This window comes from Streptomyces sp. NPDC055749 (assembly GCF_053617235.1).
Window position 1 is genome coordinate 1 of sequence record NZ_JBSHFH010000035.1, and the last position, 56191, is coordinate 56191.

The 56191-nt window shown below is 69.9% G+C and carries 56 protein-coding genes and 2 riboswitches (1 of these 58 cut by a window edge); of the genes, 36 read left to right on the forward strand and 20 right to left on the reverse strand.

Features of this window, described 5'->3' with window-relative positions; translation table 11 throughout:
- Window positions 1–42 precede the first annotated feature (42 nt).
- A complete protein-coding gene (nadA, locus tag ACWGO0_RS24325) occupies window positions 43–1230 on the reverse strand; it encodes a quinolinate synthase NadA (RefSeq protein WP_453538769.1) in 1188 nt (395 codons plus the stop codon).
- Window positions 1231–1472: 242 nt separating this feature from the next.
- On the opposite strand from nadA, the gene ACWGO0_RS24330 reads away from it, so the two are divergent.
- Window positions 1473–1829 carry a HesB/IscA family protein gene (locus ACWGO0_RS24330; protein WP_007451212.1) on the forward strand — a complete coding sequence of 119 codons (357 nt, stop codon included), beginning with the start codon at window positions 1473–1475 and terminating at the stop codon, window positions 1827–1829.
- A gap of 93 nt (window positions 1830–1922) precedes the next feature.
- Here ACWGO0_RS24330 and ACWGO0_RS24335 read toward each other — a convergent pair whose 3' ends face one another.
- Window positions 1923–3356: a hypothetical protein gene (locus ACWGO0_RS24335; protein WP_453538773.1), complete on the reverse strand. Its 1434-nt coding sequence runs from the start codon at window positions 3354–3356 to the stop codon at window positions 1923–1925.
- 134 nt (window positions 3357–3490) lie between these two features.
- Window positions 3491–3688, reverse strand: a complete 198-nt coding sequence (locus ACWGO0_RS24340) for a hypothetical protein (RefSeq protein WP_453538776.1) — start codon at window positions 3686–3688, stop codon at window positions 3491–3493.
- Between the two features lie 160 nt (window positions 3689–3848).
- Here ACWGO0_RS24340 and ACWGO0_RS24345 point away from each other — a divergent pair, with 160 nt between their 5' ends.
- The gene (locus tag ACWGO0_RS24345) at window positions 3849–4823 is read left to right on the forward strand and encodes a carbohydrate kinase family protein (RefSeq protein ID WP_453538779.1); all 975 of its coding nucleotides are present in this window, start codon (window positions 3849–3851) and stop codon (window positions 4821–4823) included.
- 21 nt (window positions 4824–4844) lie between these two features.
- Here the strand turns inward: ACWGO0_RS24345 and ACWGO0_RS24350 are convergent, their stop codons facing one another.
- Window positions 4845–6227, reverse strand: a complete 1383-nt coding sequence (locus tag ACWGO0_RS24350; protein ID WP_453538782.1) for an aminotransferase class V-fold PLP-dependent enzyme — start codon at window positions 6225–6227, stop codon at window positions 4845–4847.
- A gap of 271 nt (window positions 6228–6498) precedes the next feature.
- Here ACWGO0_RS24350 and ctaC point away from each other — a divergent pair, with 271 nt between their 5' ends.
- From ctaC to ACWGO0_RS24370, 4 genes are all read left to right on the forward strand, one after another.
- Window positions 6499–7467 (forward strand): aa3-type cytochrome oxidase subunit II, encoded by a 969-nt coding sequence (ctaC, locus tag ACWGO0_RS24355; protein ID WP_453538785.1) that lies wholly within the window; start codon window positions 6499–6501, stop codon window positions 7465–7467.
- A complete protein-coding gene (ctaD, locus tag ACWGO0_RS24360; RefSeq protein ID WP_453538787.1) occupies window positions 7464–9200 on the forward strand; it encodes an aa3-type cytochrome oxidase subunit I in 1737 nt (578 codons plus the stop codon). Before ctaC ends, ctaD begins: the two co-directional genes overlap by 4 nt.
- Complete coding sequence (locus tag ACWGO0_RS24365; protein WP_453538790.1) at window positions 9197–9595, forward strand: cytochrome c oxidase subunit 4; 399 nt, start codon at window positions 9197–9199, stop codon at window positions 9593–9595. Before ctaD ends, ACWGO0_RS24365 begins: the two co-directional genes overlap by 4 nt.
- A gap of 130 nt (window positions 9596–9725) precedes the next feature.
- The gene (locus ACWGO0_RS24370) at window positions 9726–10985 is read left to right on the forward strand and encodes an Ig-like domain-containing protein (RefSeq protein ID WP_453538793.1); all 1260 of its coding nucleotides are present in this window, start codon (window positions 9726–9728) and stop codon (window positions 10983–10985) included.
- 57 nt (window positions 10986–11042) lie between these two features.
- Here the strand turns inward: ACWGO0_RS24370 and ACWGO0_RS24375 are convergent, their stop codons facing one another.
- On the reverse strand, window positions 11043–11444 hold the full coding sequence (locus tag ACWGO0_RS24375) for a hypothetical protein (RefSeq protein ID WP_453538796.1): 402 nt from the start codon (window positions 11442–11444) through the stop codon (window positions 11043–11045).
- Between the two features lie 187 nt (window positions 11445–11631).
- Between ACWGO0_RS24375 and ctaE the strand changes: the two genes are divergently transcribed.
- The 6 genes from ctaE to ACWGO0_RS24405 all read left to right on the forward strand — a co-directional run bounded on the left by ctaE (window position 11632) and on the right by ACWGO0_RS24405 (window position 18730).
- Window positions 11632–12252, forward strand: coding sequence for an aa3-type cytochrome oxidase subunit III (gene ctaE, locus ACWGO0_RS24380; protein ID WP_266807862.1), 621 nt, complete (start codon window positions 11632–11634; stop codon window positions 12250–12252).
- A 55-nt stretch (window positions 12253–12307) separates the two neighbouring features.
- A complete protein-coding gene (gene qcrC / locus ACWGO0_RS24385) occupies window positions 12308–13117 on the forward strand; it encodes a cytochrome bc1 complex diheme cytochrome c subunit (RefSeq protein ID WP_453538799.1) in 810 nt (269 codons plus the stop codon).
- The gene (gene qcrA / locus ACWGO0_RS24390) at window positions 13114–14166 is read left to right on the forward strand and encodes a cytochrome bc1 complex Rieske iron-sulfur subunit (RefSeq protein WP_453538802.1); all 1053 of its coding nucleotides are present in this window, start codon (window positions 13114–13116) and stop codon (window positions 14164–14166) included. The genes qcrC and qcrA overlap by 4 nt, the downstream gene beginning before the upstream one ends.
- On the forward strand, window positions 14163–15788 hold the full coding sequence (qcrB, locus tag ACWGO0_RS24395) for a cytochrome bc1 complex cytochrome b subunit (RefSeq protein ID WP_453538805.1): 1626 nt from the start codon (window positions 14163–14165) through the stop codon (window positions 15786–15788). Before qcrA ends, qcrB begins: the two co-directional genes overlap by 4 nt.
- Before the next feature lie 123 nt (window positions 15789–15911).
- Window positions 15912–16976, forward strand: a complete 1065-nt coding sequence (gene trpD, locus ACWGO0_RS24400) for an anthranilate phosphoribosyltransferase (protein ID WP_453538808.1) — start codon at window positions 15912–15914, stop codon at window positions 16974–16976.
- An 82-nt stretch (window positions 16977–17058) separates the two neighbouring features.
- Window positions 17059–17175, forward strand: a riboswitch (SAM riboswitch).
- Between the two features lie 178 nt (window positions 17176–17353).
- On the forward strand, window positions 17354–18730 hold the full coding sequence (locus ACWGO0_RS24405; protein WP_453538811.1) for an aminotransferase class V-fold PLP-dependent enzyme: 1377 nt from the start codon (window positions 17354–17356) through the stop codon (window positions 18728–18730).
- A gap of 15 nt (window positions 18731–18745) precedes the next feature.
- Here the strand turns inward: ACWGO0_RS24405 and ACWGO0_RS24410 are convergent, their stop codons facing one another.
- Both ACWGO0_RS24410 and ACWGO0_RS24415 read right to left on the reverse strand, forming a co-directional pair.
- Window positions 18746–19027, reverse strand: a complete 282-nt coding sequence (locus ACWGO0_RS24410; protein WP_003969641.1) for an Lrp/AsnC family transcriptional regulator — start codon at window positions 19025–19027, stop codon at window positions 18746–18748.
- Window positions 19024–19776: a rhomboid family intramembrane serine protease gene (locus ACWGO0_RS24415; RefSeq protein ID WP_453538818.1), complete on the reverse strand. Its 753-nt coding sequence runs from the start codon at window positions 19774–19776 to the stop codon at window positions 19024–19026. Before ACWGO0_RS24415 ends, ACWGO0_RS24410 begins: the two co-directional genes overlap by 4 nt.
- Before the next feature lie 169 nt (window positions 19777–19945).
- Between ACWGO0_RS24415 and ACWGO0_RS24420 the strand changes: the two genes are divergently transcribed.
- From ACWGO0_RS24420 to ACWGO0_RS24440, 5 genes are all read left to right on the forward strand, one after another.
- Window positions 19946–20188, forward strand: coding sequence for a hypothetical protein (locus ACWGO0_RS24420; protein WP_328909734.1), 243 nt, complete (start codon window positions 19946–19948; stop codon window positions 20186–20188).
- Window positions 20189–20220: 32 nt separating this feature from the next.
- A complete protein-coding gene (locus tag ACWGO0_RS24425) occupies window positions 20221–21585 on the forward strand; it encodes an NYN domain-containing protein (protein WP_453538822.1) in 1365 nt (454 codons plus the stop codon).
- A gap of 293 nt (window positions 21586–21878) precedes the next feature.
- Window positions 21879–22904, forward strand: coding sequence for an NlpC/P60 family protein (locus ACWGO0_RS24430; RefSeq protein WP_453538825.1), 1026 nt, complete (start codon window positions 21879–21881; stop codon window positions 22902–22904).
- A gap of 253 nt (window positions 22905–23157) precedes the next feature.
- The gene (locus ACWGO0_RS24435) at window positions 23158–24189 is read left to right on the forward strand and encodes an NlpC/P60 family protein (protein ID WP_453538828.1); all 1032 of its coding nucleotides are present in this window, start codon (window positions 23158–23160) and stop codon (window positions 24187–24189) included.
- 16 nt (window positions 24190–24205) lie between these two features.
- A complete protein-coding gene (locus ACWGO0_RS24440) occupies window positions 24206–25465 on the forward strand; it encodes a hypothetical protein (RefSeq protein WP_453538831.1) in 1260 nt (419 codons plus the stop codon).
- On the opposite strand, the gene ACWGO0_RS24445 is transcribed toward ACWGO0_RS24440, so the two are convergent.
- Window positions 25441–26697, reverse strand: a complete 1257-nt coding sequence (locus tag ACWGO0_RS24445; protein ID WP_453538834.1) for a glycosyltransferase 87 family protein — start codon at window positions 26695–26697, stop codon at window positions 25441–25443. The genes ACWGO0_RS24440 and ACWGO0_RS24445 overlap by 25 nt on opposite strands.
- 100 nt (window positions 26698–26797) lie before the next feature.
- Here ACWGO0_RS24445 and ACWGO0_RS24450 point away from each other — a divergent pair, with 100 nt between their 5' ends.
- Window positions 26798–27940 (forward strand): glycosyltransferase family 4 protein, encoded by a 1143-nt coding sequence (locus ACWGO0_RS24450; protein ID WP_453538836.1) that lies wholly within the window; start codon window positions 26798–26800, stop codon window positions 27938–27940.
- A 63-nt stretch (window positions 27941–28003) separates the two neighbouring features.
- On the opposite strand, the gene ACWGO0_RS24455 is transcribed toward ACWGO0_RS24450, so the two are convergent.
- Complete coding sequence (locus tag ACWGO0_RS24455) at window positions 28004–29800, reverse strand: AMP-dependent synthetase/ligase (RefSeq protein ID WP_453538839.1); 1797 nt, start codon at window positions 29798–29800, stop codon at window positions 28004–28006.
- A gap of 280 nt (window positions 29801–30080) precedes the next feature.
- Here ACWGO0_RS24455 and ACWGO0_RS24460 point away from each other — a divergent pair, with 280 nt between their 5' ends.
- The 6 genes from ACWGO0_RS24460 to ACWGO0_RS24485 all read left to right on the forward strand — a co-directional run bounded on the left by ACWGO0_RS24460 (window position 30081) and on the right by ACWGO0_RS24485 (window position 35044).
- Complete coding sequence (locus ACWGO0_RS24460) at window positions 30081–30890, forward strand: metallophosphoesterase family protein (RefSeq protein WP_453538842.1); 810 nt, start codon at window positions 30081–30083, stop codon at window positions 30888–30890.
- Between the two features lie 98 nt (window positions 30891–30988).
- Window positions 30989–31432 carry an SRPBCC family protein gene (locus ACWGO0_RS24465; RefSeq protein WP_453538845.1) on the forward strand — a complete coding sequence of 148 codons (444 nt, stop codon included), beginning with the start codon at window positions 30989–30991 and terminating at the stop codon, window positions 31430–31432.
- A gap of 4 nt (window positions 31433–31436) precedes the next feature.
- Window positions 31437–32642, forward strand: coding sequence for an ArsA family ATPase (locus ACWGO0_RS24470; protein WP_453538848.1), 1206 nt, complete (start codon window positions 31437–31439; stop codon window positions 32640–32642).
- A gap of 60 nt (window positions 32643–32702) precedes the next feature.
- A complete protein-coding gene (locus ACWGO0_RS24475; RefSeq protein WP_453538851.1) occupies window positions 32703–33170 on the forward strand; it encodes a DUF5304 domain-containing protein in 468 nt (155 codons plus the stop codon).
- A gap of 86 nt (window positions 33171–33256) precedes the next feature.
- On the forward strand, window positions 33257–34198 hold the full coding sequence (locus ACWGO0_RS24480) for an ROK family glucokinase (RefSeq protein WP_453538854.1): 942 nt from the start codon (window positions 33257–33259) through the stop codon (window positions 34196–34198).
- 72 nt (window positions 34199–34270) lie between these two features.
- Window positions 34271–35044 (forward strand): endonuclease/exonuclease/phosphatase family protein, encoded by a 774-nt coding sequence (locus ACWGO0_RS24485; protein WP_453538857.1) that lies wholly within the window; start codon window positions 34271–34273, stop codon window positions 35042–35044.
- Between the two features lie 49 nt (window positions 35045–35093).
- Here ACWGO0_RS24485 and ACWGO0_RS24490 read toward each other — a convergent pair whose 3' ends face one another.
- Together ACWGO0_RS24490 and ACWGO0_RS24495 are read right to left on the reverse strand one after the other, a co-directional pair.
- Window positions 35094–35774 carry a hypothetical protein gene (locus ACWGO0_RS24490; protein ID WP_453538860.1) on the reverse strand — a complete coding sequence of 227 codons (681 nt, stop codon included), beginning with the start codon at window positions 35772–35774 and terminating at the stop codon, window positions 35094–35096.
- Window positions 35767–36546, reverse strand: a complete 780-nt coding sequence (locus ACWGO0_RS24495) for an alpha/beta hydrolase (protein ID WP_453538863.1) — start codon at window positions 36544–36546, stop codon at window positions 35767–35769. Before ACWGO0_RS24495 ends, ACWGO0_RS24490 begins: the two co-directional genes overlap by 8 nt.
- Window positions 36547–36814: 268 nt before the next feature.
- On the opposite strand from ACWGO0_RS24495, the gene ACWGO0_RS24500 reads away from it, so the two are divergent.
- The 4 genes from ACWGO0_RS24500 to ACWGO0_RS24515 all read left to right on the forward strand — a co-directional run bounded on the left by ACWGO0_RS24500 (window position 36815) and on the right by ACWGO0_RS24515 (window position 40606).
- On the forward strand, window positions 36815–37558 hold the full coding sequence (locus ACWGO0_RS24500; RefSeq protein ID WP_453538998.1) for a lysophospholipid acyltransferase family protein: 744 nt from the start codon (window positions 36815–36817) through the stop codon (window positions 37556–37558).
- 32 nt (window positions 37559–37590) lie between these two features.
- Window positions 37591–38814 (forward strand): MacS family sensor histidine kinase, encoded by a 1224-nt coding sequence (macS, locus tag ACWGO0_RS24505; protein ID WP_453538866.1) that lies wholly within the window; start codon window positions 37591–37593, stop codon window positions 38812–38814.
- Window positions 38811–39506 carry a response regulator gene (locus tag ACWGO0_RS24510; protein WP_453538869.1) on the forward strand — a complete coding sequence of 232 codons (696 nt, stop codon included), beginning with the start codon at window positions 38811–38813 and terminating at the stop codon, window positions 39504–39506. The genes macS and ACWGO0_RS24510 overlap by 4 nt, the downstream gene beginning before the upstream one ends.
- A gap of 95 nt (window positions 39507–39601) precedes the next feature.
- Window positions 39602–40606, forward strand: coding sequence for a 2-hydroxyacid dehydrogenase (locus ACWGO0_RS24515; protein ID WP_453538872.1), 1005 nt, complete (start codon window positions 39602–39604; stop codon window positions 40604–40606).
- A gap of 42 nt (window positions 40607–40648) precedes the next feature.
- On the opposite strand, the gene ACWGO0_RS24520 is transcribed toward ACWGO0_RS24515, so the two are convergent.
- Window positions 40649–42535, reverse strand: a complete 1887-nt coding sequence (locus tag ACWGO0_RS24520) for an anthranilate synthase family protein (protein ID WP_453538875.1) — start codon at window positions 42533–42535, stop codon at window positions 40649–40651.
- Between the two features lie 93 nt (window positions 42536–42628).
- Entirely contained in the window at window positions 42629–42685 is a 57-nt protein-coding gene (locus ACWGO0_RS24525; RefSeq protein WP_443051579.1) for a trp operon leader peptide, read from the reverse strand.
- A 144-nt stretch (window positions 42686–42829) separates the two neighbouring features.
- On the opposite strand from ACWGO0_RS24525, the gene ACWGO0_RS24530 reads away from it, so the two are divergent.
- Window positions 42830–44185 (forward strand): class II 3-deoxy-7-phosphoheptulonate synthase, encoded by a 1356-nt coding sequence (locus ACWGO0_RS24530; RefSeq protein ID WP_453538878.1) that lies wholly within the window; start codon window positions 42830–42832, stop codon window positions 44183–44185.
- 161 nt (window positions 44186–44346) lie between these two features.
- Window positions 44347–44616, forward strand: coding sequence for a (2Fe-2S)-binding protein (locus tag ACWGO0_RS24535; RefSeq protein ID WP_453538881.1), 270 nt, complete (start codon window positions 44347–44349; stop codon window positions 44614–44616).
- An 8-nt stretch (window positions 44617–44624) separates the two neighbouring features.
- Here ACWGO0_RS24535 and bfr read toward each other — a convergent pair whose 3' ends face one another.
- The gene (gene bfr, locus ACWGO0_RS24540) at window positions 44625–45104 is read right to left on the reverse strand and encodes a bacterioferritin (RefSeq protein ID WP_453538885.1); all 480 of its coding nucleotides are present in this window, start codon (window positions 45102–45104) and stop codon (window positions 44625–44627) included.
- 154 nt (window positions 45105–45258) lie between these two features.
- Here bfr and ACWGO0_RS24545 point away from each other — a divergent pair, with 154 nt between their 5' ends.
- Window positions 45259–45891 carry a sulfite oxidase-like oxidoreductase gene (locus ACWGO0_RS24545; RefSeq protein WP_453538888.1) on the forward strand — a complete coding sequence of 211 codons (633 nt, stop codon included), beginning with the start codon at window positions 45259–45261 and terminating at the stop codon, window positions 45889–45891.
- A gap of 33 nt (window positions 45892–45924) precedes the next feature.
- On the opposite strand, the gene ACWGO0_RS24550 is transcribed toward ACWGO0_RS24545, so the two are convergent.
- The 6 genes from ACWGO0_RS24550 to thiO all read right to left on the reverse strand — a co-directional run bounded on the left by ACWGO0_RS24550 (window position 45925) and on the right by thiO (window position 51628).
- Window positions 45925–46443: a DUF4396 domain-containing protein gene (locus ACWGO0_RS24550; RefSeq protein WP_453538891.1), complete on the reverse strand. Its 519-nt coding sequence runs from the start codon at window positions 46441–46443 to the stop codon at window positions 45925–45927.
- Window positions 46444–46512: 69 nt separating this feature from the next.
- Window positions 46513–47376, reverse strand: coding sequence for a deoxyribonuclease IV (locus ACWGO0_RS24555; protein ID WP_453538893.1), 864 nt, complete (start codon window positions 47374–47376; stop codon window positions 46513–46515).
- A 6-nt stretch (window positions 47377–47382) separates the two neighbouring features.
- Window positions 47383–49305 (reverse strand): Stk1 family PASTA domain-containing Ser/Thr kinase, encoded by a 1923-nt coding sequence (pknB, locus tag ACWGO0_RS24560; RefSeq protein ID WP_453538896.1) that lies wholly within the window; start codon window positions 49303–49305, stop codon window positions 47383–47385.
- 112 nt (window positions 49306–49417) lie between these two features.
- Window positions 49418–50212 (reverse strand): thiazole synthase, encoded by a 795-nt coding sequence (locus ACWGO0_RS24565; protein WP_453538899.1) that lies wholly within the window; start codon window positions 50210–50212, stop codon window positions 49418–49420.
- 4 nt (window positions 50213–50216) lie between these two features.
- The gene (thiS, locus tag ACWGO0_RS24570) at window positions 50217–50441 is read right to left on the reverse strand and encodes a sulfur carrier protein ThiS (protein ID WP_453538902.1); all 225 of its coding nucleotides are present in this window, start codon (window positions 50439–50441) and stop codon (window positions 50217–50219) included.
- Complete coding sequence (gene thiO, locus ACWGO0_RS24575; protein ID WP_453538905.1) at window positions 50438–51628, reverse strand: glycine oxidase ThiO; 1191 nt, start codon at window positions 51626–51628, stop codon at window positions 50438–50440. The genes thiS and thiO overlap by 4 nt, the downstream gene beginning before the upstream one ends.
- Window positions 51626–51738, reverse strand: a riboswitch (TPP riboswitch). (Overlaps the previous gene by 3 nt.)
- 92 nt (window positions 51739–51830) lie before the next feature.
- Between thiO and ACWGO0_RS24580 the strand changes: the two genes are divergently transcribed.
- The 5 genes from ACWGO0_RS24580 to ACWGO0_RS24600 all read left to right on the forward strand — a co-directional run.
- Window positions 51831–53096 (forward strand): NAD(P)/FAD-dependent oxidoreductase, encoded by a 1266-nt coding sequence (locus ACWGO0_RS24580; RefSeq protein ID WP_453538908.1) that lies wholly within the window; start codon window positions 51831–51833, stop codon window positions 53094–53096.
- A 57-nt stretch (window positions 53097–53153) separates the two neighbouring features.
- The gene (locus ACWGO0_RS24585) at window positions 53154–53519 is read left to right on the forward strand and encodes an Rv2175c family DNA-binding protein (RefSeq protein ID WP_453538911.1); all 366 of its coding nucleotides are present in this window, start codon (window positions 53154–53156) and stop codon (window positions 53517–53519) included.
- Window positions 53520–53593: 74 nt separating this feature from the next.
- Window positions 53594–54244, forward strand: coding sequence for a thiamine phosphate synthase (gene thiE, locus ACWGO0_RS24590; protein ID WP_453538914.1), 651 nt, complete (start codon window positions 53594–53596; stop codon window positions 54242–54244).
- Between the two features lie 135 nt (window positions 54245–54379).
- Window positions 54380–55297: a methylenetetrahydrofolate reductase [NAD(P)H] gene (gene metF / locus ACWGO0_RS24595; RefSeq protein WP_453538917.1), complete on the forward strand. Its 918-nt coding sequence runs from the start codon at window positions 54380–54382 to the stop codon at window positions 55295–55297.
- Between the two features lie 50 nt (window positions 55298–55347).
- Window positions 55348–56191: the 5' portion of a hypothetical protein gene (locus ACWGO0_RS24600; protein WP_453538920.1), read on the forward strand. The gene runs 68 nt beyond the window's last position; the window shows 844 of its 912 coding nt (coding positions 1–844); it begins with the start codon at window positions 55348–55350; its stop codon lies beyond the right edge, outside the window.

The following is a 56191-nucleotide window of genomic DNA, read 5'->3' on the forward strand; positions in this document are numbered from 1 at the left end:
GTCTCGACGGTGCCGGGGCCCTCGTGTCAGTGCGGGGCCGCCCTACGGCAGCGCCAGCATCCGCTCCAGCGCCAGCTTCGCGTACTTCTCCGTCTCCGGATCGACCACGATCCGGTTGACCAGGTTGCCCTCGGCCAGCGACTCCAGCGTCCACACCAGGTGCGGCAGGTCGATCCGGTTCATCGTCGAGCAGAAGCAGACCGTCTTGTCGAGGAAGACGACCTCCTTGTCCTCGGCCGCGAACCGGTTGGCGAGGCGCCGCACCAGGTTCAGCTCGGTGCCGATCGCCCACTTCGAGCCGGCCGGGGCCGCCTCCAGCGCCTTGATGATGTACTCCGTCGAGCCGACGTAGTCCGCGGCCTCCACGACCTCGTGCTTGCACTCCGGGTGCACCAGCACGTTGACGCCCGGTATGCGCTCACGCACATCGTTGACGGACTCCACCGAGAAGCGCCCGTGCACCGAGCAGTGCCCGCGCCACAGGATCATCTTCGCGTTGCGGAGCTCCTCGGCGGTCAAACCGCCGTTCGGCTTGTGCGGGTTGTAGAGGACGCAGTCCTCCAGGGTCATGCCCATGTCCCGTACGGCCGTGTTACGGCCCAGGTGCTGGTCCGGCAGGAAGAGAATCTTCTCGCCCTGCTCGAAGGCCCACTCCAGGGCCCGCTTCGCGTTCGACGAGGTACAGATCGTGCCGCCGTGCCTGCCGGTGAAGGCCTTGATGTCGGCCGAGGAGTTCATGTACGAGACGGGCACGACCTGCTCGGCGACGCCGGCCTCGGTCAGCACGTCCCAGCACTCGGCGACCTGCTCGGCGGTGGCCATGTCGGCCATCGAGCAGCCGGCCGCCAGGTCGGGGAGCACGACCTTCTGGTCGTCGCCGGTCAGGATGTCCGCGGACTCGGCCATGAAGTGCACGCCGCAGAAGACGATGTACTCGGCCTCCGGGCGCGCGGCCGCGTCCCGGGCGAGCTTGAAGGAGTCGCCGGTGACATCCGCGAACTGGATGACCTCGTCGCGCTGGTAGTGGTGGCCGAGGACGAAGACCTTGTCCCCGAGCTTCTCCTTGGCGACGCGGGCGCGCTCCACCAGGTCCGGGTCGGACGCGGAGGGGAGATCGCCGGGGCATTCGACGCCGCGCTCGCTCTTCGGGTCGGCCTCGCGGCCGAGCAGCAGCAGAGCGAGGGGCGACGGCTGTACATCCAGGGGCTGGGCGGTGGTCACGTCACGCACCCTTTCTTTTTCTGCGACTTCTGAGACAAGTTCTGCGACGAGCCTTTTCGTCTATTTGACGCTATCTATCATAGCTGCTTCGTGTCAGTTTGACGATGCCGATAGCGTCGATGTGACGCATCCCGCCGCCGGTGCGGTGTGCGAGCATGAAAAGGAACAGGCAAGCGCGTGCCCGGAATGAATCCGAGGCTCTGACGGTTGCAACGTCGGCAAGCAGTCCGTACAACCCGGGAGAGAAGCAGATGTCCGTATCGGACGAGACCACCACCGTGAGCGACGGCATCCTCCTGTCCGACGCCGCCGCAGCCAAGGTCAAGGGCCTGCTGGAGCAGGAGGGCCGCGAGGACCTGGCGCTGCGCGTCGCCGTTCAGCCCGGCGGCTGCTCGGGCCTGCGTTACCAGCTCTTCTTCGACGAGCGTTCGCTCGACGGCGACGTCGTGAAGGACTTCGACGGCGTCAAGGTCGTGACCGACCGGATGAGCGCCCCGTACCTGGGCGGCGCCTCCATCGACTTCGTCGACACGATCGAGAAGCAGGGCTTCACGATCGACAACCCGAACGCCTCGGGTTCCTGCGCCTGCGGCGACTCCTTCAGCTAAGCCCGAGGATCGCGGCACGACAGCGACACGACAGCGGCGGCGGTTCCCGGCATCAGGGACCGCCGCCGCTGTCGTATGCGCTCAGACAGGCGCTCAGGCGCGCGGTACGGCGCCGCCCGAGGCCGCGTCCACGATCTTCCGGTCGCCGATCGGCTCGTCCAGCGTCACCGTCCGCTTCAGCTCCTTGGCGATCATGATGCAGACCTTCTTGCTCTCCGGCTGGGACTCCGTGACGGACACCCGCACCTGGCCAGGGCTCTCCTCGGCGCTCGCCTTGTAGGTGCTGCACACGCCGCCCCAGAACGTCACCGTCAGGGTCCGCCCGTCGGCGCTGTACGAGGTGATCCGCCGGTCCCCGGCCTGCGGCGAGGGCTCCGGCTCCGCGAGGTGTGCGGGATCCACGGCGACCTGCGAGACCGTGCTGACCGGTCCGTCCGCGACGGGTCGCACCGTGAACAGCCAGGACGGCACGAGCGTCTGCTTCCCGTCCATGTACTGCGTGGCGAGCCCGAACACCGCCTTGTTCACCGTCATCTCGAACGGCTCCGCCGTGTCGCCCTGCACCGCACAGTCCGCCGGAGGTGCCGTCTGCTCGCCCTCCAGGGGTACGGGGGTGGCGCAGCCGCCGACATCGGGAGTGCCGCCGCCCTTGGACGTGGCGTTCAGCTGCTTCAGCGCCTCTGCCGCGCCGATCACCGGATAGGTGTCGCCCTTCTCCAGGCCCTTCAACTGTCCGCTGCCGCCCACCACTTCGCCGTCGGCGCCCACCTGGATGCCGGTCGACCAGCCGTACGTCGGCAGGCCGCCGATCACCGGGTCGGCGTTCACCACCCGTACGGCGCCCATCAGTTGGCTCGCGTCGAGGGCGGCCTTCTCCTGGCCCAGCGCCTTGAGCACGGGCGCCGCGGCCGCCTTCGCGGCCTTCTCGCTCACCGGGACGGTGCGGATCGCCCGCGTGTCTCCGTCGGCCCGGCTCGCGCAGACGGTCTCGGACGCGCACTGGTCGGGGCCGCCCGGGGCGTACCGGGCGAAGGTCCAGGTGCCCGGGGCCTGCTTGTTGACCCGGAGGACCGGGCCGGAGCCGTCGTTGTCCGTGCCCACCTTCCAGGCGGTGCCCTCCGCCCTGGGGGCACCCTCCAGGCCGAGTGCCTGTGCCAGCCTCGCCACGTCCGCCGCGCTCACCGTGCCCGTCGAGTGGTGGACGGCCGCCTTCTCCGGCCCTTCGGGCAGCTCGCCGGAGGCCCGGTAGACGATCCCGTCCCCGCCGGGCGGCGGTTCGCCGGGGGCGATGCCCCGCGACGGCTCGGACGGGCTGTCGGCTGGCTGGTCCAGGGAGAGCAGGGGAGGGGTGCGGTCCCCGCGGGCCGCCGCGCTGTCCTCCGCGGAACCGCCGCCGCCCGCCGAGGCGGCCCAGTACGCGCCGCCGCCTCCGGCGATCAGTACCGCTGCCGCCACCGATGCGACGGCGAGGGGTGAACGCCGCCGCCGTGGGCCGGACACGTCGTTGTCAGGTCGCTCGGTGCTCACCGGATCGCTCCTTCGACTGCATAGCCGGTCTTACCGCCTGTCCCCCGAGTGGGGACAACGGTGGGACGGAGCAGGGGAGCGTGCGGTTCCACGGCGGGGGCGGGGGAGCCGCCTCCGCCGTACCCGAGCCGCGCTCAGTCGCCGTACTCGGCCATCGCGTCGATGAGCCGGGCGGACGCGGGCGGCACCGTGACCCCGTGAATCAAGGACGGAGCCACCGGCGCCGTGGCAGTCTTCGTGGGTACCACCCAGTGCGGAGCCATCCGCGCGCAGTCACCGCGCAGCTCGGCCAGGCTCATCTCGGATTCGCGCGGAGCGATGTGCTTCGACATATCCGCACCGTACGCACCCCGGAGCTCAGGTATAAAGACCTACTATCGGGTAGTTTTCCCCTTTCGGGCCCGGTGCGGCGAACGGGTAGCGTGAACTGTCACGCCGTCCCGGAGGGTGCGCTCACGCGTTTCCTCCGCTTTCCGCAGGAGCAGCCTCCCCGTGCGCATTGCAGTCACCGGCTCCATCGCCACCGACCACCTCATGACCTTCCCCGGCCGTTTCGCGGACCAGCTGGTCGCCGACCAGCTGCACACGGTCTCGCTCTCCTTCCTGGTCGACAACCTCGATGTGCGCCGGGGCGGTGTCGCGGCCAACATCTCCTTCGGCATGGGGCTCCTCGGCACCCGCCCGATCCTGGTCGGCGCCGCCGGATCGGACTTCCACGAGTACCGCGCCTGGCTCGACCGGCACGGCGTCGACACCGGCTCCGTCCGGATCTCCGAGGTCCTGCACACGGCCCGGTTCGTCTGCACGACGGACGCCGACCACAACCAGATCGGCTCCTTCTACACCGGTGCGATGAGCGAGGCCCGGCTGATCGAGCTGAAGAGCGTCGCCGACCGCGTGGGCGGCCTCGATCTCGTCTCCATCGGCGCCGACGACCCCGAGGCGATGCTCCGCCACACCGAGGAGTGCCGCACCCGGGGCATCCCCTTCGCCGCGGACTTCTCGCAGCAGATCGCGCGGATGGACGGCGAGGAGATCCGCATCCTGCTCGACGGCGCCACGTACCTCTTCTCCAACGAGTACGAGAAGGGGCTCATCGAGTCCAAGACCGGCTGGACCGACGAGGAGATCCTGGCCAAGGTCGGCCACCGGGTCACCACGCTCGGCGCCCGCGGCGTCAGGATCGAGCGCGTCGGCGAGGCCACGATCGAGGTCGGCTGCCCCGACGAGGAGAAGAAGGCCGACCCGACCGGCGTCGGTGACGCCTTCCGCGCCGGTTTCCTCTCCGGTCTCGCCTGGGGCGTCGGCCTGGAGCGTGCCGCCCAGGTCGGCTGCATGCTCGCCACCCTGGTCATCGAGACGGTCGGCACACAGGAGTACACCCTGCGCCGCACCCACTTCATGGACCGCTTCACCAAGGCGTACGGCCACGAGGCCGCCGCCGAGGTCCAGGCGCACCTCTCCTAGGACCCGCTCACCGCAACCGGCTCAGTGGAGCCGGCGGACCACATAGGCCGAGCCCCGGTCCGCCGGCTCCTCACCCACGTACTCCTGCTCGCGCATCTCGCACCAGGCGGGGATGTCGAGGCGGGCCGCCTCGTCGTCGGCCAGGACCGTCACCGTGCCGCCCACCGGTACGTCCCCGATCACCTTTGCGAGCTCGATCACCGGGATCGGGCAGCGCCTGCCGAGCGCGTCGACGACGAGCGAGGCCGTCGCGGCGGGGGAGGGGGCCGCGGCGACGGGGGCGCCCAGCCGTTCCCGTACGCCGGTGACGACCCCGGGAAGCACTTCCAGGAAGCGGTCGACGTCGGCCTCCGTGGTCCCCCTGGGCAGCGACACCCGGACGTTCCCCTCCGAGAGCACCCCCATCGCCTTGAGCACATGGCTCGGCATCAGCGTGCTGCTCGTGCAGGACGAACCGGACGATACGGAGAATTCGGCGCGGTCCAGCTCCTGGAGCACTGTCTCTCCGTCGACATAGAGACAGGAGAAGGTCACCAGATGCGGCAGCCGGCGCACCGGATCGCCGACCACCTCCACATCGCCCACCAGCTGCGGCACCCGCGTCCGGATCCGGTCGACCAGCGCCCGCAGCCGTACGGACTCCGCCGCCGACTCGGCCCGTACCGCCCGCAACGAGGCCGCCGCCGCCACGATCGCCGGAAGGTTCTCGTACCCGGCTGCCCGCCCCGACTCCCGTTCGTCCGCGGGGCCTTGAGGCGCGAACCGGACACCCTTGCGTACGGCCAGCAGCCCCACTCCCGCCGGTCCGCCCCACTTGTGGGCGCTGGCGGTCAGCAGCGACCAGCCGGCGGGCACCGGCCCCCAGCAGAGCGACTGGGCCGCGTCCACCAGCAGCGGCACACCCGCCGAGCCGCAGATCCCGGCGACCTCGGCCACCGGCTGCTCGGTGCCGACCTCGTGGTTGGCGGACTGCAGACAGGCCAGCGCGGTGTCCTCGCGCAGAGCCTCGGCGAAGGCCGCAGGACCGACCGCGCCGGACCGGTCGACGCCCACCTCGGAGAACGAGCCGCCCGCCGCCTCGTGGGCGGCGGCCGAATGGAGCACCGACGAATGTTCGACCGCGGAAACGACCAGGTGGCGGCCGACACGCCGACGCCCCGAAAGGGCCCCCGCAATCCCTGAGTGCACCGCCCGGGTCCCCGAAGAGGTGAACACGAGCTCGTCGGGGCGGCACCCGACGGCCTCCGCCGCGGCCTCCCGCGCCGCGTCCAGCAGCATCCTGGCCCGCCGCCCCTCGCGGTACAGCCTGGCCGGATCGGCCCAGCCCTCGTCGAGTGAGGCAAGCAGCGCCTGGCGGGCGACGGGATGCAGAGGGGCGGAGGAGGCCGCGTCGAAGTAGGGCACGGCGCCACGCTAGCCCGCGACCGGCCCGCATCCCGGAAGGGGATGGCCGCACCGGCAGGAGAGAGGGCGTCAGATGGCCCCCGGAGGCCCGGATTCCATCCCTTCGGGGAGTCGGGCGGCGCGTTGGGCACCCTCCCCGCGCGACCCCAAATAGCGTCCAGTAGGGTTTGGTCCGCATAAACATCCAAACCCCTGCCCGCGACAGGGACGGCGACCGACCAGAGAGACGGGCGCGCCGACCGTGCGGGCGAGACTCTCGGGAAGGCGCTACGTGAGTCCCAACGGCTCCGACCGCTCGTCGCGGCGCCCGATGCGGCGGAAGCTGCCGCAGGTGCTGACTGCGGGCCTGGTTCTGGCGACGGCCTCAGGTTGTTCGTACAACTGGGAAGATTTTCCCCGCCTCGGTATGCCCACACCGGTAACGGAAGAGGCCCCTCGGATCCTCTCCCTCTGGCAAGGCTCGTGGGCGGCAGCGCTCGTCACGGGTGTCCTTGTCTGGGGGCTGATCCTCTGGAGCGTCATCTTCCACCGGCGTTCGCGCACCAAGGTGGAGGTCCCCCCGCAGACCAGGTACAACATGCCCATCGAGGCGTTGTACACAGTTGTTCCCCTCATCATCGTCTCGGTGCTCTTCTACTTCACCGCGCGCGATGAATCGAAGCTCCTGGCGCTTGAGGACAAGCCCGCCCACACGATCAATGTGGTCGGCTACCAGTGGAGCTGGGGCTTCAACTACATCGAGAAGGTGGAGGGCCAGCCCTCCGCCGGCAGCGAGATCCCCAAGGAGCTCGACGCCATCCCCGACCGGTTCCGCGAGGACTTCCCCGAGGGCGCCGGCGGCGTCTACGACGTGGGCGTCCCCGGTACCCGTAACCCGCAGAACGGCAACCCGGGTCCGACCCTGTGGCTGCCGAAGGGCGAGAAGGTCCGCTTCGTTCTGACTTCGCGTGACGTCATCCACTCCTTCTGGGTGGTGCCGTTCCTCATGAAGCAGGACGTCATTCCGGGCCACACCAACGCGTTCGAGGTGACTCCCAACCGGGAGGGCACCTTCATGGGCAAGTGCGCCGAACTCTGTGGCGCCGACCACTCCCGGATGCTCTTCAACGTCAAGGTCGTCTCCCCCGAGCGTTACCAGCAGCACCTCAAGGAGCTGGCGGAGAAGGGTCAGACGGGCTACGTGCCGGCAGGCATCGAGCAGACGGACCCGGCCAGGAATGCGGAGACGAACAAACTGTGAGCATCCTCAACGAACCTCAGGGTGCCGCGGCAGCAGACGACTCGTACGAGGACGAGCTGCCGGTACGGCGCAAGCAGCCGGGAAACGTCGTCATCAAGTGGCTGACCACCACTGACCACAAGACGATCGGCACGCTCTACCTGGTCACGTCGTTCGCGTTCTTCTGCATCGGCGGACTCATGGCGCTCTTCATGCGCGCCGAGCTGGCCCGTCCCGGCACGCAGATCATGTCGAACGAGCAGTTCAACCAGGCGTTCACGATGCACGGCACGATCATGCTGCTGATGTTCGCGACGCCGCTGTTCGCCGGGTTCGCCAACTGGATCATGCCGTTGCAGATCGGCGCGCCCGATGTGGCGTTCCCGCGGCTGAACATGTTCGCGTACTGGCTGTACCTCTTCGGCTCGATCATCGCGGTGGCGGGCTTCCTGACCCCGCAGGGTGCGGCCGACTTCGGCTGGTTCGCCTACTCCCCGCTGTCGGACGCCGTCCGCTCGCCGGGTGTCGGCGCCGATATGTGGATCATGGGTCTGGCCTTCTCCGGCTTCGGCACGATCCTCGGTTCGGTCAACTTCATCACCACGATCATCTGCATGCGCGCGCCCGGCATGACGATGTTCCGTATGCCGATCTTCACCTGGAACGTGCTGCTGACCGGTGTGCTGGTCCTGCTCGCCTTCCCGGTTCTGGCAGCCGCGCTCTTCGCGCTGGAGGCGGACCGCAAATTCGGTGCGCATATCTTCGACGCGGCCAATGGCGGCGCATTGCTCTGGCAGCACCTCTTCTGGTTCTTCGGCCATCCAGAGGTGTACATCATCGCCCTGCCATTCTTCGGAATCGTTTCCGAAGTGATTCCGGTCTTCAGCCGGAAGCCGATGTTCGGCTACATCGGTCTGATCGCGGCGACGATCTCCATCGCGGGCCTCTCGGTCACCGTGTGGGCGCACCACATGTACGTCACGGGCGGCGTCCTATTGCCGTTCTTCTCGTTCATGACCTTCCTTATCGCGGTGCCGACCGGTGTGAAGTTCTTCAACTGGATCGGCACCATGTGGAAGGGGTCGTTGTCCTTCGAGACACCGATGCTCTGGGCCGTCGGCTTCCTGATCACCTTCGCCTTCGGTGGTCTGACCGGCGTCATCCTGGCCTCGCCGCCGATGGACTTCCACGTCTCCGACTCGTACTTCGTCGTCGCGCACTTCCACTACGTCGTCTTCGGCACCGTGGTCTTCGCGATGTTCTCCGGATTCCACTTCTGGTGGCCGAAGTTCACGGGCAAGATGCTGGACGAGCGGCTCGGCAAGATCACGTTCTGGACGCTGTTCGTGGGCTTCCACGGCACGTTCCTGGTGCAGCACTGGCTCGGTGCCGAGGGCATGCCGCGGCGTTACGCGGACTACCTCGACGCGGACGGCTTCACCGCCCTGAACACGATCTCGACGATCTCCTCGTTCGTCCTCGGACTGTCGATCCTGCCGTTCTTCTACAACGTGTGGAAGACCGCCAAGTACGGCAAGAAGATCGAGGTCGACGACCCGTGGGGTTACGGCCGTTCGCTGGAGTGGGCCACTTCCTGCCCGCCGCCGCGGCACAACTTCCTCACGCTGCCGCGGATCCGTTCCGAATCCCCGGCGTTCGACCTGCACCACCCGGAGATCGCGGCGCTCGAACAGCTTGAGCACCACTCCGACGCCGACAAGGCTCTCGCCGGTGGCAAGGAGGCAGGCAAGTGAAGATCCAGGGCAAGCTGTTCATCTGGCTGAGCGTCTTCATCCTCGCCATGGCCGTCACGTACGGCGTGTGGTCGAAGGAGCCGGTCGGCACCACCGCACTGGTCCTGTCCTTCGGACTTTCCATCATGATCGGCTTCTACCTGGCCTTCACGGCCAACCGGGTCGACGCGATGGCCCAGGACAACAAGGAAGCCGACGTCGCGGACGAGGCCGGCGAGGTGGGGTTCTTCTCCCCGCACAGCTGGCAGCCGCTCTCGCTGGCCATCGGTGGCGCCTTCGCCTTCATGGGCGTCATCTTCGGCTGGTGGCTGCTCTACTTCTCGGCCCCGCTCCTGCTGATCGGTCTCTTCGGCTGGGTCTTCGAGTACTACCGCGGCGAGAACCGCACCCAGTGACACCGCACCACCCGTAGGACCCGTTCCACCTGGTAAAAGGCCCGGCCGCTCAGCAATGAGCGACCGGGCCTTTCGCTCGTTTGCAGTCATTGAACGCGCTGGAACGGATGAATCTTCTTACGTTGAGTTCATGACGCACACGCCGCGCATCCGCACCGTAGTGAGCTGCACTCTGCTGGTCGTGACCCTGGTTGCAGGTGCGACCGCCTGTGGCGAGCCCGATGGTCATCCGCTCTCTGCCAGGCCGTACGACGCGGCCGGGCAGGTGTCCTTCAACGGCCCCTCGGGCAAGGAGAAGGCGGACCCGGACAAGCCCCTCGAAGTCACCGTCAAGGGTGAGGACGGCCGTATCACCGACGTGACGGCCGTGGACGCGGACGGCCGCCATCTCGCCGGCGAGCTCGCCGCCGACGGGAAGCGCTGGCACTCCACGGCCCCGCTCGCGGCCGGTGCCCGGTACACCGTCAAGGTCTCCACCGAGGACGAGGACGGGGCCCCCGGCAGCCGTACGCTCGCCTTCGACACCGCCTCGCCCAAGAAGCTGCTGAAGGTCTCCTTCGGCCCGGAGAAGGGCACCTACGGCGTCGGACAGCCCATCACGGCGGAACTCAGCGCTCCGGTGAAGGACAAGGCCGCCAGGGCGACCGTGGAGCGCGCACTGAAGGTCCGGTCGACACCCGCCGCCGCCGGCTCCTGGTACTGGGTCGACGACAAGAACCTGCACTTCCGCCCGCAGGACTACTGGCCCGCCAACGCCACCATCGATGTCCGGAGCAACCTCTCGGGCATCAAGGTGACCAACTCCCTCTACGGAGCCGCGGCGAAGCCCCTGAAGCTCACCACCGGGGACCGGATCGAGGCCATCACCGACGCCTCGGACCACTCGATGACGGTGCTGCGCAACGGAGAAGTGATCAACACCATTCCGGTGACCACGGGCAAGCCCGGCTTCTCCACCCGCAACGGCGTCAAGGTCGTGCTGGCCAAGGAGTACTACGTACGCATGCGCGGTACGAGCGTCGGGATCGCCGAGGGCTCGTCCGAGTCGTACGACCTGCCGGTGTACTACGCGACCCGGGTCACCTGGAGCGGCGAGTACGTGCACGCGGCCCCCTGGTCGACCGGCTCCCAGGGCAACGCCAACGTCAGCCACGGCTGTACGGGCATGAGCACGGGCGACGCCGAGTGGTTCTTCGACACCGTCCGCCAGGGCGACATCGTCAAGGTCGTCGGAAGCATCGGCGACACGATGACGCCGTTCGACAACGGATTCGGCGACTGGAACCTGTCCTGGGAGAAGTGGCAGCAGGGCAGCGCACTGCACAACGGCACGCCCGACAGCACGGTCGGAGACACCGTCCAGGCGGCGCGCCTGCGCCCCCACGTCTGACCCGGCCGGGGAGTGCGCCGCCCCTCAGCGGAACAACGAACAGATGATCGGGAGCCCTCAGGCGCCCACGGAGAGCTTGCCCCGCAGCAGAGCGGCGAGGGCGTCCGCGAACTCGACCGGCTCGACCGGCAGGGTCACCGCGCCGTCCGCGCGGCTCCAGGTGGCCAGCCAGGCGTCCTGCGGGCGCCCGATCAGCAGCAGCACAGGCGGGCAGTGGAAGACCTCGTCCTTGATCTGCCGGCAGACACCCATACCGCCCGCAGGGGCGGTCTCGCCGTCCAGGACGCAGACGTCGATGCCTCCGTTGTCCAGCGCGGTCAGGACGGCGGGCAAGGTCGCGCACTCCACGAACTCCACCGGGGGCACATCCGACGCCGGCCTGCGACCTGCTGCCAGCCTCACCTGTTCGCGGGTGTTGGCGTTGTCGCTGTAGACCAGGACCGTGGCGGTCGGCTGCATTGTTCCTCCGTGACATCTGCGTCTTCGGGGCTCTCCGGGCATGAACCGATGCGCGGATCGTACTCCGACCAACAGCCTGTCAGCACCGGTAATGACACCGATTCGATGGGCCGTTCGGGGAGGACACACGCGGTTGACACACCGAACGGCACCCCCGGGAGTGAGGGCGGGATAAGCGACCGACATAATGTCGGTCGTGGCGACAGCAACGACAGTAGAAACCGGGCACGCGCACCCGTCGGTCAATCGACCGAACCTCACCAGCGTCGGAACCATCATCTGGTTGAGTTCCGAGCTGATGTTCTTCGCGGCCCTCTTCGCGATGTACTTCACCCTGCGATCGGTGATGGGACCGGATCACTGGAAGGAGATGGCTCATCATCTGAACTTCCCGTTCTCGGCGACGAACACCACGATCCTGGTGCTCTCCTCACTCACCTGCCAGCTCGGCGTCTTCGCCGCGGAGCGGGGCGATGTGAAGAAGCTCCGCACCTGGTTCATCATCACGTTCGTGATGGGTGCGATCTTCATCGGAGGCCAGGTCCTGGAGTACACCGAGCTGGTCAAGGACGCGGGGCTCTCCCTGTCGTCCGACCCGTACGGCTCGGTGTTCTACCTGACCACCGGCTTCCACGGTCTGCATGTGACAGGCGGTCTCATCGCCTTCCTGCTGGTTCTCGGCAGGACGTACGCAGCCAAGAGGTTCACCCACGAACAGGCCACCGCCGCCATCGTCGTGTCCTACTACTGGCACTTCGTCGATGTCGTCTGGATCGGCCTGTTCGCCACGATCTACATGATCAAGTAACCGGGCTCGCACCCACACACCATCGACGCAGAAGATCCTGACACCGGGGTAATCCGTGAAAAAGCTCTCCGCACGACGACGCCATCCGCTGGCGGCGGTCGTCGTACTACTCCTCGCGCTGGCGGCTACCGGGGGGCTGTACGCCGCTTTTGCGCCTGCGGGTAAGGCGCAGGCAGACGAAACCGCCCAGTCCCTCGCTATCGAAGAGGGCAAGAAGCTCTACTCCGTAGGCTGCGCCAGCTGCCACGGAACCGGCGGTCAGGGCACCACCGACGGGCCGCTCCTCGTGGGCGTGGGCTCCGCCGCCGTCGACTTCCAGGTCGGTACGGGCCGTATGCCGGCACAGCAGCCGGGCGCCCAGGTACCGAAGAAGAAGGTCATCTACACCCAGGCACAGATCGACCAGCTCGCGGCGTACGTCGCGTCGCTCGGCGCCGGTCCGATCACGCCGACAGAGAAGCAGGTCAACCCCGAGGGCGCGGACATCGCCAAGGGCGGGGACCTGTTCCGTACCAACTGCGCCCAGTGCCACAACTTCACCGGCGAGGGCGGCGCGCTGACACACGGCAAGTACGCCCCCAGCCTGGCGGACGTGAGCCCGAAGCACATGTTCGAGGCCATGCAGACCGGCCCGCAGAGCATGCCGTCCTTCCCCGACACGACGATGCCGGAGCAGGAGAAGAGAGACATCATCGCGTACGTCCAGACCGTGAACGGTGACGACTCGGCCAGCCCCGGTGGGCTGAAGCTGGGTGGTCTCGGACCGGTCAGCGAGGGTCTCTTCGGCTGGATCTTCGGGCTCGGCGCACTGATCGCAGTTGCCGTTTGGGTCGCGGCCCACACCGCTAAGGCCAAGAAGTCATGAGTAGCCAAGAGATTCCAGAAGAGATCCTGCCGGTCGAGCAGGACACCGCGCACGGCGCGGTAGAGGTCGCGGACGATCCGTTCGCCGACCCGGGGCTGCCGGCCCACAAGCCGCGCATCCAGGACATCGATGAGCGCGCCGCGAGGCGCTCCGAGCGCGCGGTCGCGTCTCTGTTCACGCTGTCCATGCTGGCGACGGTCGGGTTCATCGCGTCCTACGTCATCTTCCCGGTCGACAAGATCGTCTACATCTGGCCGTTCGGCCACGTGAGTGCGCTGAACTTCTCCCTGGGCATGACCCTCGGTGTGGCGCTCTTCTGCATCGGCGCGGGCGCCGTCCACTGGGCGCGCACCCTGATGTCCGACGTGGAGACGGCTGCCGAGCGTCACCCCATCGAGGCCGAGCCCGAGGTCAAGGCGCAGGTTCTCGCCGACTTCGCGGCCGGTGCCGCCGAGTCCCAGTTCGGCCGGCGCAAGCTGATCCGCAACACCATGTTCGGTGCGCTGGCCCTGGTGCCGCTCTCCGGTGTGATGCTGCTGCGCGACCTCGGCCCGCTGCCGGAGAAGAAGCTCCGCACCACCATGTGGCGCAGGGGCAAGCAGCTCATCAACATGAACACGATGGAGCCGCTGCGCCCCGAGGACATCGTCGTCGGTTCGCTGACCTTCGCCATGCCCGAGGGCCTGGAGGAGGACGCGCACGACTTCCAGACGCAGATGGGCAAGGCCGCCCTGATGATCGTCCGGATCGAGCCGGACGACATCAAGAACAAGCGTGAGCGCGAGTGGGCCCACGAGGGCATCGTGGCGTTCTCGAAGATCTGCACCCACGTCGGCTGCCCGATCAGCCTGTACGAGCAGCAGACGCACCACGTCCTCTGCCCGTGCCACCAGTCCACCTTCGACCTCTCCGACGGCGCCCGCGTCATCTTCGGTCCGGCCGGTCACCCGCTCCCGCAGCTGCGGATCGGCGTGAACACTGAGGGCAACCTCGAGGCGCTGGGTGACTTCGAAGAGCCCGTCGGTGCTGCATTCTGGGAGCGCGGATGAGTACTGCGACAGACGACAAGCGCAAGGCACCCGCCGGTGAGCGGGTGGCCGACTGGGCGGACGGCCGGCTCGGCATCTACGGCCTGGCCAAGGCCAACATGCGCAAGATCTTCCCGGACCACTGGTCCTTCATGCTCGGGGAGATCGCGCTCTACAGCTTCATCATCATCATCCTCACGGGTGTGTACCTGACGCTGTTCTTCAACCCCAGCATGGGCGAGGTCGTGTACCACGGCTCGTACGAGCCGTTGCAGGGCATCCGGATGTCCGAGGCGTACGCCTCGACGCTCCGCATCAGCTTCGATGTCCGCGGTGGTCTGCTCGTCCGGCAGATCCACCACTGGGGCGCGCTGATCTTCCTCGCCGCCATGTTCGTGCACATGATGCGCGTCTTCTTCACGGGTGCGTTCCGCAAGCCCCGTGAGGTCAACTGGGTCTTCGGCTTCCTGCTGTTCGTCCTGGGCATGTTCACCGGTTTCACCGGATACTCGCTCCCGGACGACCTGCTGTCGGGCACCGGTGTCCGCTTCATGCAGGGCGCGGTCCTGTCGGTGCCGGTCGTCGGGACGTACCTCTCGATGTTCCTGTTCGGCGGAGAGTTCCCCGGCTTCGACTTCGTCGGCCGGTTCTACTCGGTCCACATCCTGCTGCTGCCGGGCCTCATGCTCGGGCTCGTGGTCGCCCACCTGATCCTGGTCTTCTACCACAAGCACACGCAGTTCGCGGGTCCCGGCAAGACGAACAACAACGTCGTCGGCATGCCGCTGCTGCCGGTGTACATGGCGAAGGCCGGAGGCTTCTTCTTCCTGGTCTTCGGTGTCATCGCCATCGTGTCGGCCATCGCCTCGATCAACCCGATCTGGGCACTCGGTCCGTACCGCATCGACCAGGTGTCCACCGGTGCTCAGCCCGACTGGTACATGGGCTTCTCCGAGGGCCTGATCCGCGTGATGCCGGGCTGGGAGATCAACGCCTGGGGTCACACACTCGTCCTGGGTGTGTTCATCCCGCTGGTGATCTTCCCGCTGGTCCTGGTCGCGATCGCGGTCTACCCGTTCATCGAGTCCTGGGTCACCAAGGACAAGCGCGAGCACCACATCCTGGACCGCCCGCGCAACGTGCCGACACGCACGGCGTTCGGCGTGGCCTGGATCACCTGGTACTTCGTACTGCTCGTCGGTGGTGGTAACGACCTGTGGGCCACGCACTTCCACCTGTCGATCAACGCCATCACCTGGTTCGTCCGGATCGCGTTCTTCGTGGCTCCGGTCGTCGCGTTCATCGTGACGAAGCGGATCTGCCTCGGCCTTCAGCGCCGCGACAAGGAGAAGGTGCTGCACGGACGCGAGTCCGGCATCATCAAGCGCCTGCCGCACGGTGAGTTCGTCGAGATCCACGAGCCGCTCAGCCCGGGCCAGCTGCACACGCTGACCGCGCACGAGCAGTACAAGCCGGCCGAGATCGGCCCTGCGGTCGACGAGAACGGTGTCAAGCGCAAGGTCTCCCCGGTGGAGAAGCTGCGCGTCAAGCTCAGCAAGGGCTACTACGGCGAGGACAACCAGATCGCCAAGCCCACCACCGAGGAGTACAAGGAGATCACCAGCGGCCACGGCCACCACTGATCACCTGAACTGATCGCCACAGCGAGAGCCCCGTCCATCGAATGGACGGGGCTCTTTGCCGCCCTCCGGGCTGGATAAGGTAGAGGCCATCCCCTTATCGGCTGTGGACCCCAGGAGCGGACCATGAACGTTGTGACCCCGGACGGCGGCGACAGCGTGGCGGCTCGTTCCTGGCCGGGCGTGCTGAACCCGCTGCTGCGTGGCGAGGACCTGTCGTCGGACGACACCGCGTGGGCGATGGACCGCATCATGAGCGGCGAGGCGACCGACGCGCAGATCGCCGGTTTCGCCGTCGCGCTGCGCGCCAAGGGCGAGACGGTCGACGAGGTCACCGGGCTCGTACGGGCCATGTACGAACACGCCAACACCATTCACGTACCGGGCCGCACGGTCGACATCGTCGGCACCGGCGGAGACCTCGCCAAGACGGTCAACATCTCCACGATGTCGGCGATCGTCATCGCGGGGACCGGCGCCAAGGTCGTCAAGCACGGCAACCGGGCCGCCTCGTCGGCGAGCGGGTCGTCCGACGTCCTGGAGAAGCTCGGCGTCAACCTCGAACTGACCCCGCAGCGCGTCGTCCAGGTCGCGGAGGAGGCGGGCATCACCTTCTGCTTCGCCGTGAAGTTCCACCCCGCCCTGCGGTACGCGGCCAAGGCCCGCAAGGAGCTCGGCGCGCAGACCACGTTCAACATCCTGGGCCCGCTCACCAACCCGGCCCAGGTGCGCGCCCAGGCCGTCGGCGTCGCCGATCTGCGGATGGCGCCCATCGTGGCGGGCGTCCTCGCCGACCGCGGCAACTCGGCCCTGGTCTTCCGCGGCGACGACGGCCTCGACGAGCTGACCACCACGGCCACCTCACGGGTCTGGGTGGTCCGGGACGGTGCGGTGCGCGAGGAGGCGTTCGATCCGCGCGACGTCGGCCTGGAGCTGGTGCCCGTGGAGGCCCTGCGCGGCGCCGACGCCTCGTACAACGCCGATGTCGCCCGCCGGCTGCTGGACGGCGAGACCGGTCCGGTACGCGACGCGGTGGTGCTCAACACGGCGGCGGCGCTGGTCGCCCTGGACGGCGGGACGGGCACGCTGAACGAGGAGATCGCCGCCGGGATCGTACGGGCGCGGGAGTCGATCGACTCCGGTGCGGCCAAGCGGGTGCTGGAGCGCTGGGTGGCGGCCAGCAACGCCTGAACAGACGCTGTACGCACGGGGCGCGGTCCGGATAGCGGACCGCGCCTTGCGCATGTCCGTGCGTATGGCAAGATGCTGGGCAGGTCATGAGTGACAGCGAATAGGCCCCGGCTCGCTGTCCGGCAACCCTCCGTCCGTGGCGGGGTGCCCCGGGTGAAGACCAGGCCGTAGGCAGCGAGGTCTACGGCAAGCGCGGGCCCCTCGGCATCTGTGAATGCCAACCCCCGGGGTCCTGGTCCCTAGGGAGTCTCTTGTGAGCAAGCGAATGCGATAGGGCCCCTCCCGGCCCTCCTCCGCGCACCCTCCTTTCCTCTTCTCCTGCGCTGCCGCGTACTCGTCGGCGCGCGGAATTCGCCTGCCTGTTACGGGAGTTCGCCATGTCTGTCTCCACCGCTGCCATCGACCAGTCCATTTGTGCCCCGCTGCCGGTTCTGGGCAAGGACGTCACGGTTCCGCTCGTTACCGGTGGCGAAGTCACCTATGCCGCCCTCGACTACGCGGCCAGCGCCCCGGCGCTCCAGCGGGTGTGGGACGACGTCGCCGCGTACGCCCCGTACTACGGCAGCGTCCACCGGGGTGCCGGCTACCTCTCGCAGCTCTCCACGGACCTCTTCGAGAGCAGCCGCAGGACGGTCGCGGAGTTCCTCGGCTGCCGGGCCGACGACCAGGTGATCTTCACCCGCTCCACGACCGACTCCCTCAACCTGCTCGCCGCCGCGCTCCCCGCGGACTGCGAGGTCTTCGTCTACGAGACCGAGCACCACGCCTCACTGCTGCCGTGGCGCGACGCCCGCGTGACCTACCTCAACGCTCCCCGCACCCCGGGGCAGGCCGTCGAGGCCCTGGAGCGCGCGCTCGCCGAGCGCGACCCCTACGGCCCGGCGCTCGTCTGCGTCACCGGTGCCTCCAACGTCACCGGCGAGCTGTGGCCGGTCAGGGAGCTGGCCGCCGCCGCCCACGCCCACGGTGCGCGCATCGTGCTGGACGCCGCGCAGCTCGCGCCCCACCACCCGGTCGACATCGCGGAGCTGGACGTCGACTGGGTCGCCTTCTCCGGACACAAGCTGTACGCGCCGTTCGGTTCGGGAGTCCTCGCGGGCCGCGCCGACTGGCTCCAGGACGCGGAGCCGTACCTGGCCGGCGGCGGGGCCTCGCGCAAGGTCGCCCGGCGCACCGACGGCGGCGTGGACGTGGAGTGGCACACCACCGCGGCCCGCCACGAGGCCGGTTCGCCCAACGTCATCGGCGTCTACTCGATCGCCTCCGCCTGCAAGGCGCTGACCGAGGCGGGCTTCGACAGCCTCGTCGCCCGCGAGCAGCGGCTCGTCTCCGAGGTCCGTGCCGGACTCGCCGAGGTGCCCGAGGTCAGGGTGCTCTCGCTGTTCGGCGACGACGCCCCGCGGGTCGGCGTCATCTCCTTCGTCGTCGAGGACTGGAACAGTTCGCACTTCGCCGCCGCGCTCTCCGCGGAGTACGGCATCGGCGTCCGCGACGGCCTGTTCTGCGCCCACCCCCTGGTGCGGACCCTGCTGGGCAGCGACCCGCAGACCCAGGGCGAGTGCGGCGCTCCGGAGGCCGGTCCGGGCGAGCGGTCCCTCAACGCGATCCGGGTCAGCTTCGGGGCCGGTACGCCGGACGAGCACGTCGAGCGTTTCGTACGCGCGGTGAAGGAGCTGGTCAGCGACGGCGCCCAGTGGAAGTACCGCACGGAGGACGGCCGCTGCGTCCCGGACCGCGGAACCGCTCAGGTCTGATCCGGGCGAGAGGTCCTAGGCGTCGAGGCCGATCGCGAAGGCCGCTTCGAGGTCGTGCTGCGAGTACGTACGGAACGCCACGTGCGTGTCCGTTCCCTCGACGCCCGGGATCTTGCTGATCCGGCCGGGGATGACATCGGCGAGATCGTCGTGCCTGGCCACACGGACCATGGCGATCAGGTCGTACGTCCCGGTGACCGAGAAGACCTCGCTGACACTGTCCAGCGCGGCGATCGCCTCGGCGATCTCCGGAATCCGGTCCACGCTGGTCTTGATGAGCACGATCGCGGTGATCACGGCTGGCTTTCTCCCTCGGTGGCCGTGGCTGGAGACTTCACTCTAGCCGCACGGCGGTAGCACACCCAGGCGTAGAGGAACCCGGCGGCGAAGCCCGCCACATGGGCGAGATACGCCACGCCCGGGCTGTTCCCCACGCTCTGCGCCGCCAGCCACTGAAGGATGAACCAGAAGATCAGCACGATCCAGGCGGGGAAGCGCAGGGGCAGGAAGAAGAGGAACGGGAAGATGCTCGTGACCCGCGCCCTGGGGAAGAGGCAGAGGAACGCGCCGAGCACCGCGGAGATCGCACCCGACGCGCCCACCAGCGTCTGGTCCGATTCGGCGTGCGCCGCCGCGTAGACGAGCAGTGCCAGGTAGCCGCAGGAGAGATAGAAGACCGCGAACCCCACGTGGCCCATGCGTTCCTCGGCCATCGCCCCGAACACGTACAGGAACAGCATGTTGCCGAGCAGGTGCAGCCAGCTTCCGTGTACGAACAGTGCGGTGAGCGGGGTGAGCAGCGCACGCGTCGAACCGGCCCACAGTTCGCTGGGGATCACGCCCCACCGTTCGAAGTACGCGGCCTGCGCGGCGAGCAGCCGGTCGGCGGTGCCGTAGGAGAGGTTGAACCCCGACAACGGGCTGATCAGGAAGACGGCGCAGCACAACGCGATGAGTCCGTACGTGACGGGCGCACCGTCCGCCGCGGCCGCTCCCCGGACTCTCCTGGCCTTGTCGCGCCAATCGACTTCCCGCCAATCGATCATGCACAGAGCATGACGCACCGGCGGAGAACGGGACAGACCGCCTCGCCGTGTCGATGGGTATGCGCGAGGCCGTAGGGTTACGACAGGACATCCGCAGTTCGACGGCGCACCGCGAGATCGTTGAAACAGACAGCTTGAGGCTCGACGAACGACGAAAGAGGACGCAACGATGACGACGGTCCCCATGCCGACCGACGGGACCCGCTGGCGCTGCACGCTCTGCGGAAATCTCACCCGGTTCGACGTGACCCGCTCCTCCAAGGTCGTGGAGTACGTCCATCTGGACCTGGCCGGGGAGTCGAGCGTCGAGGAGCGCGAGGTGGTCAGTGAGACCATCGAGTCGGTGCGCTGCCGCTGGTGCAACGCGGTGGACCAGATCGAGCTGGTAGACAGGCCGGGCGCCGACTCCTGACGGGGCCGCGGACAGACATATTGGGGTGACGGATGGCGGAGCAGCCGACTCACGGCGCCGAACCGGCCGATGAGGCCGAGGGCGCCGTCGAGGCACTCGACCGTCCGCTGCCCGAGGGCGTGCGCCGCCGGGTCATCGCGCTGGTCTCGGACGCGTTCGGCGGCCTGACCGTCGGCGAACTCCCCACCCAGCTCAGGCAGTACGCCCGTTTCACGCCGACCCGCCGCGCCAAGTTCGCCGGGAACGCGATGGCGGCCGCCCTGGAGAGCGAGCCGGTGTTCCGCCGGCGCATCGGTGAGCGGCTCACCCAGGCCCAGCCCGAGCTGGCCGCCACGCTGGGGGCCGGCGCGCCGCCGGCCGCCGCCGATCCCGTCGATGTGGCCGCCGCGGCCTACGTGCTGCGGCCTGTCGGCTGGGTGAAGCTGGTCGAGGCCGCGGGCGAAGAGGTTCAGCGGGCCGACGCCGAGCGGGCCGACGAGGAGACCCGGCGCGAACTGGAGCGGCTGCGCGAGGAGCTGGCCCAGGCCCGCAGCCATACGAAGAGCGAGACCGAGCGGCTGCGTGCCGAACTCGACGCCGCCCGCAAGGAAGCGGAATCGCTCCAGCGCAAACTCCGCAGCGCCCTCAGCGAGGTGAAGCGCAGCGAGGCGGCCCTGCGCCGCGGTGGCGCCGAGGCCGACACCGTACGGTCCGAGGCGGCGGTGCAGATCTCGGCCGCCGAGAGCGAGTCCCGGCGGTTGAAGGCCCGGCTCGGCGAGGCGGAGGCGTCCGTCGAGGCGAGTCGCAGAGCGGCGAGGGAGGGGCGCTCGGTCGAGGACATGCGGCTGCGGCTGCTGCTCGACACCGTGCTCGACGCGGCACAGGGGCTGCGCCGCGAACTGGCCCTGCCGCCCTCCTCGATCCGTCCCGCGGACAGTGTCGAGGCAGTCGAGCCCGGCCGGATGTCACCCAAGGACATTGCCGCCAGGGCCCTTTCGGAGACCGATCCGGCGCTGCTCGACCAGCTGCTCGCGCTGCCGCAGGCGCATCTGATCGTCGACGGCTACAACGTCACCAAGACCGGCTATCCGCAGATGCCGCTGGAGAAGCAGCGGTTGAGGCTGCTGGGCGGTCTCTCGGTGCTGGCCGCGCAGACCGGCGCGGAGATGACCTGTGTGTTCGACGGGGCGGAGCTGGCCGCGCCCGTCCTGCTCGCACCGCCGCGCGGGGTGCGCGTGCTGTTCAGCAAGGCGGGCGTGACCGCCGACGAGCTGATCCGGCAGCTGGCCCGCGCGGAACCGCCCGGCCGGCCCGTCGTGGTGGTCTCCACCGACCGCGAAGTGGCCGACGGAGTGGCGAAGGCCGGTGCCAGGCCCGTCGCGTCCGCCTTGCTCCTGAAGCGGCTTTCGCGCGTCTGATGCCTTGTGACCAGCATGTGTGGCATGTCGGATTTTCCGGAACGTACCGTCAAGTTCCCGCTACACGCCGTGTGATGTGAGCAAAGAAGTACCTCGTGTGGCGAGATTTTGCTCGTGAGGATTTGAACTGATCACAAGTTGGTCACTAAGGTCGGGCCTCGAACCTTCGCACGGTTGATCACCCATCCGGGGTGGCAGCGAAGGAACCGCCGCGTCCGTGATGTGTACGGAGCCGGGGATTTCCGTCCCCCCATAGCCCGGTAGGCGGCTCGAGGAAGAAGGAGCTCGCCTTCGTGGCGTCCCACCGTCGTCCCAAGCAGCCGAGCCGCACCCGCGTGACCGTGCTCACCGCTACCGCCGCCGCGGCCGTGGCCCTGACCTCCCAGGCCGCGCACGCCGAGCCCAAGCCGACCAAGAGCGAGGTCAAGGCGAAGGTCGACAAGCTCTACCACGAGGCGGAAGCGGCCACCGAGAAGTACAACGGGGCCAAGGAGCAGCAGGACAAGCTCAAGAAGCAGGTCGACGGGATCCAGGACAAGGTCGCCCGCGGTCAGGACGAGCTCAACACCCTGCGCGGCGAGCTCGGTTCGCTGGCCACCGCCCAGTACCGCTCCGGTGGGATCGACCCGTCCGTCCAGCTCTTCCTCGCTTCGGACCCGGACAGCTTCCTCGACAAGGCGTCGGCGCTCGACCAGCTGACGGCGAAGCAGACCGAATCGCTCCAGAAGATCCAGTCGAAGCAGCGCACGCTCGCGCAGCAGCGCAAGGAGGCCCAGTCGAAGCTGGGCGACCTCGCCGACGTCCGCAAGGCGCTCGGTGAGAACAAGAAGAAGTTCCAGGGCAAGCTCGCCGACGCGCAGGCGCTCCTCAACACCCTGACCGAGGCCGAGCGGGCCAAGATGGCCGAGGAGGAGCAGCGCGCCAGCCGCGCGGCGAGCGAGCGGGTCAGCCTCGGTAACGAGGTCCCCGCCTCGGCACGCGGCGCCGCCGCCCTCCAGGCCGCCTCCACGCAGCAGGGCAAGCCGTACGTCTCCGGCGGCACAGGCCCCAACTCGTTCGACTGCTCCGGTCTGACCCAGTGGGCCTACGCCCAGGCCGGTGTCCAGATCACCCGGACCACGTACACCCAGCACAACGACGGCACGAAGATCGGCCGCAGCCAGCTGAAGCCCGGGGACCTGGTGTTCTTCAACAACCTGGCCCATGTGGGCCTGTACGCGGGCAACAACCAGATCCTGCACGCCCCGAAGCCGGGCACCGTGGTCCGTTACGAGTCGATGGACTACATGGGCACCTTCCAGTTCGGCGTGCGCATCTGACGCCCGAACGGGCGAATTACGGCACCCCTCGCTGACGCCCCCGCCCCGCCGGAGACCAAGGTCACCGGCGGGGCGGAGCTGTTTTCCGGCCCCCGCGGGGCCGCCGCGGCCTTTGGCCGCTGTGTAGCCGTCCGATTACTGTCTGCCTGCTGTGCAGCTCCCGGTCGTCGGTCCGCCCGCCCCGGGCGGCAAGGGGCTGCGCACCGTCCGCCGGTTCCGGCGGTCGGGTACGCGGAAGGGAGTGCGGCTTCCTGTGGTGTCCCATCGCCGTTCCACACAGTCCGGCCTCAACCGGACCGTCCGGGTCACTGTCCTGTCGGCCGCCGCGGCGACTGCCGCGGCCACACTCGGGGCCGTCCCGGCGAGCGCCGACCCGCAGGACACGCACGAGGCCACCAAGGCCCGTGTCGACCGGCTGTACGGCGAGGCCGAGCAGGCCACCGAGCGGTTCAACGAGGCCGGGGAGAAGGTCGGCCGGCTGCGTGGCGAGGTGGTCCGGGCGCAGGACACGGCGGCCCGCGGCCAGCAGGACATCAACCGGATGCGCACGGCCCTCGGTTCGATCGCAGGCGCGCAGTACCGCTCGGGCGGCATCGACCCGTCGATCGCCCTGCTGCTCTCGGCCGACCCGGACACCTACCTCGAACAGGCCGCCACCCTCGACCGGTTGAGCGAGCGGCGGACCCTCGAACTGCACAAGCTCCAGCGGGCGCAGCGCAAGGTCGCCCAGATCCGCGCGGAGGCCACCAGGTCCCTCGCCGAGCTGGAGAGCAGCCGGGCGGCCGTCACCCGCCACAAGCGCACCGTGGAGGGCAAGCTCGCCCAGGCACGGCAACTGCTGAACTCCCTGCCCTCCGAGGACCGGGAGACCCTCGACCGGGCCTCCCGCTCAGGACGTGACGAGCCGGTCCCGGCCCTCTCCGGCCAGGCGCCGGGCTCGGGGAGGTCCATGGCCGCCCTCGTGGCGGCCAGGCAGGCGCTCGGGCTGCCGTACGTGTGGGGTGCCAACGGGCCCAGCGGATTCGACTGCTCCGGGCTCATGCAGTGGGCGTACGCCCAGGCCGGGGTCAGCCTGCCGCGCACCTCCCAGGCCCAGCGGTACGCAGGCCGGATGGTGCCGCTCGAAGAGGCCCGCCCCGGGGACCTGGTCGCCTACCGCGCGGACGCGAGCCACATCGGGATGTACGCGGGCAACGGCCAGGTGATCCACGCCCCCTATCCCGGCGCCCCGGTGCGCTACGACCCTGTCGGCATGATGCCCGTCTCCTCGGTCACCCGTCTGTGACCGTACGATCGGCGGGATGGCTGTTCAGAGGCGTGAGGCAGGGCGGGAGCGGGCCCGGGCGCGGCGCACGGCGGGCGCCGTGCTCGCCGCGCTGCTGCTCGCGTCCGCCTGCGCGGCCCCCGGCGAGCAGGCCAGGGACACGGCCGCCCAGGAGATCCGCGCCACCCTGGAGCGCCGCGCGACCGCGGTCCTGAACCACGACCCGCAGGGGTACCTGGCCGCGCTCGCCCCGAAGGCCACGGCCCTGCGCGCCGCCCAGCTCACCGAGCTGGCCAACCTCGCCGACGTACCGCTGAAGTCGTGGACGTACGAGCTGAAGACCGTGACCCCGCACGGCGCCGGCCGGGTCACCGCCGACGTCGACCTCCGGTACCGGATCGACGGCTACGACCGGGCACCCGTATCCGCGGCCCGCACCCTGGAACTGGCCAAGGACGACGCCGACGGCCGCTGGTACATCGCCGCGGACCGGCCCGGCAAGGGCGCCGCGGGCCTGCTGTGGCAGCAGGGCGACATCGACGTCGTCCGGGGCAGCCACAGCCTCGTACTCGGAGTGGGCCGCCCCGAGGCCGAGCTGCGCCGGGTCGCGGACACCGCGGACCACGCAGTGCCGGCCGTCTCCGCCGCCTGGCCGGAGTCCTGGGCGCGCCGGGTGGTGGTGCTCGTGCCGGACTCGGTGGAGGACATGGCGGGGCTGCTCGGCTCGCCCGCGGCGAGCTACCGGGGCATAGCGGCCGTCACCACCGGGGAGGTGGGCGGTTCGGGCCGGGCTCCCGGCGCCGCCGACCGGGTGATCGTCAATCCGCAGGCGTACGCGATGCTCGGCGCGTTCGGGCAGCAGGTCGTCCTCACCCACGAGACCACCCATGTGGCGACCCGCGTCCGTACCTCCCCGGCCACCCCGGTCTGGCTCTCGGAGGGCTTCGCCGACTGGGTCGCCTACCGGGACGAGAACCGCGCGGCCGGTCTGATCGCGCCCGAGCTGGCCGAGGCGGTCCGCGGGGGAGAACAGCCCACCGTGCTGCCCGAGGACGAGGAGTTCGGCTTCGACGGCGACGCGGACAAGCTCGCAAGGGCGTACGAGGGGGGCTGGATGGCCTGCGAGCTCATCGAGGACCGCTGGGGCGCGGAGAAGCTGATCGCCTTCTACAAGGCCGTGGGGGGCCATCCGGGGCGGGACGGGGCGGTGGAGCAGGCGATGCACACGGTGCTCGGTACGACTCCGCAGGACTTCACGTCGAGCTGGCGCGACTACGTGGCGGCCCGGCTCGGCTGACGGTCCCCCCGCTCCGGGCCCCCGGCGGAGCCGGCGCGCGGTCCGTCCCCCGGCCCGGCCGGTACGGTCTCCCGCCACAACCGCAGCCCGGCGGCCAGCGTCGCGGCGACCAGCAGACCGTTGCGTACGAGGAGCAGCCCCACGCCCACCGCGTCACTGGCGACCACGTGCGCGAAGCCGAGCGGGAACTCCAGCAGGGTGACGCCCGTGGCCACCAGCACCAGACAGGCGGGCAGCGCCATGCGGCTGCCCCGGAACACCAGGCAGACGGCCGCCAGGCCGACCAGCCACAGCATGTACTGGGGACTGATGACCCGGCTGGTCGTGGTGAACAGCAGGACGGCCGTGAACGCCGCGTCCGCCGGAGTGCTCACCGTGAACGTCCGGGCCCGCAGCCGCCACACCAGGAGCCAGCCGAAGGCGAGCACGGTCAGCCCCATGGCGAGCGTGGACACCAGTGGGACGTACGCGCCGACGAACTCCATCGAGCCGTAGCGCAGCTCCACCCCGCCCTCCCAGCCGAACTGCCGCGCCACGTGGAACACCAGCGCCCCCAGCGACTCGATCTCGGTGCCCCGGTCGCGCTGGAACGACAGGAACGCGAACGCGCCGGGCAGCGCGGCCGCGCACAGCACGGCCAGCGTCACCGCCGCCGTCGCGGCGGCCGACCACGCGCTCCGGCTCGCCCGCCCGCGCGCCGTGCCCACCAGCAGCAGCAGGGGCCACACCTTCAGCAGCGCACCGAACGCGGCCAGTGCCCCCAGCACCCGCGGCCTGCGCACCCCGGCCAGCAGCGCCGTCACCGCGACCGCGGTGACCATCAGGTCGTAACGGGCGTACGAGGTCGGGCCGAGGAGCGGCACGCCCGCCACCCACACCCAGGCCCCCGCGCCGCTCCTGCCCGGCCGCCGCCCCGCGCGCAGCAGCAGGCCCAGCACCAGCGCGTCGCAGAACAGGACCACGACGTAGAAGGCCGACGGATAGTCCAGGAAGGGCAGCAGGGCAGGTGAGAGGACGGCGAGCGCGGCGACGGGCGGGTACTGCCAGGTGACGTCGTCCACCGGGTAGGTGCCGCTCCTCAGCACCTCGTACCAGCCGTGGTAGATCGCCGACACATCGCTCGTCACGTCAGGCCCCGGGACCGTGAAGACCTTGAGGACGCAGAGCAGCAGCGTCGCCCGGGTGAGCGCCCACACCGCGAGAGACAGACGTGTGCCGGTTGCTCCCGTCATGACTGCCTCATCCCGATCGGCGGTGGTTACGGAGGGCCATGATGCCGGGCGGGACGGGGCGGGAGCGATGAAGCGGGGCCGTTCGGTACTGTCGGCGGCGATGGACAAGACCCTGATCGTGACGAACGATTTTCCGCCCCGGCCCGGTGGTATCCAGGCGTTCCTGCACAACATGGCGCTGCGCGTGGACCCCGGACAGCTCGTCGTCTACGCCTCCACATGGAAGCGCGGCCCCGAGGGTGTCGCGGCCACCGCCGTCTTCGACGCCGAGCAGCCCTTCACCGTCGTGCGCGACCGTACGACGATGCTGCTGCCGACTCCGCGGGTCACCCGGCGGGCGGTTCAGCTCCTGCGCGAACACGGCTGCTCCTCCGTCTGGTTCGGCGCCGCGGCCCCGCTCGGCCTGATGGCGCCCGCCCTGCGCAAGGCGGGCGCGCGCCGGATCGTCGCCACCACCCACGGGCACGAGGCGGGCTGGGCCCAGCTGCCCGGCTCCAGGCAGCTGCTGCGCCGCATCGGCGAGGGCACGGACACGCTCACGTACCTCGGCGAGTACACCCGTTCCCGGATCGCGGCGGCCCTCACCCCTGAGGCTGCGGGCCGCATGGTCCAGCTGCCGCCCGGGGTCGACGAGAAGACCTTCCACCCGGCATCGGGCGGGGACCTCGTCAGGGCCCGGCTCGGGCTCACGGACCGGCCCGTCGTCGTCTGTGTGTCGCGGCTCGTCCCGCGCAAGGGCCAGGACACCCTGATCCTCGCCATGCCCGCGATCCTCGCGCGGGTGCCGGACGCGGTCCTCCTGATCGTCGGCGGCGGACCGTACGCGGGGGAACTGAAGAAGCTGGCCGCCGAGACCGGAGTGACGGACTCGGTGCGGTTCACCGGCCCGGTGCCGTGGGAGGAGCTGCCCGCGCACTACGGCGCCGGTGACGTCTTCGCCATGCCGTGCAGGACCCGGCGCGGCGGCCTCGACGTCGAGGGCCTCGGCATCGTCTATCTGGAGGCGTCCGCGACCGGCCTGCCGGTGGTGGCGGGCGACTCGGGCGGCGCGCCCGACGCCGTGCTCGACGGGGAGACCGGGTGGGTGGTGCGGGGCGGCTCCGCGGAGGAGTCCGCCGACCGGATCGTCACCCTGCTCCGCGATCCGGAGCTGCGGCGGCGGATGGGGGAGCGGGGCAGGGCCTGGGTCGAGGAGAAATGGCGCTGGGACCTGCTCGCACAGAAGCTGAGGACGCTGCTCTGAACCGCGCGAAGGGCCCCTGCCTCCCGGGACGGGGAGACAGGGGCCCTTCGCGTAAGTGCCCGATCAGGCGCGGTAGATGGACTCGACCTCGTCGGCGAAGTCCTTCGCCACCACATTGCGCTTCAGCTTCAGCGACGGCGTGATGTGGCCCGCCTCCTCGGTGAACTGGGCGGCCAGGACGCGGAATTTGCGTACGGACTCGGCCTTGGACACCGCGGCGTTGCCGTCGTCCACGGCCCGCTGCACCTCGGCCAGCAGCTCCGGGTCCTCGCGCAGCGACACGGCCGTCGAACCGGCGGGCTTGCCGTTCTCCTCGGCCCAGCGGCTCAGGAACTCCTCGTCCAGGGTGATCAGCGCGCCCACGAACGGACGCCCGTCACCGACCACCATGCACTCACCGACCAGCGCGTGCGCGCGGATCCGGTCCTCGATCACGGCGGGGGCGACGTTCTTGCCGCCCGCCGTCACGATGATCTCCTTCTTGCGGCCGGTGATCGCGAGATAGCCGTCCTCGTCGAGGGTGCCGATGTCACCGGTGTGGAACCAGCCGTCGGCCAGCGCCTCGGCCGTCGCCGTCTCGTTCTTCCAGTAGCCCGTGAACAGGTGCTCGCCGTGCAGCAGCACCTCACCGTCGTCGGCGATCCGGACGACCGAACCGGGCAGCGGCTGACCGACCGTACCGATCTTCTGCCGGTCCCACGGGTTGAAGGCGGTGGCCGCACACGTCTCGGTCAGGCCGTAGCCCTCCAGCACCGTGAAGCCGATACCGCGGTAGAAGTGGCCGAGCCGCTCACCGAGCGGCGCGCCGCCGGAGATCGCGTACTCGCCCTTGCCGCCGAGCACGGCCCGCAGCTTGCTGAAGACCAGCTTGTCGAAGACCTTGTGCTTGACCTTCAGACCGAGGGACGGCCCCTGCGGGGTGCCCAGCGCGCGGCTGTACGCGATCGCGGTGTCGGCGGCCCGGTCGAAGATCTTGCCCTTGCCGTCGGCCTGCGCCTTGGCGCGCGCCGAGTTGTAGACCTTCTCGAAGACCCGCGGCACACCGAGGATCAGCGTCGGCCGGAAGGCCGCCAGCTCATCGGTGAGGTTCTTGATGTCCGGCACGCAGCCGAGCTTGATCGGGGCCATCACCGAGGCCACCTCGACCAGCCGGCCGAAGACGTGCGCGGCCGGCAGGAAGAGGAGTACGGAGCACTCGCCCGTACGGAAGAGGGGCTTGAGCCGCTCCACCACGTTGCCGCACTCCGCGAAGAAGCTGCGGTGGGTCAGCACGCAGCCCTTGGGGCGGCCCGTGGTGCCCGAGGTGTAGACGATGGTGGCCGGGTCGTCGGCCTTGGCGCTCACCGTGCGCAGGTCCATGGTCTCCTCCGAGACCTGCGCCCCGGCGGCGGCCAGTTCGTCGACCGCGCCCTTGTCGATCTGCCACACGTGGTGCAGCTCGGGCAGTCCGTCCCGTACAGAGGCGACGGCCTCGGCGTGGGCGTCGCTCTCCACGATGACGCCGACGGCACCCGAGTCGCCCAGGATCCACTGGACCTGCTCGGGCGAACTGGTCTCGTAGACCGGGACGGTGACCGCGCCGGCGCTCCAGATCGCGAAGTCCAGCTGCACCCACTCGTAGCGGGTGCGCGACATCAGGGCGATCCGGTCGCCGGGCTGCACGCCCGCCGCGATCAGGCCCTTGGCCGCGCTTCTGACCTCGGCGAGGAACCGGGTGGCGGTGACGTCCGTCCAGACGCCGGCCACCTTGCGGCTCATCACCGCGACTTCGGGATGCTGAGCGGCATTGCGGCGGATGAGATCCGTCAGGTTGCCGTCCGAGGGGACCTCGTACAGGGCCGGAAGGCTGAACTCGCGCAAGACTGCTGCTCCTCATCGGGCGCCGGTGCCACGGCTCTGTGTGACGCACCGGATGCGGTCCAAAACTGGCACGTGCTCCGTGGGGTGAGCACGACTGGACTGCCCGGACGTTACCCACCGGTAGTCGGTTCCGGATAGGGGGTTCCGGCCAGATGTCTTATGCATCACACACATAGGTGGGCCTAGACGGGCACAGTAGTGCACCCATGTGACGACCCGGAAGTTACCGCAGGTCCTGCCACACCTACCCAGGCGGCAGACCGCGATCTAGGGTGATCGGATGCGAGGCAGCGGTGGGGACGGCCGGAGCGCGACCGCGAGGAGCGGTACGCGCGTCCACGTGGTCAGTGACGTGCACGGCAACACCGAGGCGCTCGCACGCGCGGGAGACGGCGCCGACGCCCTCATCTGCCTCGGTGACCTGGTGCTCTTCCTCGACTACGCCGACCACTCGCGCGGCATCTTCCCCGACCTCTTCGGGGTGGAGAACGCGGACCGCATCGTGGAACTGCGCACCGCCCGCCGCTTCGAGGAGGCCCGCGACTTCGGCCGCGCCCTGTGGGAGGGCATGGACCGCAACGCCGCCATCGTCGCCGCGGTACGCAAGCAGTACGCGGAGATGTTCGCCGCCCTGCCCACCCCGACGTACGCCACCTACGGCAACGTCGACATCCCCGGCCTCTGGCCCGAGTACGCCGCCCCCGGCACCACCGTCCTGGACGGCGAGCGCGCCGAGATCGGCGGCCGGGTCTTCGGGTTCGTCGGCGGCGGCCTGAAGACCCCGATGAACACCCCGTACGAGATCAGCGACGAGGAGTACGCGGCCAAGGTCGAGGCGCTCGGGCAGGTCGACGTGCTCTGCTCGCACATCCCGCCCGACGTCCCGGAGCTGACGTACGACACCGTGGCGCGCCGCTTCGAGCGCGGCAGCCCCGCCCTTCTCGACGCCATCCGCCGCACCCGCCCCCGTTACGCGCTTTTCGGCCATGTCCACCAGCCGCTGGTCCGCCGGATGCGGATCGGAGTCACCGAGTGCGTCAACGTCGGTCACTTCGCCTCCACCGGGCGGCCATGGGCCCTGGAGTGGTGAAGCGGACCGCGGAACGACGACCCTCCTGTACGCGATAGCCTGCACGCGGCAGATCTCTGCCGAACGCGACCGGTACAGCGCACTGGAGGGCCACGGCGATGGCTGAACACACCAGCTCGAGCATCATGATCGAGGCGGCACCGGCCGACGTCATGGGAGTGATCGCCGACTTCGCCCGCTACCCCGAGTGGACCGGCGAGGTGAAGCAGGCCGAGGTCCTGGCCGGCGACGACCGGGGCCGGGCCGAGCAGGTCCGCCTCGTCCTGGACGCCGGAGCGATCAAGGACGACCACGTCCTCGCGTACACCTGGACCGGTGAGAACGAGGTCAGCTGGACCCTGGTGAAGTCCCAGATGCTGCGGGCCCTCGACGGCTCGTACACGCTGGCGCCGGTCGGCGACCGCACCGAGGTGACCTACCGGCTGGCCGTCGACGTCAAGATCCCGCTCCTCGGCATGATCAAGCGCAAGGCGGAGAAGGTCATCATCGACCGCGCCCTCGCCGGACTGAAGAAGCGCGTCGAGTCCGTCCCGAAGGGCTGACCGCGTGCGTACGGTCCTGGTCACCGGCCCCGGCGGCGCAGGCCGTACGACGGTCGCGGCGGCGACCGCACTGGCCGCCGCCCGCGCGGGCATGCGCACCCTGCTCGTCTCCGCCGACGCCGTACCCGGATTCCCCACCGGCACAGAGCCCACCGAGGTCACCGGCGGACTGCGGTACGCCCGCATCGACTCCGGCGAACACTTCCGCGAGGAACTCGTCGCCCTCCAGGACCGGGCGTCCGGGGTCCTGGGCCTGCTCGGTGCCAACCGCCTCGACGGCGAGGAACTCACCGAACTGCCCGGCAGCACACAGTTCGCCCTCCTCCACACGCTGCGCCGCGCCGCCGACGGCGACTGGTCGCAGGACGGCACGGACGTCCTCGTCGTCGACCTGCCACCGCTGCGCGAGGCACTCGCCCTGCTCGCCCTGCCCGAGCAGCTGCGCCGCTACCTGCGCCGCCTCCTGCCCCAGGAACGCCAGGCCGCACGCGCCCTGCGCCCGGTCCTCGCCCAGCTCGCCGGGGTCCCCGCGCCCGCGCAGTGGCTGTACGAGGCCGCAGCCCGCAAGGACGCCGAGCTGGCCGCCGTCCAGGCGCTGATCGAGGACCGCTCGACGACCGTACGGCTGGTCGCCGAACCCGGACCGGCCGCCGAGGACACCCTGCGCACCGCCCGTACCGGACTCGCCCTGCAGGGCCTGCGAACCGACGCACTCGTGGCCAGCCGCGTACTGCCCCGGCACTCGCCCGACCCCTGGTTCGCCGGCCTCGCCGCCCAGCAGGAGAAGTGCCTCGACCACTGGTCGCAGGAGTGGGCCCCCGGGACGCCCCTGAGCGAAGCGCCCCACCTGGGCCATGATCCGCGGGGCCTCGACGATCTGGCCCTGCTCGGCGGCCCCGCCCCCGACGAACGGACCCCCGGCCGCGCCGACGACCCCTGGTGGATCGAGGACACCCGGACCCCGGACCCGTCGGACGACCAGGCCGACGGGACCCTCGTCTGGTGCCTGCCGCTGCCCGGAGCCCGCAAGGAGGACCTCCACCTGGTCCGCCGCGGCGACGAACTGCTCCTCACCGTCGGCCCGTTCCACCGGATCGTGCGCCTGGAGTCCGGGCTGCGCCGCTGCACCGTGGCCGGAGCCGCGCTCAACGACGGCGTGCTGCGCGTCCGGTTCACGCCGGACCCTGACCTCTGGCCACGGATCCGATGAACGGTTTACCCCCGTTCGGGTAACGTCGGTACTACATCACCCTTGCCGCAGGAGCCCGCCATGAGTGAAGCCACCGATCGTCCCGCCGACGGCGACGCGTGGGCCGATGCCTGCGCCGAGGACCTCGAAGCCGAGAAGGCCAGACGCCGCGCCGAGTACGGGCCGCAGCCCGGATCCGCCGCCGAGGAACTGCGCAAGCTGGTCGACGCGGTGGCCGACAAGGTCTCCTCGCTCCAGTCCCCGCTGCTCGGCGTCGCAGCCCAGGGCGCCGTCCAGCAGGTGATCAGGCAGGCCAAGTCCGCGGTCGAGCCCGTCATCGAGCGCAATCCGGACCTCTTCGACCATCTCGCCGCCGCGGGCAACGAACTCCTCGCCGCCTACCGCTCGGCCGTCGAGGGCCAGGAGTCCCGCTGGACCCGCACCACCGAGGGCGCGGGCGGCGCGAGCAGCGCGAAGAAGGCATCCGAGGACCCGTCCGACCCCCGTGACGAGGGCCCCGGCGGCAGCGAACACATCGACCTCGACTGACCCCGGGCCGGAGGCAGAAGGCCCGGCGCCTTCCCCGCCTCGGGTACGGTTGGCCGTAGCGGGGCTCGACCGAAACTGAGGGATTCATGGGACTCACCATCGGCGTCGATATCGGCGGCACGAAGATCGCGGCTGGAGTGGTCGACGAAGAGGGCCAGATCCTCTCGATGTTCAAGGTACCGACCCCGCCGACGGCCGAAGGCATCGTCGACGCCATCTGCTCAGCCGTGGCCGGAGCGAGCGAGGGACATGACGTCGAGGCGGTCGGCATCGGTGCTGCCGGATATGTCGACGACAAGCGCGCCACCGTGCTGTTCGCACCGAACATCAAGTGGCGCCACGAGCCGTTGAAGGACAAGGTCGAGCAGCGCGTCGGCCTGCCGGTCGTCGTCGAGAACGACGCCAACGCGGCGGCCTGGGGCGAGTACCGCTTCGGAGCGGGCCAGGGCCACGAGGACGTCATCTGCATCACGCTCGGCACCGGCCTGGGCGGCGGCATCATCATCGGCAACAAGCTGCGGCGCGGACGCTTCGGTGTGGCCGCCGAGTTCGGCCACATCAGGGTCGTCCCGGACGGTCTGCTCTGCGGCTGCGGCAGCCAGGGCTGCTGGGAGCAGTACGCATCGGGGCGCGCGCTCGTCCGCTACGCGAAGCAGCGCGCCAACGCCACCCCCGAGAACGCCGCGATCCTCCTGTCGCTCGGCGACGGCACGGTGGAGGGCATCGAGGGCAAGCACATCAGCGCCGCCGCACGCCAGGGCGACCTGGTGGCCGTCGACTCGTTCCGTGAGCTGGCCCGCTGGGCCGGAGCCGGACTCGCCGACCTCGCCTCGCTCTTCGACCCCTCCGCGTTCATCGTCGGCGGCGGTGTCTCGGACGAGGGCGAACTCGTCCTCGACCCGATCCGCAAGTCCTTCCGGCGCTGGCTGATCGGCGGCGAATGGCGCCCGCACGCCCAGGTGCTCGCCGCCCAGCTCGGCGGCAAGGCCGGCCTGGTGGGCGCGGCCGACCTGGCCCGCCAGGGCTGAGCCCGCACAGCACGACCGAACGCCCGTCGCGCCCTCTGGGGCGCGGCGGGCGTCCGTCGTATCGTGAACCCCATGGTCATGACGCCGCTGCCCGACTCCCGTACCGAGCCGGACGGTTCGGCCGTCATCAGAGTGCTCAGCTACAACGTCCGGTCGATGCGTGACGACACCGAGGCCCTGGCCCGGGTCATCCGCGCCTGCCGTCCCGACCTGGTCTTCGTCCAGGAGGCCCCGCGCTTCTTCCGCTGGCGCAAGGCCGCCGCCGGGCTCGCCGCCCGTACCGACCTGGTGATCCTCAGCGGCGGAGCCACCGCGGCCGGGCCCCTGCTGCTCTGCTCGCTGCGGGCCACGGTGGAGCGGACCGAGGACGTGCTGCTGCCGCTCACCCCCGGTCTGCACCGCAGGGGCTTCGCCACGGCCGTGGTGCGGATCGCGGGAACCCGGATCGGACTCCTCAGCTGCCATCTCAGCCTCCAGCGCGAGGAACGCCTCGCCCAGGCCGGCCTCCTGCTCGAACGGCTGGACGATATGCGGGTGCCCCACGCGATCGCGGCGGGCGACCTCAACGAGGGGCCGGACGGACCGGCGTTCAAGCGGCTGGCCGGGCGGCTCCAGGACTGCCGGGCCGTACGCCCCTGGGGCGCCGAGCACACCTTCCCGCCGGACGAGCCCCGGCGGCGTATCGACGCGGTCTTCGCCACTGACGGCATCGAGGTGCTCGGCTGCGGTGTCCCGTCGGGGCTGCCCGGCATCGCCGACGCGGACCTGCGGGCCGCCACGGACCACCTGCCGGTGCTGGCGGCACTCCGGGTGCCCGCCCTGTCCACCACGGCCCGGCCGGCATGATCCAAACGAAAAGGCACTAGGCCCTGATCCGCCGGACAGGCCCTGGGCCTCAGACCACAGCGCCGCGTCCCGGGTCCCCGTCGTCCTCGTCGTCGTGGGGCATCCGCGCCACCAGCGTCGCGAATCCGCCGAGGAAGCCGCCGATGCAGAGCGTGGTGAGCCACCACGTCATGTCCCACTGCAGCAGCACGGCGATCAGCAGCAGGACAGGACCACCGACGACCGCGAGCCAGGCGAACTTCGCCGTGACGTCGGCCTCGGGCAGCGGCGGCGGCTCCGGCGGGACGAAATGTCCCTCCTCGCCGTCGTCGGGGCCGTCGATGTCGCCTTCCTTGGGCTCCTCCACCTCGTAGTCACGCGGCCCGGCCACACCGGGCGCGAAGACGACGGAACTGCCCAGCGCCTTCTTCTCCGGAGGCTTCGCAGGCTTGGGGGACAGCGGCTTGCCCGCGCCCTTGTCCGCGTCGTCACCCGTGCCGGCGTCCGTGTCCGGCTCCAGGACGTTGAGCTGATCGTCCTCCAGCAGGGCCAGATCCTCGATCGACTTGAACGGCTTGGCGCCCGGCGGGTCCGGCGGCTCCTCGCCGTACCCCGCGACGATGGCCTCCCAGGCCGCGTCCTCGTCGACAGGACGGACGTCCTCGGTCCCCTCGGGGACAGCGGCGCCCTCCGTGGGACGCGGTTCGCGCTCCTCGTCACTGCCTGTGCGCTCCGCGTCGTGCTCAGCCACCGGACGTGCTCCCCTTCTTCCCGACGCTGGGTGCGAGGCGGCCGATGAACGAGTAGCTCTCCTCGAAGATCCGCCCCGCATCATGGTCCAACGTCGCCACGTGGTAGCTCTGTTCCAGCAGGATCTCCTCGACATCCGTCGACGACACCCGGCTCAGGATGCGGGCCGAGTCGGCGGGCGGCACCACATGGTCCTGGGGGCTGTGCAGCAGCAGGAGCGGCTGAGTGACCTGGGGCAGCTCGGCGTCGACGAGACGGAAGAAATTGCGTACCGAATGGGCCGCGTGCAGCGGCACCCGGTCGTAGCCGACCTCCTCGGCGCCCTCCAGCGCGATGTCGCTGGTGAGGCCCTTCGTCGTACGCACCAGATGCCGGGCGACCGGCAGGGCGTAGGCAGAGAGGCCGTGCACCTTGTTCGCCGGGTTCACCAGTACCAGGCCCGCGACCGCGTCCCCGTGCTTCGCGGCCAGCCGCAGGGACAGCGCACCGCCCATGGAGAGTCCGAAGACGAAGACCTTGCTGCACCGCTCCAGCAGGACGCGCAGCTCCCGGTCCACCTCCGCGTACCAGTCCTGCCAGCCGGTGATGGCCATGTCCTCCCAGCGGGTGCCGTGTCCGGGCAGCAGCGGGAGCGCGACGGTCAGCCCCCGCTCCGCGAGGTAGTCGGCCCAGGGGCGCAGCGACTGCGGCGATCCGGTGAATCCGTGACAGAGAAGGACGCCGACCTCTCCGCCCTCGTGGCGGAACGGCTCGGCTCCAGGGAGGACCGGCACCGGGGGTCTCCTGTTCGTGAGGCTGTGACTGGTGGGTGACGCGCGAGTAACGGGTGGAGCGGCGGAGCTCAAGAGGGAGTGCGAAGAAGGATTACTTCACCGTACGCGACCGGACCGACACCGACCAGGGCCGTCACCGGTCGCAGCTACGGGAGGGGCCGTGTCTCCGGCGGGGCACGGCCCGGTGCCGGGCGGGGAAGCGTGCGATCCCACAGGTTAAGGTCTGTCCGACAGCACACAGGAGGCACCCGAGTTGATCTACGGCGCAATGAAGTTCTCCATCGGCGGCTCTCTGAAGCTCGCCTTCAGGCCGTGGGTGGAGGGCCTGGAGAACATCCCCGCGCAGGGGCCGGCGATCCTCGCGAGCAACCATCTGTCGTTCTCCGACTCGTTCTTCCTGCCTGCCGTACTCGACCGCAAGGTCACCTTCATCGCGAAGGCCGAGTACTTCACGGCGCCCGGGGTGAAGGGCAGACTGACCGCGGCCTTCTTCAAGGGCGTCGGCCAGCTCCCGGTGGACCGCTCCGGGGCCCGCGGCGCCGGTGAGGCGGCCATCAGGGCGGGCATCCAGGTCATCGAGAGCGGCGGTCTCTTCGGGATCTACCCCGAGGGCACCCGCTCGCCCGACGGCCGCCTCTACCGTGGCAAGCCCGGTGGTCTCGCCCGGGTGGCCCTCGCGACCGGTGCGCCCGTCATCCCCGTCGCGATGATCGACACGGAGAAGATCCAGCCGCCCGGCCAGGTGATGCCCAAGCTGATGCGGCCGGGCATCAGGATCGGCAAGCCGCTCGACTTCAGCCGCTACCAGGGCATGGACGGCGACCGGTTCATCCTGCGTTCGGTGACCGACGAGGTCATGTACGAGATCATGAAGCTTTCCGGCCAGGAGTACGTCGACATCTACGCGACGGCGGCCAAGCGCCAGATCGCCGACGAGGCGAAGCTCCGGGCCGAGGACGAGAAGCGCGCACAGAAGCAGGACAAGGACGGAACGGGACGGTCAGGCGCGTAGTCGCGCCGCTGTCCGCCCGGGGGGTGGGGGAAATGACCAAGCGCGAGCGGGTCGTACGAATGTCCGTCGAGCAGCCGCTGTGGCGTGCGCTGACCGCGTACCGCCTGCTGACCATGGCCTACGCGGTGCTGCTCGCCGTCGTCGGCCGGGACAAGTTCGAGCGGCCGTGGGTCGCCGTCGTCTACCTGGCCGTGATGGCCGTCTGGACCCTCGCCACCCTCCCCAAGGTCGCCAACGCGGCGAGCTGCACCAAACGCTTCCTCGGCGCGGACCTCGTCGTCGCCCTCACCGGGATCCTCGTCACCCCGCTCGCCGACTTCCACGCCCAGCACGTCGACGGCCCGACCCTCCCGTCGATCTGGACGGCCGGCTCCGTCCTGGCCTTCGCCATCAAGGGCGGCTGGCGGTGGGCGGCCTTCGCCTCCACCTTCGTCGCCGTCGCCAACATCGTCGAGCGCGGCCACCCCAGCCGGGACACCCTGCACAACGTCCTGCTGGTCTGGGTCGCCTCCATCGCCATCGGGTACGTCGTCGAGGTGGCCCGCGCCAGTGAACGCACCCTGGCCCGCGCCCTGGAGATCGAGGCGGCCACCCGCGAGCGGGAGCGCCTGGCCCGGGACATCCACGACAGCGTGCTCCAGGTCCTCGCGATGGTGCAGCGCCGCGGCACGGCTCTCGGCGGCGAGGCCGCCGAGCTCGGCCGGATGGCCGGCGAGCAGGAAGTCGCCCTGCGCACCCTGGTCTCCACAGGTCTGGTGCCCATGACACGGGTCTCCGAGGACGCCGCCGAAGGCGCCGTGGTCCGCACCGTCGAGGTCCACGACGAACGGGCCGCGGGTGCCGACTGCGATCTGCGCGCCCTGCTCGCCCCGCACGCGGGGTCCCGCGTCAGCTTCGCGGAACCCGGCGCTCCGGTGCTGCTTCCGCCGGAGGCGGCGCGCGAGCTGGCCGCCGCTGTCAGTGCCGCCCTGGACAATGTGCGGGTGCACGCGGGACAGGACGCCCAGGCGTGGATCCTGGTCGAGGACGAGCCGGACGAAGTGATCGTCACGGTCCGGGACGACGGTCCGGGCATCCCGGACGGGAGGCTCGCCCAGGCGGAGGGGGAGGGCCGCCTCGGGGTGGCCCTGTCGATCCGCGGGCGGCTGCGTGACCTGGGTGGCACGGCCGCGTTGATTTCCGTGCCCGGACAGGGCACGGAGGTCGAGTTGAAGGTTCCGAAAGTTTCACGGGGGAAGGCAGGATCGGCCCGATGAGTACACCGAACGCGCAGGACGCACAGCAGCCGCCCACCAAGGTGATGGTCGTCGACGACCACCCGATGTGGCGCGACGCGGTCGCCCGCGATCTGGCCGAGTCCGGCTTCGACGTGGTGGCGACCGCGGGTGACGGCCCGCAGGCCGTGCGCCGGGCGACGGCCGTCAGGCCCGACGTCCTCGTGCTCGACCTCAACCTGCCCGGGATGCCCGGTGTCCAGGTGTGCAAGGAGCTCGTCGGCTCCCATCCCGGACTGCGGGTCCTGGTGCTCTCCGCCAGCGGCGAGCACGCCGATGTCCTGGAGGCGGTGAAGTCGGGTGCCACCGGCTATCTGCTGAAGTCCGCCAGCACGCAGGAACTGACCGATGCCGTGCGCTCCACCGCCGCGGGCGACCCGGTCTTCACCCCGGGCCTCGCCGGTCTGGTCCTCGGCGAATACCGCAGGCTCGCCTCCGACCCGGCCCCCGTGGCATCCGACGAACCGAAGGCTCCGGCACTCACCGAGCGCGAGACGGAGGTGCTGCGCCTGGTCGCCAAGGGACTCTCGTACAAGCAGATCGCCGAGCGGCTCGTCATCTCCCACCGCACCGTCCAGAACCACGTGCAGAACACCCTCGGCAAGCTCCAGCTGCACAACCGTGTGGAGCTCGTGCGGTACGCGATCGAGCGCGGCCTCGACGACGTCGGCTGAGCGGCGCACCGGGGGCGCGGGCCGTATATTCGCGATGACCGGCATATTCGCGATGACCGGCCCAAGCCCCTCGCCTGCGCGAAACGGGAGACGTCGTGGAGATCCTGGCATTCGGTGTGCAGTCCGACGAGAAGCCCCTCATCGAGAACGCCTTCGCCGGACAGCACGAGGTCCGTTGCCTGGATGTCTTCCTCAACAGCGACACCGCACCGATCGCGGCGGGGTACGAGATCATCTCCACGAGCGTCAACGCCGACCTCGGCAGCGGCGTCCTGCAGACCCTCGCCGCGGGCGGCACGCAGATGATCGCCCAGCGCTCCACGGGCTTCAACAACATCGACCTCGACGTCGCCGAGCGCCTGGCCCTCCGCGTCGCCCGGGTCTCGTACTACTCGCCGTACTCCGTCGCCGAATTCGCCTGGACGCTGGCGATGGCGGTCAACCGCCGCATCATCCGCGCCGCGAGCCGCACCCGCGACTTCGACTTCCGCCTCGACGGCCTCCTCGGCCGCGACATGCGCGGACGCACCGTCGGAGTGATCGGCACCGGAAAGATCGGTGAGGCGTTCACCCGGATCGCCCACGGATTCGGCATGAAGCTGCTGGGCTGGGACGTCGTCGAGAACCCGGCGTGCCTGGAGCTCGGCATGAAGTACGTCGAGAAGGAACAGCTGCTCGCCGAGGCCGACCTCATCAGCCTCCACGTACCCCTGCTGCCCTCGACGCACCACATCATCGGCAAGGACGCCCTGTCCGCGATGAAGGACGACGCGATCCTGATCAACTCCAGCCGCGGCGGACTCATCGACACCTCGGCGCTCGTCGCCGAACTCAAGGCAGGCCGTTTCACGGGTGTGGGGCTCGATGTGTACGAGGCGGAGGCCGGGCTCTTCTTCCTCGACAAGTCCCTGGAAGGCGTCGACGACGACACCCTGGCCAGGCTGGTCACCTTCCCCAACGTCCTCGTGACCTCGCACCAGGCGTACTACACGCAGGACGCGGTGGGCCAGATCGTCGAAGCCACCGTCCAGAACGTCGCCGACTACCTGGCCGGCCGCCGCAGCGACAACGTCCTGGTGCCCGCCCTCCCCGGGAACTGAGGCCCCGGACGACCGGTCGTCGCCGGGACCTCCGCCCCTCCGTCAGCTGAGCACCGGCAGTCCCGCCAGCAGCTCGGTCACGATCGCGGCCCCGCGCAGGGTCAGTACCGACTCAGGGTGGAACTGCACCGACGCGAAGCCCTTCCCGCGCAGCGCGTGGAGCTCACCGGTCGCCGTGTCCCGGCTCACCTCGATGGCGTGCGCGGTCAGCTCGGTGGCCGTCGACTCGTCGCAGCGGGCCGTGAAGCTGTTGTAGAAACCGACGGTCTCCGGACGGCCGAACAGCTCGATCCGGGTCTGCGCCCCCTGGTACGGCACGGTCTTCCGGACGATCTCCATGCCCAGCTCAGCGGCGATCAGCTCGTGCCCGAGGCAGACCCCCAGCAGCCCGTGCCGGTGGTCCCGGAGCAGCTCGGCGGCCAGTTCCCGCAGCAGCCGCATCTTCGGGTCGGTGGCGTCGGCCGGATTCCCGGGCCCGGGTCCCAGCACGACGGGACCCTCGTGCGCCCGTACGGCATCGCGCAGCCCCGGCTCGTCGTACCGGCGCACCGACACTTCGAGCCCCGACGACCGCAGCAGATGGGCCAGCATCGCGGTGAAGGTGTCCTCGCCGTCCACCACCAGGGCATGACCCGACAGCTCCTGGGTGCGCTCCTGCATCCGCAGCCAGAACGGCGCGAGCCCGCCACGCCGGTCGTCCAGCGCGGACTGCACGCGCGGATCGGAAGCCAGCTGCGGACGCGCCGCCTCCGCCCGTGGCCGCCCCGCCCGCACTCCCAGGGCCGTCAGCACCCCGGCCGCCTTGGCATGGGTCTCCGCGACCTCGCTCTCCGGGTCCGAATGGCGTACGAGCGTGGCGCCGACCGGCACCTTCAGATGCCCGTCGGCCGAGATGTCCGCGGTCCGGATCAGGATCGGCGAGTCGAGGGTCTGCGCCCCGTTCGCGTCCAGACGCAGCAGGGCCAGCGCGCCCGCGTAGTAGCCGCGGCCACCCGGTTCGTACCGCTCGATCACCCGGCAGGCGTTCTGTACGGGGGAGCCGGTGACCGTCGCCGCGAACATGGTCTCCTTGAGGACCTCCCGGACATCCAGCGAGGAACGCCCGCGCAGTTCGTACTCGGTGTGCGCGAGGTGGGCCATCTCCTTCAGCCGGGGGCCGATCACCACCCCGCCCATGTCGCCGACGGTGCACATCATCTTGAGTTCCTCGTCGACCACCATGGAGAGCTCCTCGGTCTCCTTGCGGTCACCGAGGAACGCCAGCAGGCTCTCGGCGGTGGGGCCCCCGGCGGGGTAGCGGTAGGTGCCGCTGATCGGATTCATCACGACCGTGCCGCCGGACATCCGCACATGCACCTCCGGGCTGGCGCCGACCAGCGTCCGGTCCCCGGTGTGGACGACGAACGTCCAGTACGCGCCGCGCTCGCCCGCCAGCAGCCGCCGGAACAGTGCGAGCGCGTCGGCCCGGCCGAACCCGGGGATCTCGCCCCCGAAGGTCCGCCGGATCACGAAGTTCGCGCCCTCGCCCTGCCCGATCTCGTCCTCGATGACACGCCGGACGGTCTGCGCGTACTCCGCGTCGGGCACATCGAAGCCGCCGCCCTCCACCCGTACGTCATGGACGGGAAGCGCGGCGAGCACCTCGTCGAGCGGCAGCGCGTACGACTCACGCGCGAGCAGTACGGACAGCGGAGTGCCGTCGTCGCGTACATCGAAGCCCCGCTCGGCGATCTGCCGGAACGGCACCAGGGCGAGCGAGGGCTGCTCGCCCACGGGGATGTCGGCGAGCCGGTCCGCTTCATGGACCGGGCCGATCAGTACGTCGACGGTGTCGTGGTCGTGGCCCGGAGTGCGTCTGCGCAGCAGAGCGAAGGGCGGGCAGTCGTCCCGGAGCAGTCTGTGGACGAGGCCGATCGCGGAAACGGGCATGGGTGTTCCTTCCGATGAGGAGGAGGAACGGCTCCGAAACGCAGAGAAGGCCGCCCCTCGGGCGGCCTTCGCGAAGTGTGTACGCGCGATGAGTCAGCGGGCCGCCGGATGAGCGGTCCACCACCAGTTCTGGTTTGTCTGCGCGAACATGCGGTGGATCGTAGCGCATGGGAACCGGCCGCGGCTCTCGTCGCGCCCCGTGGCGCAGGCCTTTCACCGGGGCGACTTCGGACGGTCTGTCTCACCAGGCGAGCGTGTGCCGGACGGCGAGCGGTGACCCCGTAGTCTTGCTGTGTGATCGTGAAAGCTGAATCCCAAAGCGTCGCCGACAAGGCGACCTGGCGAGACCTTCCCGCGGCGCAGCAGCCCGAGTACCCCGACTCCGAGGCCCTGCGCGATGTGCTCGCGGACCTCGAGTCGTATCCGCCTCTCGTCTTTGCCGGCGAGTGCGACCAGCTGCGTGCCCGCATGGGAGCCGTCGCCAAGGGCGAGGCGTTCCTGCTGCAGGGCGGCGACTGCGCCGAGGCGTTCGACGCCGTGTCGGCCGAGCACATCCGAGCCAAACTGAAGACGTTGCTCCAGATGAGCGCCGTCCTCACCTACGCGGCCTCCGTGCCCGTCGTGAAGATCGGCCGGATCGCCGGTCAGTACTCCAAGCCGCGTTCCAAGTCGACCGAGACCCGCGACGGCGTGACCCTGCCGACCTACCGCGGCGACTCCGTCAACGGCTTCGACTTCACCGAGGCCGCCCGCATCCCGGACCCCCAGCGGCTGAAGCAGATGTACCACGCGTCCGCTTCCACGCTGAACCTGGTGCGTGCCTTCACCACCGGCGGTTACGCCGACCTGCGCCAGGTGCACGCCTGGAACCAGGACTTCGTGAAGTCGTCGCCCTCCGGCCAGCGCTACGAGGCCCTGGCCCGCGAGATCGACAACGCGCTGAACTTCATGAAGGCGTGCGGCACGGACCCGGCCGAGTTCAAGGCGGTCGAGTTCTACGCCTCGCACGAGGCCCTGCTGCTGGACTACGAGTCGTCGCTGACGCGCACCGACTCGCGCACCGGCAAGCTGTACGACACCTCGGGCCACATGGTGTGGATCGGTGAGCGCACCCGCCAGATGGACGGCGCGCACATCGAGTTCGCCTCGAAGATCAGCAACCCGATCGGCATCAAGCTCGGCCCGACGACCACCGTCGACGACGCGCTCGGATACATCGACCGCCTCGACCCCGACCGCGAGCCGGGCCGGCTGACCTTCATCGTCCGTATGGGCGCCGACAAGGTCCGCGACAAGCTCCCCGAGCTCGTCGAGAAGGTCACCGCCTCCGGCGCCACCGTGGCGTGGGTGACGGACCCGATGCACGGCAACACCTTCGAGGCCGCGTCCGGCCACAAGACCCGCCGCTTCGACGACGTCCTCGACGAGGTCAAGGGCTTCTTCGAGGTCCACAAGGGCCTGGGGACGCACCCGGGCGGTATCCACGTCGAGCTCACCGGTGACGATGTCACCGAGTGCGTCGGCGGCGGCCACGAGATCTTCGTGGACGACCTGCACCAGCGTTACGAGACGGCCTGCGACCCCCGGCTCAACCGCAGCCAGTCCCTCGACCTGGCGTTCCTGGTCGCCGAGATGTACCGCGACCAGTAGGAATCACCGGACAGTACGCCTGTGGGGCACGGATCGATGTGATCCGTGCCCCACAGGCGTTCCGGGGCTTTTACCCACTGGTGGCGGCGGGTAAGGTTAGGTTAGCCTCACCGAAAAGATCGGGGCGGCGCAGCGATCGACCCCGGTGGGAGGTGAACCGCATGTACGTCTGCTCGTGTTTCGGAGTCACGGAACAGCAGGTCAAGAAGCATGCGGACGCCGGTGCCTGCACGCCCCGGCAGATAGCCTCCGCCTGCAAGGCCGGTACGGACTGCGGTGGCTGCGTCCGAAGGATTCAGGCCCTGCTGGGGCGGGGCGACTGCCCGCGCCGCGAGCTGCTCGACCAGAAGCAGGAGCCGCTGGCCGGTCCCGTCGGCGCGACGCCCGTCGCCGCCGGTTCGCCGGAGATCAGGCTCTCCGACGCCGCCTGAGCCCTGGCTCAGCTCTCGGGCTGCTCGATGAGCTGCGCGATGTAGAGCGCCTCGCCGAGTTTCTCCACCAGTTCCAGCTGGGTGTCGAGATAGTCGATGTGGTGTTCCTCGTCCGCCAGGATGGACTCAAAGATATTTGCGGACGTGATGTCGCCCTTGTTGCGCATCAGCTCGATGCCCCGCTTGAGGCGGTCGATCGCCTCCACCTCGACCTGTCGGTCGGCCTGGAACATCTCGGTGACCGTCTGGCCGACCCGTACATGGAAAAGCCGCTGGTAATTGGGCAGGCCGTCGAGAAACAGAATGCGGTCGGTCAAGACCTCGGCGTGCTTCATCTCGTCGAACGACTCTGCCCTGGTGTACTTGGCGAGCTTCGTCCAGCCGAAGTTGTCCTGCATCTTTGCATGCAGGAAATACTGGTTGATGGCAGTCAGTTCGGCGGTCAGCTGTTCGTTCAGGAACTCGAGGACCTCGGGGTCGCCCTGCATCGCAGAGGCTCCTTCCAACCGGTGTACTGGGCAAGTTGGCCGCATCCTCGCACTGCGCTTCCCGGTCGTCCAGTAAGTGCACGCTTAGTACGAGTTGCCCGAATCGACTCTGCCCTGGTCATGACCACCCCTGGCTGTCTGTCACCATGGAGGCATGGGTCAGCCGGAAAGCCGGGAATACAGCGAATCAGGGCAGTCCGAGCTTCCGCCGGGGCAGCGCCTGCAGCGCGGCTGGCCCGTCACCCACTACGGGCCCGTTCCCAAGTTCAAGCCCGACCGCTGGGAGTTCAGGGTCTTCGGAGCCACCGCGGACGGCGAGAAACGCTGCTGGAATCACCAGGAGTTCACGGAACTGCCGTTCTCCTCGGTCGTAGCGGATCTGCACTGCGTGACGAAATTCAGCATGGTCGGCGCCGAATGGGGCGGGGTTCTCGCGCGTACGGTCGTGGAACTCGCGCCGCCCGCGCCCAATGTCACCCACGTGATGGTCTGGGCCGAGTACGGATTCAGTTCGAATCTCCGCCTGGCCGACTTCGCCTCGGACCGAACTGTGTTTGCCACCCACAAGGACGGTGAACTGCTCACCGCCGAACACGGCTTCCCCGTGCGGCTGGTCGTGCCCCATCTGTACGCCTGGAAGGGCCCCAAGTGGGTCCGGGGCATCGAGTACATGACCGCCGACCGCCGCGGCTTCTGGGAGGAGCGCGGCTATCACAACATCGGCGACCCGTGGAGCGAGCAGCGCTACTCCTACCAGGAAGAGCCCGGGGACGGCCCCGAGCTCTAGCGGTGAGGCCCTGAGCCCCAGTGGTTCCGGGGCTCAGTGGTGGTACTGGTGCACCACGGCGTGGCCCTTGCCGCGGCCGATCATCCACTTGTTGACCGGCACCGTGATGACGAAGGCGGCGGCCAGTGCGATGGCCAGAACGATCCAGAACATCGCATCCGCCAGATGGGCGTCCATGGCGCCGGGCCACAGAGCGATGATGCCGTTGTCGATCAGCTCCATCACGGCGATCGAGAGCGTGTCCGCGGCGAGCGCGACCCGGAAGGCCGTACGGAAGCCGACGCCGGCCTTGAGGATGCTGCGCAGGGTCAGCGCGTAACCGAAGAAGAACGCCAGGGTGATCGCGAGCACCATCGTCTGCACATTGCCCCAGCCGAGCGCGGTGCCGATCACCATGCCGAGGACCTCGCCGATGGCGCAGCCGGTGAGGCAGTGCAGGGTGGCCTTGGCGGCCATCGCCCAGCTGACCTTGCCGTCCGTACCGCCCATGTGATGGGCGTGTCCGGCGTGCTGGTCGTGCTCGGTCCCGTGAGTGTGGTGGTCGTGCTGCATGGTGTTCCCCCAAAGCCGGATAGCGGTTCCTGCCGACAGCAGAAACCGTATACCCCCTAGGGGTATTCCTCAAGCGGGTACGGGACCCCGCAGCTCTTTCAGCCGCGCCACATCCGCCGCATGCCCCGCCTTGCCGCCGGGCGTCTCGATGATCAGAGGCACGCCGTCGGTCGCCGGGTGGGAGAACAGCTCACGGAACGGCTCCGCCCCGATATGACCCGCCCCGATGTTCTCGTGCCGGTCCTTGTGCGCCCCCACCACGTCCTTGGAGTCATTGGCGTGGATCAGCTTCAGCCGGCCCTCGCCAACCGTGTCCACCAGCAGATCGAGGGTCTGACGCATACCCGATGGGCCGGTCAGATCGTGCCCCGCCGCGTAGATGTGGCAGGTGTCCAGGCAGATGCCCAGCTTGGGATGGGAGTCCAGCGCCTCGAAGTACGGGCCGAAGTCCCAGGTCCGCGAGCAGAGCGAGAAGCCCTGCCCCGCCGTCGACTCCAGCAGCAGATACGGGTCGTCGTCATGCGTCAGCTCGTCCAGCAGCGGCCTCATGTACGTACGCACCTGCGCCAGGGCCTCCGCGCGGGGACGCCCGCCCGTCGCCGAACCCGTGTGCACCACGACGCCCAGCGCACCGATCTCCCTGGCCCTGCGCAGGGAGTGGCGCAGCGACTCCACGGACCGCTCGACCGTGGCCTCGGTGTGCGAGCCGAAATTGATCAGATACGGCGCGTGGACGTACGCCGGGACCGACCCGGCCGCGCACTCCGCGCGGAACAGCTCGTCCTGCGCCGGATTGCCGGGCGGAGTCGCCCAGCCGCGCGGATTGGCGGCGAAGACCTGTACGGCCTCGGCCGCCAGCTCGCGTGCGTAGTCGAGGCCGACCTTGGCGAGGCCGCCCGCCACCGGGACGTGCGCGCCTACCGGGTTTCGCATGTGGATCTACAGTCCCTTGGTCCTGATCGTGATCGTGGAGCCCTCGGGGGCCTGCTCGCCGCCGTCGACGGACTGCTTCTCGATGGTGTCGCTGAAGGACAGGAACGGCCGGTCGACATCGACCTCGAACCCCGCCGCTTCCAGTGTGCTCCTGGCCTCGTCGACGTCCTTGCCCGTGACGTCCGGGACGTCGAGCATCCGCGGCCCCTTGGAGACCGTCAGCTCGACGGAGTCGCCCTCGGCCGCCTCCGCGCCCTCCGCCGGAGTCTGCTCGGCGATGTCGCCCGCGGCCTCGGCGGAATTCACCCGGCCGGGCAGGATCTCGGCCTTCAGGCCCTCCTCCTCCAGCGCGGCCGTGGCCTCCTCGGCAGAGAGGCCGGTGACATCGGGAACGTCGACCGGGATGCCCTTGCTGACCACCAGGGCGACCGCCGATTCGGAGTGGCGCTCGGTGCCGGCCACGGGGTCCGTACGGACCACTTCGCCCCGCGCCACGTCCTCGCTGAACTCCCGGGTCACCATCCCGGGCACCAGACCCGCTTCCTTCAGCGCACGTCTGGCATCGGCGAGAGTGATGCCCTCGACACCCGGGACATCCACCATCTCGGGCCCCCGGGAGACGACGAGCCGCACAGAGCCGTTCCCACGGATGCGCTCGCCCGAACCCGGGTCGCTGCTCAGCACCGTGCCGCGGGCGGCGGTGTCGCTGTAGGCGCGGTCGATCCCCTTCACGTCGAGACCGGCGTCCTGAAGCCGCTGCTCGGCCGACTTCTGGGTCTGGCCCAGCAGCGAGGGGACCCGGGTGAACTGTCCGGAGTTGATGTACCAGACACCCGCGCCGACGCCCAGCACCAGCAGGACGGCGGCGAGCGCGGCGGCCATCCCGCGCCGGGGGCCCGCGAGGAGGCCGCGCCGGCCCGCCCCGGTCCTCCGCGGCGGCAGCGGCGGCGGCATCTCCAGGCGACTGGTGTGATGGGTGGTGCCCTGGCCCGGCGGGAGTACGCGCGGAATCACGCTCGTACGGTCGTCGGCGGCGTCGTGCTCCTCGCTGCGCGCCTGCGGGGGCAACGCGTCGAGCTGCTCGTCGGTGAGGGCGGCCCGGCACTCGCGCGCCTCGGCCAGCAGCACCACCGCGTCCTGCGGACGCACCTCGGGGTTACGGGCGGTGGCGCTCGCCACCAGACCGTCCAGCTCCACCGGGAGCCCAGGGACCACCGCGGAAGGGGCCGGGACGTCCTCGTTGAGGTGCTGGTAGATGACCTGGGCCGCGGTGTCCCCGGTGTGCGGCTTGCCGCCGGTCAGCATCTCGTAGAGCACGACACCGCACGCGTACACATCGGCCCGGGTGTCGGCCGTGCCGTGCTCGATCTGTTCGGGTGCGAGATACGACACGGTGCCCAGGAGCGATCCGGTGGTCTCGGTGACGGTGCCCACGGCCCGTACGAGCCCGAAGTCGGCGACCTTCACCCGGCCGTCGTCCCCTATCAGGACGTTCTCCGGCTTCATGTCGCGGTGCACGAAGCCCGCGCGGTGCGCGGCGCCGAGAGCGGCGAGGACCGGCTCCATGATGTCCAGCGCGGCCCGGGGCTGGAGGGCCCCGCGCTCGCGCAGCACGTCACGCAGAGTGCACCCCGCGACGTACTCCATCGCCAGGTAGACGTACGCCCCCTGGGCGCCCTGGTCGAAGACCGCGACGACATTGGGGTGCGCGAGCCTGGCCACGGACTTGGCCTCGCGGATGAAGCGCTCGACGAACGAGGCGTCGGTCGCGAGTGCCGGGTGCATCACCTTGAGCGCGAGCACCCGGTCCAGCCGGGTGTCCATGGCCCGGTAGACCGTGGCCATGCCGCCGACGGCGATCCGCGCGTCCACGCGATAGCGGCCGTCGAGCAGCTGCCCGATCATGGGGTCCTGGAGGGTCGTATCCACGCACCGAGTCTACGAGCCACCGCTGACACGCCGGACGGTCCGGGCAGCTCCGGGGCGCTACTGCAGCCGAGCCGTGACAGGGACACGCCCCGGGCCCCCGACAGGGACACGGCTAGAACGCCGGACGCTCCGGGTCCAGCACGGCCCGTCCCTCGCCGGGGGACGAGGCCTCCGCGAAGTGACGGCGCGGAATCCGGCCCGCCCGGAACGCGAGGCGCCCGCCCTCCACCGCGTGCCTCATCGCGCCCGCCATCAGCTCCGGCTCCTGCGCCCTGGTCACCGCCGACGCCAGCATCACCGCGGCGCAGCCCAGCTCCATGGCGAGCGCCGCGTCCGAAGCGGTCCCGGCACCCGCGTCCAGGATCACCGGCACCCCGGCCCGCTCGACGATCAGCTGGAAGTTGTGCGGATTGCGGATGCCGAGACCGGAGCCGATGGGGGAGCCGAGCGGCATGATCGCCGCGCACCCCACGTCCTCCAGCTTCCGGGCCAGCACCGGATCGTCGTTGGTGTACGGCAGGACGGTGAATCCGTCGTCCACGAGGATCTCGGCGGCGTCCAGCAGCTCGATCGGGTCGGGCAGCAGCGTGCGCTCGTCCGCCACGACCTCCAGCTTGATCCAGTCGGTTCCCAGCGCCTCCCGGGCCAGCCGGGCGGTCAGCACGGCCTCGCCCGCGGTGAAGCAGCCCGCCGTGTTCGGCAGGACGCGGATGGAGAGCCGTTCCAGGACGGAGAGGACCGAGCCCTGCACGGTCGGGTCCAGCCGGCGCATGGCCACCGTGGTCAGCTCGGTGCCGGAGGCGATCAGGGAGCGCTCCAGGACCTCCAGGCTCGGAGCGCCGCCCGTACCCATGATCAGCCGGGACGAGAAGGGCGTATCGGCGAGAGTGAAGAGATCGTCGGACATCGGTTCAGCCTCCCTGGACGGCGGTGAGGACCTCGACGCGGTCGCCGTCGGCGAGCGCGGTGGAGGACCACTGGCTGCGCGGTACGACGGCCTCGTTGACGGCGGCGGCCACTCCGGAGTGCGAGACGGTGAGCGTCGCCACGAGGGTGTCCAGCGGGGTCGCGTGGGGGACGCTCCGGGGTTCCCCGTTCACGGAGATCAGAACGGGGTCTGACGAATGCTCGGTCATGCGGGCTGCTCCTGAGGCACGGGGGCTGCGGCGGGAGAGGGGGAGGGGGCGAAACGGCTCGGAGTGAACGGGCGGGCCACTTCCGGCAGGTCGCCGGTGGTCAGCACATGGGCCATCACGTCGCCGGTGACGGGGGTCAGCAGGACCCCGTTGCGATGGTGGCCGGTGGCGAGATGGAGGCCGGGCAGGGCCGTCGGACCCAGCAGCGGCGCGTTGTCGGGAGAGGCAGGGCGCAGGCCCGCCCGCGTTTCGGTGAGCGGCAGTTCGGTGATGCCGGGCACCAGCTCGTGCGCGTCGCGCAGCAGCTCGTACACCCCGCCCGCCGTGACGGTGGTGTCCCAGCCCAGCTCCTCGCTGGTGGCGCCGACGACCAGTTCGCCGTTCTCCCGGGGTACGAGGTACAGGTGGCTGCCGCGGACCACGGCACGCACCGTCCTGCTCAGGAAGGGGGCGTACGCGGGCGGCACGGTCAGCCGGAGCACCTGGCCCTTGACCGGGCGGACCGGCGGCACGACCTCGTCGGGCAGCCCCGCGAGCCGGCCGCTGAGGCTGCCCGCGGCGAGGACGACCCGGTCGGCGCCGATCTCCGTACCGTCCGCGAGCACCGCTCCGGTGGCGCGGTCGCGGACCACCGACAGCCGCTGCGTCCAGGCCCGGTGGAAGACCACCCCGGCGCGTTCGCAGGCGGTCAGCAGGGCGGCGGCCAGCCGTCGCGGATCGACCTGGTGGTCGCCGTCGACGCGCAGCCCGCCGCGTACGCCGGGCGCCAGCATCGGCTCAAGACGGCGGCACTCGCGGCCGGTGAGCCACTCGGACTCCAGCCCCGAACGCTGCTGCAAGGCGTGCAGTTCGCGCAGATGCGCCCGGTCGTCGGAGTCGAGCGCCACGGCCAGGGTGCCGCAGGCGCGGAAGCCGATCTCCTGTCCGCTCGCCTCCTCCAGCTCCGCCGCGAACGCCGGATAGCGGGCGGCGGACGCGACATTGAGACCGAGCAGTGTCTCCTCGCCGTAGTGGAGTTCGGTGACCGCGGCCAGCATTCCGGCCGCCACTCCGGCGGCCCCGCCGCCCGGCTCGGGGTCGGCCACCGCCGTACGCAGGCCGCGTTGCGCCGCCCGCCAGGCGGTCACAAGGCCGATGATGCCGCCCCCGATGACGAGGACGTCGCATCCGTTCCGTTGAGCACGCATGGGCTTCCAGCCCCTCCCTTCGCCGGCATGACCCGGATCAGGTTCGTACGGTCGGAGGCCGCCCAGCCTCCCTCTCAGCCCGGTGCGTCCGGGCTCCCGCGAGTCTTTTACGTTGGCCACCCTAAACCCCGTCACCCGTGGCGGGACGAGCGTCCGGAAGAACTATCTTCCTGACGGACCGTCAGTTGTTTATGGTGGACGGGTGAGCGAGCAGACGGAACAGCAGACGGCCGGGCAGCGGACACGCCACGTCGTGGTCGTGGGGGCGGGCATGGCCGGCGTCCAGACCGCGGTGGCCCTGCGCGAACGGGGCTTCACCGGGCCCGTCACGCTGATCGGCGCCGAACCGCATCAGCCGTACGACCGGCCGCCGCTCTCCAAGGCGGTCCTCCTCGGCAAGGCCGAGGACTCCGCCTTCGACGTCGACTTCGAGGCGCTGGACATCACTCTGCGTCTCGGTCTTGACGTGACGGGGCTGCGCCCCGGGGCGCACGAACTGGACACTCCGGACGGCCCCGTTCCGTACGGCACCCTGGTCGTCGCCACCGGCGCGGAACCGATCATGCTGCCGGGCTCCGAGGGAGTCCCCGGCGTCCACCTCCTGCGCACCCTCGACGACGCGGCACGGCTGCGGCCCGTCCTGGAGCGGCAGCACGACATCGTGGTCGTCGGAGCGGGCTGGATCGGAGCGGAGTTCGCCACCGCGGCCCGCGCCGCCGGCTGCGCGGTCACCGTCGTCGAGGCGGCCGGGCGGCCCCTCGCGGGCGCCCTGCCCGCGGAGGTGGCAGCCCCCATGGCCCAGTGGTACGCGCAGAGCGGCGCCGAACTGCTCACCGGCGCCCGGGTGGCCCGGGTCGAGCCCGGCGCCGTCGTCCTGGCGGACGGCCGTGCGATCCCCGCCGGAGCGGTGGTCGTGGGCATCGGCGCCCGCCCCGCCACCCGCTGGCTGGCCGGATCCGGCATCGCACTCGGCCCGGACGGCTCGGTCACCGCGGACAGCATGCTGCGCAGCTCACTGCCCGACGTGTACGCGGTCGGGGACTGTGCCTCCTTCCCCTCCGCCCGCTACGGCGAACGCCTGCTCGTCCACCACTGGGACAACGCGCTCCAGGGGCCGCGGACCGTCGCCGCCGCCATCACCGCAGCCGACGGCGACGGGCAGCCGCAGCCGTACGACCCGGTGCCGTACTTCTGGTCCGAGCAGTTCGACCGCTTTGTGCAGTACGCAGGCCACCACGCGGGCGCCGACACCCTGCTGTGGCGCGGCGACCCGGCACAAGCCGCCTGGTCCGTGTGCTGGCTGCGCGAAGGAGTCCTGGTCGCCGTACTGGCCGTAGGCCGTCCGCGCGATCTGGCCCAGGGTCGCAAGCTCATCGAATCGGGCGCCCGTGTGGACCCGGAGCGGGCCGCCGACCCCTCCGTACCGCTGAAATCGGCGAAACAGGGGAACTCCGACACCACCTCGTGACCCCCTTACGGTCGGCCCGGCTACCGACTGTCAGTCCGGGATGGCACGCTTGTCCTTGTGACCGAGATTGACGCAAAGATCGATGCTCTCGTCCCTGCCTGGCTCCACCTCCCCGACATCGCGGAAATGCTCGATATCGAGGTGACGCGCGTGCGACAGCTGGTCAAGGAAGGCCAGCTCATCGCCGTACGACGTGGTGAGAACCGGGCACTCCAGGTGCCTGCCGCCTTCATCGACGGCGACAAGGTGGTCAAGGGCCTCGCGGGGACCCTGACACTCCTGAGGGACGACGGCTACAAGGACGAAGAGATGCTGGAGTGGCTCTTCACTCCCGACGCGACCCTGCCCGGTACCCCCGCGCAGGCGCTGAGTGAGAATCGCGGTACGGAGGTGAAGCGTCGCGCGCAGGCGCTCGCCGTCTGACCGAGACAACCGCACACGGAGTGCGGGCCGTGCCACACGGCCCGCACCCCGCCGTACCGACGGGGGAATTCACCATGTCCACGCCTCGCACGCCGCTGTCCGACGCCCGGCTCTATCTGTGCACGGACGCACGCAGGCGGCAGGGCGACCTCCCCGCGTTCCTGGACGCCGTTCTCAGCTCCGGCGTGGACATCGTCCAGCTGCGCGACAAGGGCATGGAGGCCGGGGAGGAGCTCGAACATCTCGCGGTGTTCGCCGATGCCTGCAAGCGCCACGGGAAGCTCCTCGCGGTGAACGACCGCGCCGATGTCGCCCACGCCATCGGCTCCGACGTGCTGCACCTCGGGCAGGGAGACCTGCCGGTGCCCGCCGCCCGGGCTGTCATCGGCCAGGACGTGGTGATCGGCCGCTCCACCCATGCCGAGTCCGAGGTGGACGCCGCGGTCGCCGAGCCCGGCGTGGACTACTTCTGCACGGGCCCCTGCTGGCCCACCCCCACCAAGCCCGGCCGCTACGCACCGGGCCTCGGCCTCGTGCGGTACGCGGCCTCGCTCGCCCAGCCGCGCCCCTGGTTCGCCATCGGCGGGATCGACGCCGGCAATCTGGACGAGGTGCTGGACGCGGGCGCCCGCCGGGTCGTCGTCGTACGGGCGATCACCGAGGCCGATGATCCGGCCGCGGCCACCGCTCACCTCGCCGAGCGCATCAGGGCGCGCACCAGCTGAGCAGGGCGTTGTCCCGGGGTGTTGCCGGGGGCGCTGTCCGGGTTGTTGTCCGAAGGGTGGACAACAACCCCTTCAATTCGGGCAAATTGCACTGATCTGGTTGGGGTACCGCTCAGCCCTGGTTAACCTCCCAGTATGGCCCTTGGCACACCCTCCACCAGGACAGATCACGCGCGCACCGTGCGTGAGCTGCTCGCGACCGGCAAGACCTCGTACTCGTTCGAGTTCTGGGCGCCCAAGACGGAAAAGGGTGAGCGGAACCTCTGGAATGCGCTGCGCCGGGTCGAGGCGGTCGCCCCGAGCTTCGTCTCCGTGACGTACGGAGCCGGTGGTTCCACCCGCTCCGGGACGGTCAGGGCGACGCAGCAGATCGCCGAGGACTCCACGCTCACGCCCGTCGCGCACCTCACCGCCGTCGACCACTCGATCGCGGAACTGCGCAACATGGTCGGGCAGTACGCGGACGCCGGAATCCGGAACATCCTCGCCGTGCGCGGAGATCCGCCCGGCGACCCGATGGGCGAGTGGGTCAAGCACCCGCAGGGTGTGCGGTACGCGGCCGACCTCGTCAGGCTCATCAAGGAGTCCGGCGATTTCTGTGTCGGTGTCGCCGCCTTTCCCGAAATGCACCCGCGCTCGGCCGACTGGGACACCGACATCGGTCATTTCGTGGACAAGTGCCGTGCCGGCGCCGATTATGCGATCACGCAGATGTTCTTCAACTCGGAGGACTATCTGCGGATGCGTGACCGTGTGGTTGCGGCGGGTTGCGAAACGCCCATCATTCCCGAGGTGATGCCGCTCACCAGTGCCAGGCAACTGGAAAGATTCGCCCAGCTCAGCAACGCATCTTTCCCTTCCTCGTTGAAAGAACGCATCCTCGCCGCCAAGGACGATCCCGCCGCTGTACGCTCCATTGGCATCGAGTTCGCAACGGAGTTCTGCGCGAGGTTGCTCTCCGAGGGTGTCCCCGGACTGCACTTCATTACGCTCAACAACTCGACGGCAACGCTCGAGATCTACGAGAATCTCGGACTGCACAAGCAGTCCTGACCGGCCGTACCCGCCACCAACCGGGGCGGTGGCCGTAGGAGGGGGCGGGCGTGGGCTGGACGGTCCTCTACATCGCATTCGGCATCGTGGCACTGTGGCTGCTCGGTGAGGTGCTGCTGCAGTACAAGGCACGGCTGCGCTGGAGGCTGCTCGCCTTCGGTGGCTTCCTCGGGGTGGTCATAGGCGTGTTGATCCCGTCCGTGCTGGTGATCGCCCTCGGCGCGATCGCCTTCGCGACCGGCCAGACCTATGTGACGCTCTCCTTTAGGCGGGGCTTCTCCACGGGCTGGGCCATAGGAGGCAGCCCCGGCGAGAGCCGCCGTCGCCGCGGCGGAGGCGAGCGGGCCGAGACCAGGGAGCCGACCCTGGAAGTCTCCGACCTGGAGTACCGGGCCGAACCGGAGACCCCTGCCGCGGTCTACGCACCGGAGCCGCTGCCGGACGACACCGGGCAGTACGGCGTGTACACCGAGGCCGCCTACGCCGCCGCGCCCGGCGGCGGGAGCCGTACGGAGCAGGGCGAGGCCCAGTACGACGCCTACGCGCCGTACCCCGACTACACCCAGCCCGCCCAGGACGCCTACACCGGGCAGGACGGCTACGCGACGCAGGGCACGTCCCCGGGCCAGGACACCTACGCCGGGCAGTACGACTACGGGACCGGCCAGCAGAGCTACGCGGCGTACTCCGACCCGTACATCGGGACCGGCACCACCGGCGGCTCCGCGCCGTACGGCTCGTACGACAGCTACGGCAACGGTTACGACAGCTACGGCGGCCAGCAGCAGTACGCCGAGCCCTACCCGCAGCAGTACGGCCAGGAGACCCCTCCGGGAGGGGTCTGGGTTCCGCAGCAGCGCGAGGCCGAGCAGTACCCCCCGATGCCGCAGCAGG

Bases quoted from the DNA above. Each gene is read 5' to 3' on its own strand.
- ACWGO0_RS24545 (WP_453538888.1), top strand. From the start codon at position 45,259: ATGGGTCAGCCGGAAAGCCGGGAATACAGCGAATCAGGGCAGTCCGAG.
- thiS (WP_453538902.1), bottom strand. From the start codon at position 50,441: ATGACCGAGCATTCGTCAGACCCCGTTCTGATCTCCGTGAACGGGGAA.
- ACWGO0_RS24340 (WP_453538776.1), bottom strand. From the start codon at position 3,688: ATGTCGAAGCACATCGCTCCGCGCGAATCCGAGATGAGCCTGGCCGAG.
- ACWGO0_RS24460 (WP_453538842.1), top strand. From the start codon at position 30,081: ATGCGAGGCAGCGGTGGGGACGGCCGGAGCGCGACCGCGAGGAGCGGT.
- thiE (WP_453538914.1), top strand. From the start codon at position 53,594: ATGTCCACGCCTCGCACGCCGCTGTCCGACGCCCGGCTCTATCTGTGC.
- ACWGO0_RS24535 (WP_453538881.1), top strand. From the start codon at position 44,347: ATGTACGTCTGCTCGTGTTTCGGAGTCACGGAACAGCAGGTCAAGAAG.
- bfr (WP_453538885.1), bottom strand. From the start codon at position 45,104: ATGCAGGGCGACCCCGAGGTCCTCGAGTTCCTGAACGAACAGCTGACC.
- macS (WP_453538866.1), top strand. From the start codon at position 37,591: ATGACCAAGCGCGAGCGGGTCGTACGAATGTCCGTCGAGCAGCCGCTG.
- ACWGO0_RS24405 (WP_453538811.1), top strand. From the start codon at position 17,354: ATGTCTGTCTCCACCGCTGCCATCGACCAGTCCATTTGTGCCCCGCTG.
- ACWGO0_RS24485 (WP_453538857.1), top strand. From the start codon at position 34,271: ATGGTCATGACGCCGCTGCCCGACTCCCGTACCGAGCCGGACGGTTCG.
- ACWGO0_RS24425 (WP_453538822.1), top strand. From the start codon at position 20,221: ATGGCGGAGCAGCCGACTCACGGCGCCGAACCGGCCGATGAGGCCGAG.
- ACWGO0_RS24415 (WP_453538818.1), bottom strand. From the start codon at position 19,776: ATGATCGATTGGCGGGAAGTCGATTGGCGCGACAAGGCCAGGAGAGTC.
- ACWGO0_RS24565 (WP_453538899.1), bottom strand. From the start codon at position 50,212: ATGTCCGACGATCTCTTCACTCTCGCCGATACGCCCTTCTCGTCCCGG.
- ACWGO0_RS24420 (WP_328909734.1), top strand. From the start codon at position 19,946: ATGACGACGGTCCCCATGCCGACCGACGGGACCCGCTGGCGCTGCACG.
- ACWGO0_RS24445 (WP_453538834.1), bottom strand. From the start codon at position 26,697: ATGACGGGAGCAACCGGCACACGTCTGTCTCTCGCGGTGTGGGCGCTC.
- ACWGO0_RS24555 (WP_453538893.1), bottom strand. From the start codon at position 47,376: ATGCGAAACCCGGTAGGCGCGCACGTCCCGGTGGCGGGCGGCCTCGCC.
- ACWGO0_RS24465 (WP_453538845.1), top strand. From the start codon at position 30,989: ATGGCTGAACACACCAGCTCGAGCATCATGATCGAGGCGGCACCGGCC.
- ACWGO0_RS24510 (WP_453538869.1), top strand. From the start codon at position 38,811: ATGAGTACACCGAACGCGCAGGACGCACAGCAGCCGCCCACCAAGGTG.
- ACWGO0_RS24475 (WP_453538851.1), top strand. From the start codon at position 32,703: ATGAGTGAAGCCACCGATCGTCCCGCCGACGGCGACGCGTGGGCCGAT.
- ACWGO0_RS24330 (WP_007451212.1), top strand. From the start codon at position 1,473: ATGTCCGTATCGGACGAGACCACCACCGTGAGCGACGGCATCCTCCTG.
- metF (WP_453538917.1), top strand. From the start codon at position 54,380: ATGGCCCTTGGCACACCCTCCACCAGGACAGATCACGCGCGCACCGTG.
- qcrA (WP_453538802.1), top strand. From the start codon at position 13,114: ATGAGTAGCCAAGAGATTCCAGAAGAGATCCTGCCGGTCGAGCAGGAC.
- ACWGO0_RS24370 (WP_453538793.1), top strand. From the start codon at position 9,726: ATGACGCACACGCCGCGCATCCGCACCGTAGTGAGCTGCACTCTGCTG.
- trpD (WP_453538808.1), top strand. From the start codon at position 15,912: ATGAACGTTGTGACCCCGGACGGCGGCGACAGCGTGGCGGCTCGTTCC.
- ACWGO0_RS24375 (WP_453538796.1), bottom strand. From the start codon at position 11,444: ATGCAGCCGACCGCCACGGTCCTGGTCTACAGCGACAACGCCAACACC.
- ACWGO0_RS24440 (WP_453538831.1), top strand. From the start codon at position 24,206: ATGGCTGTTCAGAGGCGTGAGGCAGGGCGGGAGCGGGCCCGGGCGCGG.
- ACWGO0_RS24550 (WP_453538891.1), bottom strand. From the start codon at position 46,443: ATGCAGCACGACCACCACACTCACGGGACCGAGCACGACCAGCACGCC.
- ACWGO0_RS24520 (WP_453538875.1), bottom strand. From the start codon at position 42,535: ATGCCCGTTTCCGCGATCGGCCTCGTCCACAGACTGCTCCGGGACGAC.
- ACWGO0_RS24480 (WP_453538854.1), top strand. From the start codon at position 33,257: ATGGGACTCACCATCGGCGTCGATATCGGCGGCACGAAGATCGCGGCT.
- ACWGO0_RS24450 (WP_453538836.1), top strand. From the start codon at position 26,798: ATGGACAAGACCCTGATCGTGACGAACGATTTTCCGCCCCGGCCCGGT.
- qcrB (WP_453538805.1), top strand. From the start codon at position 14,163: ATGAGTACTGCGACAGACGACAAGCGCAAGGCACCCGCCGGTGAGCGG.
- ACWGO0_RS24500 (WP_453538998.1), top strand. From the start codon at position 36,815: ATGAAGTTCTCCATCGGCGGCTCTCTGAAGCTCGCCTTCAGGCCGTGG.
- ctaE (WP_266807862.1), top strand. From the start codon at position 11,632: ATGTCGGTCGTGGCGACAGCAACGACAGTAGAAACCGGGCACGCGCAC.
- thiO (WP_453538905.1), bottom strand. From the start codon at position 51,628: ATGCGTGCTCAACGGAACGGATGCGACGTCCTCGTCATCGGGGGCGGC.